We start from the raw sequence: 57,671 nt of genomic DNA, 5'->3' as shown, positions 1-57,671 counted from the left end.
GATTGATGCAAGTCGCCAGTTGAAGAAGTTCGAAAATCAGAAATTGTCATTGTCAAATGGAATTGAACTGATCGTTCCGAATAATGTCTATGAAGATGCAGAATCTGTTGAATTTATTCTAAACGAGAACGGAACCTATTCTATTTTGATCAAAAATATTGAGGATATACAGAGTAAATAATGATTAAACGTATAGTGAAGATCTTCTTATTCATCTTACTAATATTTGGAATCTACAAGGGAATTCAGATCCATCATGACGTCAAACAAGTCATGCAGTACCGCTCCCTGGTTAGAGAAGTCCTTGCTGAAGAGGACACCACGGCCAATGAAAACCTCATTCTTGCTATGATCTATACTGAGACCAAAGGCCGTGAAGACGATGTCATGCAGGCGAGTGAGAGTGCAAGTGGTGAGACCAATACTATTAGTGATAATAAGGCCAGCATTCGCCAAGGAATTCAAACTCTTTCAGATGAGTTAAAAGAAGCCAAGAAAAAAGGCGTTGATAGCTGGACTGCGGTTCAAGCCTATAATTTTGGGAAAGACTACATCGATTACGTCGCAAAACACGGTGGGACAAATTCCCTAGAGTTGGCCCGAGCTTATTCACGGGATGTAGTAGCGCCAAGTCTTGGCAATGTAACCGGTGAAACTTATCTTTACCTCCACCCTATCTCTCTTTTAAACGGGATGGAACTCTACATTAATGGGGGGAACATTTATTATTCTCGTTTAGTAGAAACCAATATGACGATTATGAAGTTATTTTCATGGTTTTAATCATTTTCCAGAGAGCCGATTGGCTCTTTTTTAAGCTGATCAGTTCTGCCTCCGATTTTGAGGGATAATAAAAATGTCATGCATTCTTAAAAAAACTGTAAGCTAGTTTTAAGAAATCAACTGTATAATGAAAATCGAAGTGGGTAAACTCTTTATTTACTTCTTTTTTCATCTCTAGTGAGGTGAGAAAGGTAATATGAGATACCCAGAGGTAATTTGAATTAGAAAGAAGAAAAAGATGAAATTAAAGAAGATTGCATTGTTTGTAACGACGACTTTGGCTTTGTTTACAGCTGTCCCACGTGTTTCTGCAGATAGCAATGTGCAGAAAGTCATCGATGAAACCTATGTCAAACCAGACTATGTTTTGGGCTATTCGCTGGACCAAAGTCAAATCGAACAAACCTTGAGTCTCTTGAACTACGATAGTTCAAAAGATAAAGAAGAGTGGAAGACCATGACACCAGAGGTTTATTCTTCAATTATAAACGTTGCGAACGATGATAGTTTGGAACTTTATTCCTCTGTTAAAATTCAAAAATTAGGCAAAAATAAGCCACTAGAAGTGAATATCGTGACACCTCAAAATATCACCAAGGTCACTGCAGATATGTATCGTAATGCAGCCGTTACACTTGGATTGGAGCATGCTCAAATTACAGTAGCTTCACCTATACAAGTGACTGGAGAAAGTGCTTTAGCTGGGATCTATTACTCGCTTGAGAAAAATGGTGCCAAAGTTTCTCAAGAAAGCAAAGATCTGGCCCAAGAAGAGTTAAAGACTCTATCCGGGATCAATGAAGAAAACGCTGGTAAGAAAAACTTTGATGCGGATAAGTTAAACGTAGCATTGACCGACATTAAAACAGCAGTAGCCAATGCTAAACAGAACAATCAGGATTTAAGCAAGGATGATATTCGAAAGATCGTCGAAGAAACCCTGAAAAATTATAAGCTGGATACAACTGTGACAGGCAACCAGATCAATTTGATCGTGAATTTCGCAGTCAACCTCTCAAAGAGTAGTGTCATCAGTAGCAAAAGCTTTACGAAGACCTTGTCGGATCTGAAAGATAGTATCGTAGATAAAGCAGGCGACACCTTTAACAATATCAATCTCAATTTTGATACCAATGCTATTCTAAAAGACAGTGGGAACTTCTTCACAAATGCGTGGAATGCCATTGCCGGCTTCTTCGGAGCCATCTGGAATGCCATTGTCAAATTCTTTAGTGGTTTAGTTGGCTAAAAATAGCACGAAAGCACTCCTGACAATAAGTCAGAGTGCTTTTTGTGTGTGGTTTCCTATTCTTATACTTAATTAGAAATTTTATGTTAAGGTCATAAAAAAAGGTCCACTGGACCTTTTTTTACTCCCACTCTACAGTTGCAGGTGGTTTACTTGTGATATCATAGACGATGCGGTTGACGTGGTCAACTTCGTTTACGATACGGACTGAAATTTTTTGGAGTACTTCCCATGGAATCTTCGCAAAGTCTGCTGTCATTCCATCGATAGAAGTGATAGCGCGGATGGCGATTGTGTAGTCGTAAGTACGGCCATCTCCCATAACCCCTACTGAACGAACGCCAGTGTTGACTGTGAAGTATTGCCAGATATCACGGTCAAGACCAGCTTTGGCGATTTCTTCACGGAGGATAGCGTCTGATTCACGAACTGTTTCAAGTTTTTCTTCAGTGATTTCTCCCATAACACGGATGGCAAGACCTGGGCCTGGGAATGGTTGGCGCCATACGATGTGGTCTGGCATACCAAGCTCAGTACCAAGCGCACGAACTTCATCTTTATAAAGAGTGTTCAGTGGCTCGATCAGTTCAAACTGCATATCTTCTGGAAGTCCACCCACATTGTGGTGAGACTTGATGGTTTGAGCAGTATCCGTACCAGACTCGATCACGTCAGTGTAGAGAGTTCCTTGTGCCAAGAATTTCACATCTTTGAGCTTACTTGCTTCGTCATCAAAGACATAAACAAACTCGTTACCGATGATCTTCCGTTTTTTCTCAGGATCAGATACACCAGCTAACTTATCAAGGAAACGTTTTGCAGCATCTGCTTTAACGATGTTCAAACCAAACTTACCACCAAGCATATCCATCACTTGATCAGCTTCGCCTTTACGAAGAAGACCGTGGTCTACAAAGATACAGATCAATTGATCGCCGATGGCTTTTTGAAGGAGAACCCCAACAACGGAAGAGTCAACACCACCTGAAAGACCAAGAAGGACACGTTTGTCTCCGACGGTTTCACGGATTTTTTTGATCTGCATGTCAATGAAGTTGTCCATGGTCCAGTCACCTTTAGCCCCACAGATGTTCAAGGCAAAGTTACGCAAGATGTCATAACCGTGAACAGAGTGACGAACCTCAGGGTGGAATTGGATTCCGTAGATTTTCTTGTCTGGATTTTCAATCGATGCAAATGGACAGTCAGCAGAAGTACCAGTGCGGATAAAGTCAGCCGGAATTTCTGTAACAGCATCCCCGTGGCTCATCAAGACCAATTGTTTGTCTGGTGTGCCGGCAAAAAGAGCAGAAGATTCTGTCAAATTCAGTTCAGATTGACCATATTCGCGGTTACCAGCATCACCTGCAGGAACGACCTTCCCACCCAATTTATGGGTTAACAATTGCATCCCGTAACAGATTCCAAGGATTGGAATACCGAGTTCAAAAATTTCAGGATCGATATCAAAAGAACCTTCCTCGTATACAGAGTTTGGTCCACCTGAAAGAACGATCCCAACTGGATTGATTGCACGAACTTCATCAGCAGAAATCTTGTGGCTCTTCAACTCTGAGAAGACTCCAATTTCACGAATCCGACGTGAAATAAGCTGATTGTATTGGCTACCGTAGTCAAGCACGATGATTTTTTCAACATCATGCAAATCAGTTGATAGGTTTGTCATCTTATCCCCTTCTTAAAGAAATTTACTTTCCTCTATTCTAACACAAAAGCCTTGTCTTTACCAATCTCTGATTGAAGAATTAAGAATTTTACGCTACAATAGAGATAACACAGAGAAAGAGCAAGGTTATGATTCCAGCTTACATTCAAATTCATGATCAGATTAAGTCTGAGATTGATCAAAAAATATGGAAAATCGGGGAGCGTCTTCCCAGCGAACGCGATCTAGCTGAGAAATTTCAGGTGAGTCGGATGACGCTTAGGCAGGCTATTACCCTTCTGGTTGAAGAAGGAGTGCTTGAAAGACGAGTAGGAAGCGGCACCTTTATCACCAGCACGCGCGTCCAAGAAAAAATGCGGGGGACAACCAGTTTTACAGAAATTATGAAATCGCAAGGCAAGGAACCTTCTAGCCAAGTGATTTCATACCGGAAAACCATTCCTAGCCTCCAAGAAGTGGACAAATTGGGCATTGATAAGACTGAGACCATCATTCGGATGGAGCGGGTCCGGTATGCCGATGGGATCCCTGTTGTTTATGAAGTGGCCTCTATTCCAGAGAAATTTATTAAGAATTTCAATCGTGAAGAGGTTACCAGCCATTTCTTCCAAACCTTGGAGCGTCATGGCTATAAGATTGGAAAGTCGCACCAGACCATCTATGCGCGATTGGCCAAGGATAAGATTGCGGAGTACTTACAGATTTCAAAAGGGCAGGCTATTTTAGGTCTGACACAGGTTTCCTATTTTGAAGATGGGACGGCTTTTGAGTATGTAAAAAGTCAGTATGTCGGCGAGCGGTTCGAATTTTATTTAGAAAATAACTAAGCTCGCAAATCGTAAAAATAGAAAACTCTTCAAATGTGTGAGAGACTCACTCTCTTTGGCATTTGGGAGCTTTTTTTAGGTTGAAATCATTCTTTCTAAATAGTGATAGTAAAGGCAACATTGAAAATTTTTAAAAATTTTAAAAAAAAATTTTATTTTTTCTTCAATTTTTGATTTATTTTACGAATTAATAGATAGAAGCTAGTTTTAGATCTAAAAAAGATATAAGGCAGGAAAAAATGAAAAAAATTAAAATCGATGTGGTAGCTGTTCCCTTGAGTGGGCATCTGTACCCAACTTTAAATCTCGTTAAACCCTTATTAGATGATCCAACTATGGAAATCCGAGTTTTCACGGGTCCTCAGAAAAAAGCCGTCGCAGAAAGTCTCGGCTTCACGGTCGTTCCGATTCTAGAGGACAAAGTAGAAGAATTTGAACGTGTGGCTAATAACGATAAAAAACACAATCTCTTTTCAGCTTATCGGCAATTGTCTAGGAGTCTTGATTTGATTAATCATGTATCGGATCAATTGCTAGAGGAGTGGCGTGTCAACCATCCAGATATTGTCATTGCTGACTTTATCACTCTATCAGCAGGCTTTGTGGCAGAAGAGTTAGAAATTCCTTGGATTACCACCATGGCAACACAATTTGCAATCGAAACTCCTTATGGTCCTCCTTGCTTCTTCGGAGGGATGGGAGTCGCGCGCACAAAGAAGGAAGAGAAGATCCAAGCACTATGCCGTAAACTCACACGCATTGGAAAATACTGTGGCGCCTTCCTCTTACGCAAACGCTTAAAACGTTACAATTTCAAGTTGTACAATCAAAATGGAGTGGAGACCATCTACTCTCCTTATGCCATCTTTGGAATTGGTATGATGGAGCTAGAGTTGAAGAAACATTTCCCTCATCAATATGCCTGGCTTGGCCCTTTGGGGACTTCTCTTGAAAAAGCTGAAGATTATCCTTTAGATCTCAGTCCTTACGAAGACAAGACGAAGGTACTCGTGACATGTGGAACCCAGTTGCCTTGGGCAAAAGAGAATTTGCTAGAACAAACCAAGCAGTTGGCCAAAGAGCATCCAGAATGCCACTTTTTTGTCACCTTAGGAGATGGGGCAAAAGACTTCTCTGAAGAAGAAGTAGCGCCAAATGTGACGGTCGTCTCTTATCTGCCCTACAAAGAATATATTCCGCAGATGGACTATGTCATTCACCATGGAGGAGCTGGAATCTTTTATCAATGTATCGAATTTAAAAAACCTGCCTTGATCTTGCCACATGATTATGACCAATTTGACTATGCGATTCGAGGAGTAGAAGCAGGAATTGCTTTTCAAGCTCATCGCAATCGCACCGAAGAGATTCAAGCAGGTTTCAATGCCCTATTAGAAAAAGAATCTTGGGAAAAGTTAGAGAGACTAAACAAACTTTCAAAAACCTACAAGCCGTTGGACACCTTGGAGTTTGAGATTCAACGGTTATTAAGACGTGGAACGGATGGAAAACTATGAAAATTCTTGTAACAGGTGCGACTGGCTTCCTTGGAAAATACGTGATCGAAGAGTTATTAGATCACGACTATTCCATTGTAGCTTTTGGCCGAAACGAAAAAAATGGGAAGGCTCTGGAAGGTGAGCGCGTCCAATTTATCAAAGGGGATTTGAGCTCTATTGAGGAATTAAGACAAGCCTTTCAGTCTGTTGATGCTGTAGTTCATGCAGGAGCTTTATCCACTGCCTGGGGACCTTGGAAGGCCTTCTATCAGGCGAATGTAGTTGGCACTCAAAATGTCCTTGAATTGTGCCGTGAATATGCGGTAAAACGCTTGGTTTACGTATCTTCTCCTAGTATTTACGCGGCTGGAAAAGATCAATTAAACATCATGGAAAGTGATGCTCCAAAAGAAAATCACCTCAACAATTATATCCGAAGCAAATTGGTGTCTGAAAAACTTTTTTCTGACTATCCGGATGTGCCAAGTATCATCTTGCGTCCTAGAGGATTATTTGGTGTGGGGGATACCAGTATTTTGCCTCGTGTCTTACGCCTCAGTCGAAAAATTGGAATTCCTTTGATTCGAGGAGGAGAGCAGCTCATGGATATGACCTGCGTGGAAAATGTTGCCCTAGCCATTCGCTTGGCTCTGGAAGCAAAAGAAGCTCACGGACAAGTTTATAATATTACAAATGGGGAACCAAAGTCCTTTAAGTATTTGATCGAAACAACATTAAAGGGATTGGGAGAACCGATTCGCTATCGGAAAATTCCGGCAGGTCTTGTAGCAGGTGCGGCCTATAGCCTTGAAGGGGTATATCGTTTATTCCATCTGAAAGCTGAACCTCCATTGACTCGCTATACCTATTATCTCCTTCGATATAGCCAAACCCTCGATATTCAAAAGGCCCAAACCGAACTTGGCTACTATCCAAAAATGACTATTGAAGAAGGGATTGACAACTATGTCCAACATGATCAAGCGCATTGATTATTTTCCAGCAGGCTATTGTAGCAGTCATTCTGGTCTCTTATTTAAAGGAATTCCAAATGAAAAAATGCAATTTCCTGCAGGTGTCTTTTTGATTCAGCACCGTGAAAAAGGTTATATTTTGTACGATACCGGCTATCACTACGAGATTAAGAAAAAAGCTCGGTATTTCTGGTACCGTCTAGCCACCCCAATGCAGATGAAAAAAGAAGACCAGATCGATTATTTATTGCATGAGCGTGGGATTGACCCGGCATCCATTTCCTATGTGATTCTTTCGCATCTGCACCCTGATCATCTCGGCGGAGCAGCCCTTTTCCCAAATGCTCATTTCTTTGTCACCCAGGAAGTCTATGAGGTGTACCAAAAACCGAAGTTTAAAGATCTGATTTTTAAAGAGTTTTTGCCAGCTGACTTCAAGGATCGGGTGACTTGTCTCAAAGCAAATCAAAGGCATCCAGCTTTCCCTTACCGCCCGACTGCGGATCTTTTTGGGGATGGGAGCATTCTTGTTTCGTCCATCGATGGGCATGCGAGAGGGCAAGGCTGTCTTTATCTGGATGAGCTCAAGCTCTTTATTGGAGCAGATCTTTCTTGGGGAGTGGACCTCTTGCCTTACACACGGCAAATGCGACTGATCCCTTCCTTGGTTCAGGATGATAAGAAGGCTTATTTAAAAGGAGCTGATTTTCTGGAGACACTCTTGCAAGATGGTATTCAAGTTGTTGTCAGCCACGACCCGCAAGATCGGATTGAAAGGATTTTAAATGAAAAAAACAGTCTTTCTGAAAACCTTTATTGAAACCAGATGGTGCCACCGATTCCGTTCAAAAGAGGCCTTGAAGCGATACCAAGATAAGCAATTGGCACGCTACCATGCATTTATCACTTCTCAATCTCCCTATTTTCAAACCCATTCTCCCGAATCCTTTGGAACGATGGATAAATCGTTTATGATGACACATTTCAATGAACTCAATACCCTAGGGGTGGATCGAGATCAGGCTTTAGAAATGGCGATTCGCGGAGAACAGACGCGAGATTTTACTGAGATGAATGGAGAAGTAGCAGTAGGCTTGTCTTCTGGGACTTCAGGCCACCGAGGAGTTTTTGTCACCACAGAAAAAGAAAGAAGCATGTGGGCTGCAGCGATCTTAGCCAAGATGCTACCGAAAGGAAAACTGTTTGGTCATCGCATTGCCTTTTTCTTACGAGCGGACAATGAACTTTATCAAACCATTAATTCAGGCCTTATTCGCTTGGAATATTTTGATATTTTCAAGGATAGCAAGGAGCATTTAGAGCGTCTCAAAGACTATCAACCAACCATTGTGGTCGCACCAGCTTCAACCTTGATTGAGTTAGCCAACTATGTCAGCAATCAGCAACTTGCGATTCAACCTGTCAAGGTTGTTTCTGTCGCAGAGATCCTAGAAGATCGAGATGCACAGACCATCGCCAAAGCTTTTCAACTAGACAAGGTTGATCAGGTCTATCAAGCGACAGAGGGATTTTTAGCTTGTACCTGTTCAGAAGGCAATCTACATCTCAACGAAGATATTTTGTCTGTCGAAAAAGAGTATCTTGATGATAGCCGCTTTTATCCGATTATTACGGATTTCAAACGAACCAGTCAACCTATCTATCGCTACCGCCTCAATGATATTTTGGTGGAAGAAAAGTCTCCCTGTCCTTGTGGATCCGTTTTTACTCAAATCTCGAAAATCGAAGGACGATCGGACGATATCTTCTATTTCAAAAAAGTTGATGGAAACAGCCAAACCATCTATCCAGATTTTATTCGCCGGTGCATTTTATTCGTTGAAAATATTCAGGACTATCAAGTGACTCAGCTGACAGATGGATCTATTACCATCGCCTTGAGTCATCGTTCCGACTTTATTGAGAAAGCGATCTTTGCCCAATTTGAACTCTTGGCTCAACAAAAACAATTCATCCTCCCAAGTATTCAATTTATCGATTACCAATGGGACCCAACACGTAAATTAAAACGTGTTCAACGACTTCAATAAAAAGAGAATCCTATGACTACAGTAAAAAGACATCTACAAATCAAAGGCTATGGAACAGCGCTTCCAGCTCATACAGTGACCTTCAAAGACCAGACTCGTTACCGGGTGAAAGAAGGAGAAGAAACACAGATTGATCTTGCAGCGCGTGCGATTGAAGCTGCTTTAAAACATGCGGGACTTGAAATGACAGATATCGACTGCCTGGTTTCGGCTAGTGCGGTTGGCGTTCAACCTATTCCTTGTACGGCTGCTTTGATCCATGAGCGCGTGGCCAAGGGACTGACAATTCCAGCCATGGATATCAATACCACCTGTACTAGTTTTGTATCAGCCTTAAGCACCATTTCCTATCTGATTGAAGGTGGTGAGTACAAGCGTGTCCTCATTGTTTCAAGTGAAGTAGGAAGTCTTGGTCTTAATCCTAAACAAAAAGAGAGTTTTGAATTATTTAGCGATGGAGCAGCTGCCTTTATTTTTGAAGCAACAAGCCAAGACAAAGGAATCATTGCTAGCATGCAACGTACCTGGTCTGAGGGAGCACATGATACTGAAATTCGGGGTGGTTTGACAGCTTATCATCCGAAATTGTACTCTGAATCAACCAAGACTGATTTCATGTTTGACATGAAAGGGAAGAAAATTCTCTTACTTTCTGCTCGTGTTATTCCAGAAATGTTCCAAGAATTCCAAGAGAAATCAGGCATTTCTAAAGATGCTGTAGATTATATTATTCCCCATCAAGCTAGCCGGGCCTTGCCACTCGTCATGGACAAATTGGGAGTTGGCAAAGATAAATATCTCAATATTGTCAGCGATTATGGCAATATGGTTTCGGTAGCCGTGCCTTTTGGTTTAGCCTATGCGCTTGATCACGGCTATGTGAAGGAGGGAGATACCATCTTCTTGATGGGAACTGCAGCAGGGATGACAGTCAATATGTTAGCACTAAAACTCTAATGATAGATCCTCTTATTTCAAGCTCAAAAAGCATCAAGTCCCGCTAGTCTTTAGCGGGCTTTTTTGATATAATGAAAGGTATGGAAATTGAGAAAACCAACCGAATGAATGCGCTCTTTGAGTTTTATGCAGCGCTCTTAACGGACAAGCAAATGAACTACATCGAGCTTTATTACGCCGATGATTACAGCTTGGCTGAGATTGCGGAAGAGTTTGGAGTGAGCCGTCAGGCGGTCTATGACAATATTAAACGTACAGAAAAGATTTTGGAGGACTACGAAATGAAACTCCATATGTATTCCGATTACATTGTTCGTAGTCAGATTTTTGATCAGATTTTAGAACGCTATCCGGAAGATACTTTTCTACAAGAGCAGGTTGAAATTTTATCAAGCATTGACAATCGGGAGTGATTATGGGTAGTCTCGTCATTTATCAAGGAATACCTTGCAAACTATTAGTCGCAGAGGGAGTATTTCCTACTCGACTACAAATTATCTCGCCCAATGATATCTCCAAAGCTATGCAAATAGGTTTTAGCTGTTGGGGATATCCAAATGAAATCATGAAAGAAGTCACACCCGAAGAACTAGAATGTTTGCAACATTTCGGACGATTTCCACTGAATTAAAAAAATAGGAGAAAATAATGGCATTTGAAAGTTTAACCGAACGTTTACAGAACGTCTTTAAAAATCTTCGTAAGAAAGGGAAAATCTCTGAAGCGGATGTCCAAGAAGCAACCAAAGAAATTCGTCTAGCCCTCTTAGAGGCCGACGTGGCCCTTCCTGTTGTAAAAGACTTTATCAAACGCGTCCGCGAGCGGGCCGTTGGGCATGAGGTCATTGAAACCCTTAACCCTGCCCAACAAATCGTGAAGATTGTCGATGAAGAATTGACAGCCATTTTGGGTTCTGAGACAGCAGACATTATCAAATCTCCAAAGATTCCAACCATTATCATGATGGTCGGTCTTCAGGGGGCTGGTAAAACAACCTTTGCGGGTAAATTGGCTAACAAATTGGTCAAGGAAGAAAATGCACGTCCTTTGATGATTGCGGCCGATATCTATCGTCCAGCAGCCATTGACCAGTTGAAGACGCTTGGTCAGCAGATCAATGTGCCTGTCTTCTCACTTGGTACAGAGGTCCCTGCAGTAGAGATCGTACGTCAAGGTTTGGAGCAGGCAAGAGCCAACCACAATGACTATGTCTTGATCGATACAGCCGGTCGTCTGCAAATCGATGAAAAACTCATGGGCGAGTTGCGTGATGTCAAAGCACTTGCTGAGCCGAATGAAATCCTCTTGGTTGTCGATGCCATGATCGGTCAAGAAGCGGCTAATGTGGCGCGTGAGTTTAACGAACAACTCGAAGTGACCGGGGTCATCTTGACCAAGATTGATGGGGATACCCGTGGTGGTGCAGCCCTTTCTGTCCGTCAGATTACTGGGAAGCCAATCAAATTCACTGGTACTGGTGAAAAAATCACTGATATCGAAACCTTCCACCCAGATCGTATGTCTGGACGGATCCTCGGTATGGGGGATATGCTGACGCTGATCGAGAAAGCTTCTCAAGAATACGATGAGAAACGTTCCCTTGAACTCGCTGAGAAGATGCGGGAAAACACCTTTGACTTCAACGATTTCATCGATCAGTTAGACCAAGTTCAAAACATGGGACCAATGGAAGATCTGCTCAAAATGCTTCCAGGGATGGCCAACAATCCAGCTATGAAGAACCTTAAGGTTGATGAACGAGAAATTGCTCGCAAACGTGCAATTGTATCATCCATGACCCCAGCTGAACGAGAAAATCCAGATTTGTTAAATCCAAGCCGTCGTCGTCGGATTGCTGCTGGTTCAGGAAATAGCTTTGTCGAAGTCAATAAATTCATCAAGGACTTTAACCAAGCCAAACAGATGATGCAAGGCGTCCTCTCTGGCGATATGAATAAGATGATGAAACAAATGGGGCTCAATCCAAATAACATGCCGAAGAATATGCCTGGTGGAATGCCTGATATGTCTGCCCTCGAAGGCTTGATGGGACAAGGTGGCATGCCTGACTTGTCAGCTATTGGTGGAGGCGCTGGAATGCCTGATATGAGCCAAATGTTTTGCGGTGGTCTCAAAGGAAAAGCCGGCGAATTTATGATGAAACGGGCAATGAACAAGATGGCCAAACAAATGCGCAAAAATAAGAAAAAACGGAAATAATCGTTTCTAAGAGGGCCTGGAACACACTGTTCTGGGTTCTTTTAGAAACTACTACTAGAGGAAAGATGTTAAAAAAACTATTTCAACAAGTCATTCGTTTCTTTACAAGATTGTTTTCTTCGCACAGAAAGCCCTTTGAATTTCCTAAAGGATCGAAGAAACCACCCATCAGACCGATTATCTTTGTACCTGGGAGTTCAGCCAGTATCCAGCGATTCAACGGAACCATCCGCATGCTCCATCGCTTTTCTAGAAAAAAGCAAAGTCTCTTAAAAATAAAGGTCAATAAAGATGATTCTATAGAGATGGAAGGAAGACTAAATACAAAAGAGCCAAACCCTATGATTGTGATTGGCTTTGAGAATAATCGAGATGGCTACAGCAATATCAAGCAGCAAATCGAATCCCTTAAAATTGCTTTAACCTATCTTCTTGATCACTATCATTTTACTGAGTTTAAGGCAGTGGGTCACTCTAATGGTGGACTGGTTTTGACTGGTTTATTGGAAAGTGGCTTTTTAGAGAAAAAGAAGGTGACCGTGAGCAAGCTGGTTATTATTGGTAGTCCTTACCAATTCAATCAAGAAATGTATGACGATTTTCAAAAATGGAAGCATCGATTAGATAAAGAAGTAGAGGTCCTTAACTTTGTCGGTAGCTTTGCTGGAAAATCAGATGGCATCGTCCCTCTTTCTAGCGCACAAGCAGCACAATCTATTTTTGACAATCAGGCCTATACAGAAGTGAATTTAAATGGTCGTAAGGCTCATCATTCAGCTTTACCCACTAATCCAGATCTAGTAAAACAATTAAGTCTGTTTTTGAATCTATAATTAAATTACATAATTTCGGTTATGTAATTTTTATTTGTCTCTTGCAATCCTTAAGTAAATATGGTACATTTTTGGTAACGATTACATATACTTAAGGAGGATTTTATGAAAGATCCCAAATTATTAGAAACAATGAAAGATTACAAGGGGCGGGATGAGGTTCCCGCAGATTTTGATGCTTTTTGGGATCAAGTCCTAGCAAAAATTACTGAACTGCCTGAATACAAGCTCGAAGAACGAGATTTCAGCATTCCAAATGAGATTTGTTATGAATTAACCTTTAAAGGAACACGAGATGGACTTGTTTATGCGCGGGTTGTTCTCCCAAAAACGGATCAAAAAGTTCCCGTTATTTTCCATTTTCATGGCTATATGGGACGTTGTTGGGATTGGGCTGATATGTTAGCTTATACAGTAGCCGGCTATGGTGTTGTGTCTATGGACGTGAGAGGGCAGTCAGGCTATTCAACCGACGGAGATCGCTCACCACTTGGAAATACGGTTAAAGGACAGATTATCCGCGGAGCCGTGGAAGGTCCGGATGAGCTCTTTTATAAGGATGTCTATTTAGATCTTTACCAGTTAATTGAAATTGTAGCCAGCCTCCCTCAAGTAGACGACAGCAAACTTGCCAGCTACGGAGCATCTCAAGGCGGTGCCCTTGCTCTGGTTGCTGCTGGATTAAATCCCCGAATCCAACGAACAGTCGCCATTTATCCATTCTTATCGGATTTCAGACGGGTATTAGAGATCGGAAATACCAGTGAGGCCTATGACGAGCTTTTCCGTTATTTCAAGTTCCATGATCCATTCCATGAAACGGAAGATCGTTTGATGCAGACTTTGGCCTATATTGATGTGAAAAATTTTGCCCATCGTATCAAAGGACAGGTTCACATGATTACAGGTCTAGATGATGATGTCTGTTATCCTGAAACGCAGTTTGCCATTTATAATCGATTAGAAGGTCCAAAAGAGCATTTAATCATGCCAGAATATGCCCACGAAGCTATGAATGTTCAAGTCAATGATCGAGTCTATAATTGGCTCTGTGGTAGCAAGATTCCATTTCGATATGTAGAAAAATAAGTTAGAAAAGAAAAACAATCAGTAAATCCATGAGATTTGCTGATTGTTTTGTGTTTAAAAGGGATCTAGTATAGATAGGGATACAAAAACAGTCCTATAGAACCCCTATAACATCTTTCCGAAAAACTATAATTTTCTTGAAAAATATATCTGGCTATGCTATACTACTAGTATAGAAAGATTTGGAGAAAAACATGAAACGCGAGATCTTATTAGAACGTATCGATAAACTCAAACAAGTCATGCCCTGGTATGTATTGGAATATTACCAATCAAAATTGGCCGTTCCATACAGTTTTACAACCTTGTACGAATACTTAAAGGAATACGATCGATTTTTCACCTGGGTCTTGGAATCTGGTATATCGGATGCTGACACCATGGCCGAGATCCCCTTAGACGTTCTGGAGCACATGACCAAGAAAGACATGGAGTCCTTTATTCTTTACCTACGTGAACGTCCTCTGCTTAATGCTAACACAACTAAAAATGGAGTTTCTCAAACGACAATAAACCGTACCCTTTCTGCACTTTCCAGTCTCTATAAATACTTGACTGAGGAGGTTGAGAATGAGCAAGGGGAACCTTATTTCTACCGTAATGTCATGAAGAAGGTTGCTACCAAAAAAAAGAAAGAAACTTTGGCTGCTCGAGCTGAGAATATCAAGCAAAAACTCTTTTTAGGAGATGAAACAGAAGGTTTCCTAAACTATATCGACCAGGAGTACCCTCAAACACTCTCAAATCGCGCCTTATCCTCCTTTAATAAGAATAAAGAGCGAGATTTAGCCATTATCGCACTCCTTCTTGCCTCTGGTGTCCGTCTCTCTGAAGCAGTCAACTTGGACCTTCGTGACCTCAATCTTAAGATGATGGTCATTGACGTCACTCGAAAAGGTGGAAAACGAGACTCAGTCAATGTTGCTGCCTTTGCTAAGCCTTATCTCGAGCAATATCTTGCTATTCGAGACAAACGTTACAAGACAGAAAAGACTGATACAGCTTTATTCTTAACCTTGTATCGAGGTGTTCCAAACCGGATTGATGCTTCTAGTGTTGAAAAAATGGTGGCCAAGTATTCAGAAGACTTCAAAGTCCGCGTGACGCCCCATAAACTACGCCATACATTAGCAACGCGTCTCTATGATGCAACCAAATCACAAGTTTTGGTCAGCCACCAGCTGGGACATGCTAGCACACAAGTTACCGACTTATATACCCATATTGTCAATGACGAACAAAAGAATGCCTTGGATAGTTTATAAGATTACATAACGGAAGTTATGTAAAATGTATTCTATTAGAAAAAGAGCGTAGATTTTTATATGGAATCTTACGCTCTTTTATTCTTTCTATAAAAATTCAATCCAATAATTACGGTGTGGTTCAATAATGACTGGTTTTCCCCAAAATGATTTTAGATAAGCCAGGTTTGCAGGGGTGACCGGTCTTTTTTCACCATTGTACTTCTCTGCACTCTCTTCTGTTAAAAAGCATTTCACTGCTTCATATGGTGTTCCGTCACTCGCTATTCGATCAATTCCTAAATAAGCAATTTCATCACCGGCCTTCGGAAAATCTGTAAATAGTTTACCAATAAAATAAACCGTCTTATCTTTCATTAATTCATAAGCCTTACTATTTTCCAGTCTGTTATTCGCTGCAGCGTACATAATACAAAAACTATCCACAATATCTTTCAAAGGCATTAATTCTTCTTTGCTGACTATAATTTCGTCGGGAGCAAGTCCACCAATGATTAAATTTTGATAATGAGGTTGCTGGATGATATTATCTAAAGCCATTCCTAATGGTAGTTGGACAGCTTGATAGCCTAATGGTTCGAGCTCTTGCTTTTTCTGGTCAAGGTGTTCTTGTGTAATACTGACATTCAAATCATAAGGACTTGAAGATTGTTGCTTTCTAAAAAAAGCCACGACTATACGATCTAACTGTTCAAATAGACCAAGATTTTTCACTGGAACTCTCATCATCGAATATAATCCCCTTTTGTGTTCAGATTTCCTCTATATTGTACACTCATAGTTTTCGAATATCAAGTTTAAGATAAAAGAGGCTGGGACAAAAGTCCTAGCCTCTTAATTGTCTTTTGATTGTCGAGCAAGACGCAGTAGTTGAGTGGACTCTACTACGCTGATTTCATAAGCTTTTACAGCCCTACTCAACTGTGCGGAGGTGGGACGACGAAATCGAATTCTAACGAATTACCGATTTCTGTCCCACTCTCTTTTACTTTATTCCACCACAGCCTCGGCAATTTCTTCTGCAGTGATTCCTGCGAAGTAACGGCCTAGGTTAATGGTTTGTAGGGCTTTAAGAACATCTTCGCGTTCGTATTTTACACCACGAAGGACATCTTCTACTGCTGCAACATCTTCGATACCAAAGAAGTCTCCATAAATCTTGATGTCTTGGATCTTTGACTCGATAACGTTAGCAAAGATTTCAACCTTACCGCTTGGGAATTTTGTTCCACGACGGACGTTATACTCTGGTGATTTACCATAGTTCCAATCCCATGTCCCAAACTTAGTATCTTTAATACGGTTGATTTCAGCCAATTCTTCATCTGAGAAGACATATTCTGTCATTTCAGGATATTCTTTTTTCATGTAGTCCAAAAGTAGGTCACGGAACTCTTCAACAGTGATCTTTTCTGGCAACTCATCGATGATATTGGTCACACGAGCACGGACTGATTTAACCCCTTTAGACTCAAACTTATCTTTAGACACTTTAAGTGCGTTAGCTAGGACTGACAAATCCACGTCAAAGAGAAGACAACCATGGTGCATGATCCGTCCATTGATATAGGCTTGGGCATTGCCACAGAATTTCTTACCGTCGATTTCCAAGTCGTTACGGCCTGTAAATTCAGCTTTAACACCAAGTTCAGCCAAGGTGTTGATCACTGGAGTTGAAAAGCTCTTGAAGTCAAAGGCCTTGTTTTCATCTTCTTTTGAAATAATGGTGTAGTTAAGGTTGTTCAAATCATGGTAAACAGCTCCACCACCACTGATCCGACGGACCACTTCAATTCCATGCTCCCGAACGTAGTCACGGTTGATCTCTTCAATGGTATTTTGGTGACGACCTACAATGATAGATGGTTTGTTGATCCAAAGAAGGAAGATTTGATCCTCGTCCAAAAGGTGTTTAAAAGCATATTCCTCTAAAGCAATATTAAAAGCAGTGTCGTTTGAATGATTGATAATGTATTTCATAAGATACCTTCTAATACGATAGAGACTGGAAAATAATTCCAGTCTAGTCTATCTATTTTTATTTTTTCTTAGGTGAATGGATGGCCATTCCAAGTACATCCGCAAAAGCTTCGTACATTACTTCTGAGAAGGTTGGGTGACCATGAATGGTCTTGAGCATTTCTTCTACAGTGATTTCCATCTCAATGATGGTAGAAGCTTCGTTGATCAATTCAGCTGCTGCTGGACCAATGATGTGAACCCCAAGAACTTCACCGTATTTCTTGTCTGCAATGACTTTAACAAAGCCTTGAGCCGCGTCTGATGCAATGGCACGACCGTTCGCCGCAAAGTTAAACTTACCGATTTGAACATCGTATTTCTCACGAGCTTGTTCTTCTGTCAAACCAACAGCCGCAACTTCTGGAAGGGTGTAGATGGCTGCAGGAGTCAAGTTCAATTTGGCAACAGCATGATTTCCCTTAAGGGCATTTTCAGCTGCCACTTCACCCATACGGAAGGCAGCGTGAGCCAGCATCTTAGTACCGTTGATATCGCCTGGCGCATAGATGCCTGGAACAGATGTTTCCATGTATTCATTGACCTTGATCCGTCCACGATCCAATTCAAACTCGACTTCACCGATTCCTTCAAGATCTGGAACACGACCGATTGAAAGAAGGGCTTTATTGGCGATGATATCGTCTTTTCCTTCAACCTTGATACGAAGTTTGCCATCTTCTTCAATGATTTCTTGGAGTTTCGTATCGGTCAAGATTGTCATACCTTTACGTTCAAGGATTAAACGAAGGTTCTTAGATACTTCAGCATCCATAGCTGGAACGATACGGTCCATCATTTCGATAACTGTAACTTTTGAACCGAAGGTCATGAAGGCTTGACCAAGCTCGATACCGACAACCCCACCACCAATGATTACGAGACTTTCAGGTACTTCATTCATTTCAAGAATATCATCACTGGTCATGACAAGGGATGATTCCATACCTGGAACGTTAATCTTGCTGACTTTTGAACCACCAGCAAGGATGATCTTCTTCGTTTCAAGCAATTCAGAACCATTGACCAAGACATTCTTATCTTTCGTAATGGTACCGATACCCTTGTGAACATCCACTCCGTAGCTGCGAAGAAGACCCGCAACACCACCGACGAGGGTATTTACGACCTTGTTCTTGGTTTCAAGAACCTTATCCATATCTACTGAGAAACTTGGATTTTCAATGATAATACCACGGTTGGCCGCATGTCCGATATTTTCGATAATTTCAGCGTTGTGGAGGTAAGTCTTAGTTGGGATACATCCGCGGTTCAAGCACGTTCCACCAAGTTCAGATTTCTCAACAAGAGCAACCTTACCACCTAATTGAGCTGCTTTAATAGCAGATACGTAACCAGCAGGACCACCACCAATCACTACGATATCATAAGCGTCATCGCTCTTATTGTCATCGTTTGAAGCACTTGCTGCAGCTGGTGCTGGGCTTGCTTCTGGTGCTACTGCTCCAGCTGTAGGGATATTTTCCCCTTCTTCACCAAGATAACCGATTACTTCTGTTACAGGAACAGTTTCTCCATCCCCTTTCAGGATAGCGATCAAGTAACCGTCTTCTTCCGCTTCCAACTCCATGCTGACTTTGTCTGTCATGATTTCAAGGAGAACTTCTCCTTCTTTTACAAATTCGCCGACTTTCTTATTCCACTGAACGATTTGTCCTTCGGTCATATCTACGCCGGCTTTTGGCATAATTACTTCTAAGGCCATTTTATTTCCCTCTTTTTCTTGTTTCTATTCTCTCTCGTTGATTAGACCAACATTGAAATCGGGTCTTCAATCAAGGCTTTCAAGTCTTTCATGAATTTGGCACCAGCCATTCCATCGACAACGCGGTGGTCAATGGTCAAGCCCAAGCTCATGATTGGACGAATGACAATTTCACCATTCACAACAACTGGTTTTTCAACCGTTGCGCTAACTCCAAGGATAGCAGAGTTTGGTTGGTTGATAATCGGTCCAAATGATTGAACGCCAAACATCCCCAAGTTACTGATGGTGAAGGTTGAGTTTTGCAATTCACTTGGAGCAAGCTTACCATCCAAGGTACGTCCGATAACATCCTTGAAGGATACAACTAACTCTGACAAGGTCATCTTTTCAGCATTGTAGACAACTGGAGTCATGAGTCCATTGTCCATCCCAACTGCCATTGCCAAATTGACATAGTTGTGAGTGATGATGGTTTTGCCATCTTCCGTCAATGACGCATTGATGTATGGGTGTTTCATCAAGGTCTTAACCACTGCTAGAGAAAGCAAATCTGTTACAGTGACTTTTTTGCCAGTTGCTTCCATGATTGGATCCAATACTTTCTTACGAAGGGCCAACATTTGAGACATATCAACGTCATAGTTCAAAGTAAAGGTTGGTGCTGTCAAGTAAGATTCCACCATCCGTTGAGCGATCACCTTGCGCATTGGTGTCATCGGAATCCGCTCGATCTCACCATAAGGTGTCACATTATCTGGAGCTTCCTCCACCTTCTCGATTTCAGCAGGTGACTTAATGGTCTCATTCTCAATATTTTCAGGAAGGAAAGCAAGAACGTCCTTCTTCATGATCTTACCACGATGACCAGTTCCTTGAATCTCTTGCCAAGCAATATTGTGTTCTAAAGCAATTCGTTTTGCAAGTGGTGAAATGCGAACCACATTTGTGTCTTTATAGGTTTCCACGTCTTCTTTGTGGACACGACCGTTTGCGCCTGAACCAGAAACATCATAGAGGTTGATCCCAAGATCATCCGCTAATTTTCTAGCCGCAGGAGTCGCTCTTAGCTTATCATCAGCCATGACCTCTCCTATTCTATTTATGATGCAAAGGGCGTTTAAAAGCGACCGAAAAATAGGAAATCAACGCAGACTTCGATGAAGTCAAGGAGATTTATCTTTTTTCCGAGCTTTTAGCCCGTGATCTAATCTAAGATATTAAGGACGCAGAGAACTTTGTACCTAAAAAGATACAAAGTTTCCTCGTCTAATTTAAATGACATTACATAATTTATGTTATGTATTATTCTTTGTTATATGTTTTACGAATGGCATCTTTGATGCTTTCAACTGTTGGAATCATTGCATTTTCAAGGTTTTGTGCGTAAGGCATTGGCACATCTTCCCCCGCACAACGGCGGATTGGTGCATCCAAGTAATCAAATGCTTCTGATTCAGAAATGATAGCTGAAATTTCACCGATATAGCCACTTGTTTTATGAGCATCATTGACAAGGACTACTTTTCCTGTTTTCTTGACAGAGTTAATGATGATTTCTTTATCAAGCGGAACCAAAGTTCGTGGGTCTACTACTTCTACTGAAATGCCTTCTTCAGCCAATTCTTCAGCTGCTTGCATCACGCGACGAAGCATTTTTCCGTAGGTTACAACAGTGACATCCGTTCCTTCACGTTTGATTTCGCCGACACCAAGTGGAATGGTATAATCAGGATCTACAGGCACTTCACCCTTTTGGTTGAATTCTGATTTATATTCAAGAATGATCACTGGGTTGTTGTCACGGATAGAAGACTTGAGAAGTCCTTTCATATCAGCTGGAGTTCCTGGAGCAACAACTTTTAAACCAGGAATATGGGTAAACCATGATTCCAAAGATTGGGAGTGTTGAGCTGCAGATCCAACTCCGTTACCAGCTGCACAACGGACAGTCATCGGCACCTGCCCTTTTCCACCAAACATGTAGCGAGTCTTAGCAGCTTGGTTGACGATAGCATCCATGGCAATCACCGAGAAATCCATGAAGGTCATATCAACGATTGGACGAAGTCCGGTCATGGCTACTCCAGCTGCTGTACCTGAGATAGCAGCCTCAGAAATCGGACAATCACGAACACGTTCTGGACCGAATTCCTCTAGCATTCCTACGGAAGTTCCGAAGTCTCCACCGAAAACTCCGACATCTTCCCCCATCAACAATACATTTTCGTCGCGACGCATTTCCTCAGACATAGCAAGGATAATGGTATCGCGGAAAGACATTAATTTTGTTTCCATAATTCTCAACTCCCCCTTAGTCTGCGTAAATATCTTCGAAAGCTGATTCGAGTGGAGGGAATGGGCTTTCTTCCGCAAATTTCACTGAAGCTTCAACTGCTTCTTTCACTTCTTCTTGAATCTTATCCAATTCTTCTGCACTCGCAATTTCATTTTCAAGGAGATACTTGCGAAGGTTTTCAATCGGATCTTTTTTCTTCCACTCTTCGACTTCTTCACGGGTCCGGTATTTACCAGGGTCAGATGAAGAGTGACCAAGCCAACGATAGGTGACACTTTCAATCAAGACAGGTCCTTTACCAGAGCGGACGTGTTCAACAGCTTTTTGGAATCCTTCATAGACATCGATAACGTTATTTCCATCAGGAATAAACATTCCAGGAATGCCGTAAGCAGCACTACGTTCGTGGATATGCTGGATATTGGTCATTTTCTTGATGTCAGCAGAGATTCCATAACCGTTATTGATACAGTAGAAAATTACTGGAAGATTCCAAATAGAAGCCATATTCACCGCTTCGTGGAAGACACCTTCATTGGTTGCACCATCGCCAAAGAAGCAGACGACAATCTTACCAGTCTTTTTCATTTGTTGAGTAAGGGCAGCACCTACTGCAATTCCCATACCACCACCAACGATCCCGTTCGCACCAAGGTTACCAGCATCGAGGTCAGCGATATGCATGGAGCCACCCTTCCCTTTACAAGTACCCGTATACTTACCAAGGATTTCAGCCATCATGCCATTTAAATCGATTCCTTTAGCAATGGCTTGTCCGTGTCCACGGTGGTTAGATGTCAGCAAATCATCGTCGTTTAAAGCCAACATCGCTCCAACGTTAGCCGCTTCTTCCCCAACAGAAAAGTGCGTCATTCCTGGCACTTTCCCTTTTTTTACTAACTGTGCAATTTTTAAGTCCATGCGACGGATTTCTTCCATTTTACGGAACATTTCCAATAAGAGACTTTTATCTAATGTTGCCATCATTTCGCCTTTCTTAGCATTTATTCATTCTCTTTCATTCTAGCCAAAAATGAAAGCACTGTCAAAAATAATGCTCAAATGATTTCACAAACTATATACCTTGGAGGAAGGTTTTATAAGCATTTTCAACTTAAAATAAACTATTTCACAAACTTTTCTTTCATGAGATTGCATTAAAATATAAAAAACCAATAGGATCCTATCCTACCGGTCGTTATCTTATGATTGGCGTTGACCAAAGTCATGAATCATTTGTTCTAATACTTCACGACTAGGCGTTGTTAACATGTAAAGGTAATCACCTTGAAGCTCAGCAAAGGCTGCAGGCATATCTTTCTTGACACGGAATTGATCATGGTATTTAGCCAAAACTTCTTCTTCTGACAGAGCATAGGCTGCATTGGCACGGCGAGAAGTCGCCAAGCAATAAAGAGGCTCAAATTCAGAAGTTGGGAAAGGTTCTCCGGCTACAATAGCTGCATAACCTCGGTACAAGTCGATGGAATGAGCATAATTGTAGACATCGATCGTAAAGCCACCTGCTGGACGATTATTGTACTCGATTGCAATATAGTCATCCCCATCACGGAAGAACTCAATGTGGAAGAAACGTTCCTTCATGCCAAAGGCTTTCACAATCGCTTCCCCATACTGACGCAATTTTGGATCCATCTCTTTGAGGACATAATAAGAATTGTCCATTTTGTAGAGCATTAAATCAAGTGGCGTATAGGCATAGTCAAAAGTAGTTGAGAAGACAATGTTACCATCGCGATCGACCAGACCATCGAAGGTACAAATCTCGCTAGAAGTGACGAATTTCTCAAAGAAGTACTCCGTATGTCCATCCCATTCTGCTTTAAAATGATCGACATCTTCTGGTGTTTCAAGTTTAAAGGTCGCTGCTGCACCTACTCCATTATCAGGCTTGGCAATCAATGGCAACCCAATCTTCTTCACAGCCTTGTCGATATCTTTTTCTGCTTTTACCACAGCACCAGGAACGACAGGAACTCCTGCTTTCTTGAAGAGTTTTTTCATTTCTGATTTAAACTTGGTTTTCTTCAAATCTTTAGGCTTAGCCCCGAAGACATTAAATTGCTCACGAAGTGCCGCATCCAATTCCAACCAGTATTCATTGTGAGACTCGATGCGATCGATTGGGCCGTGTTTATAGAACAGAAAGGCTGCTGCACGCTTCACTTCATCTAAGTCTTCCATATTTTCTACACGGAAATACTCTGTCAAACTATTGCGCAAAGGCTCATCTAACTGTTCGTACGGCTCTTGACCAATCCCCAAGACAGTGATTCCTTTGTTTGCTAGTTCAATGGTGAATTGTTGGAAATTTTGTGGATAATAAGGTGAAATAACAAGATAATTCATAGAGGTCTCCTCCCTTTTTGACTTATAGATACATTTGTCCTAAGAAATATGGCATTTGCTTGCGCCACCAGTCCCAATCATGGGCTACATCGTGTCCCCATTCAGCAAACCAAGCAGGGATATTTTTGTGGTCAAAGGCTTCTTTCAGTTTGTAGAAAGATGGTAGACCATCTTGTTCCCAAGCTCCAAGACCGGTACAAACGACAATTTCCGCCTGACGGTAACGGTCGATAAACCAGCCATCATTTTGATGCCAAATGTAATCAGATGGAGAGTTTTGGTAAATCGCTTCATCCCCACCAAATTCACCAACAAAGAAACGAGCATCATAGATACCACTCAAGGCTACAACTTTGTTAAAAACATCCGGATGTTGCAAGAAGAAATTAAGGGCGTGGTAGGCACCCATAGAACAACCAGTCGTCATCATCGGATCAAACCAGCCAGTTTTGTGCTTAATGAAAGGAATGGCTTCTTCAATCACGTAGCGTTCATAGGCCCGATGCATTTCTGCACGGTCGTGAGGGTTTTTCCAATTACAAAGCCAGCTTTCACTATCGACACTTGAAAGGGTGAAAAATTGAACCCGTCCTTCTTCGATAAACTGAGCACAGGCATCAATCATACCAAAGTCATAGTACTCATTATGGCTTCCACCTGATGAAGCGAAGACCACTACAGGAATCCCTGCATGTCCATAACGGTTTAGATACATTTCTCGGTTCAGTTGGCCACTCCAGTGGCTAAGATGTTCAATATTCATAGGTTCCCTCTTTCCTTTATTTCTTTATTTACAGTCTATTAATCCCAATTTTCAGCCAAAAAGCGAAGGCATTCAGGTAAATGTTCAGCCCAAGCTTCTTCATGGTGAATCGCACCGGATTGAATCCGAATGGCAATATTTTCTAAAGCAACTCCTTGTTGGATAACGTCGTGATAATAACGAAGGGATGAATCAATATAGGCTTGCTTGATATTTCCCGCCATCAGCGTTTTATCTGTATCATCCGCCTCTTCAGTCCCTACATAGATGTAGATCCGTTGATCTGCATATAATTTTTTGCGTTCGATATAATGATTGAAGGCATCTTGGTGTAGCCAGTTAGCAGATGAAATGACCCCTAAACAACCAATTTGATCTTGGTACTCTAAGCCCAAGAATTGGGTAATATTCCCACCCAAGGAAGATCCAATCATGGCCGTATGTTCTCGATCAGCAAGAGTCCGGTATTCTTGGTCGATAAAAGGTTTCACCACCTCCATGACAAATTCGCCGTACTCAACTCCCTTGCCACCAAATTGCATGCCAGGAATATTGGATTCCTTGTACTTCCAGGCAGAGTATTCATTCATGCGTTGGAAACCATCATTATCGATCGCAACAACAATCATGCGACTAATATCGGGATTCCGCTTAATGGCTGGAATGACTTTCCAGGAATGACCCGCATAAGCTTCCTTGCTGTACAAAACGTTTTGTCCATCGTGGAAATAAACCACAGGGTAACGTCTATCTGTATCCGTTTCATAATTCTTAGGTAATAAGACTCGCACACGACGGAGTTTTCCGGTATAAGGCACTTTCAACTCGTGTGTCTTCATATCTAAATAAAAATAGGATTTGTTCATTGTCAGAAAACTCTCTATATTCTAAATTTTATTCATTATACCATTTTTAGAAGAAAAAGTCTGGATTTTCTCCAAACTTTTTCCTTTCTTGGGTTATTTTTCCATAAACTGAGCCAAATCTTGTAAAGAACGTTCGGCAATTTTCTCATAACGTTCCTTTTTATCCCGAATGCGTGGTCCTTCTAGCTCTTTGATAATCCCGAAGTTGACATTCATGGGTTGGAAATGCTTGCTATCTGCATGGGTGATATAGTGAGCCAGGCTTCCGATAGCTGTCGTTTCAGGGAAAATCGCTGCTTCTTCTCCTTTGAAAAGGCGAGCGGCATTGATTCCAGCTACCAAACCTGAGGCCGCTGACTCAACATAGCCTTCTACACCTGTCATTTGACCTGCAAAGAAGAGATTTGGTTGTTTCTTCGAGCGGTAGGTTTGTTCCAGCAGATTTGGAGAATCCATGTAGGAATTGCGGTGCATGACGCCGTATCTGACAAACTCCGCATGTTCCAAACCTGGAATCATTTGGAAGACCCGTTTTTGTTCGCCCCATTTAAGGTGAGTTTGGAAGCCGACGATATTGTAGAGGCTGGCAGCCGCATTGTCTTGGCGCAACTGAACGACTGCGTAGGGTGTCTTAAACTCCCCATCACGTGGCCCTTTGTAATCATCTGGATACTCGAGTCCAACTGGTTTCATAGGGCCATAGAGCATGGTTTTGATACCACGTTTGGCCATGACTTCAATGGGCATACAGCCTTCGAAATACTTTTCTTTTTCAAAAGAGTTGAGCGGGGCTTCTTCAGCATTGACCAAGGCCTCGTGGAAGTCCATAAACTCTTGCTTGGTCATTGGGCAGTTGAGATAAGCTGCTTCTCCCTTGTCATAGCGTGACTTGAGATAGACCTTGTTCATATCGACAGTATTGACATCGATGATTGGAGCTGCTGCATCATAAAAATAGAAACCATCGCCACCATTAAGGGCGTGAATCTTTTCTGCCAAGGCATCGCTGGTTAGAGGCCCCGTTGCGACCACTGTGATGGCATCTGTCGGCAATTCCGTAATTTCATCACGAATGACTTCGATGAGCGGATGTTGGGACACCTTCTCCGTCACCCGGCTAGCAAAACCTTCTCGGTCCACAGCAAGTGCTCCACCGGCTGGTACACGAGTCGCTTCCGCTGCTTCAAGGATGACAGAACCCAGACGACGCATTTCTTCTTTGAGGAGCCCGACAGCATTGGTGAGAGAATCCCCACGAAGAGAGTTGGAACACACTAACTCAGCAAAGTTGTCTGTTTTGTGTTGCGGAGTGGATTTGACTCCACGCATTTCATAAAGCTTGACCGGAATTCCCTGTTGGGCAATCTGGTAAGCTGCTTCCGAGCCTGCAAGGCCCGCACCGATCACATTGATATAAGATTGAGACATGACACTAATACCTCTTTGGGTATCAAACCACCTCACTGAACTGTTAGACACCCACAAATCTTTCTAATTTTCTACTTGGTCCATTATACCAAAAAGCCAAGTAAAAAGACAGGGAGGCTTTTCCTTCCTGTCTTAGACTTTACTATTTATTTTCTTATAGACACAACCAAGCTGCTAAGAGGGCAGATAGGATACTGAACAAGGACCCGATCAAGTAATACTCCGCAAAGGCTGGATCCTCCGAAATTTTATTGTAGCGAGCGATGGACTTGGCAGTAAAGACTAGGCCGATAGAAGCAAATTGCCCATAGATGAGACAGGCACCAATCACCAAACGCTCTAAAAAGCCAATCATGGAACCAGCCCCAGTGATCGTATCCATTTTCTTCTTGCTGGTGGGTTGATACTTGGCAAACAGAATTTTAAAGGCAATATTGCTTGGTTTCCCAACTAGGAGAACATAAAAAATTAGATTTAAAGTGTCCAGAGGCAGATAGGTCGAACCATTCTTCGCTCCTAAAAGGACTAGACAGCTAATGATGCTGACATGCAAGACTTGATCCAAGGCAAAGGTCCAGGCGGTTGGTAATTTCAAACCATTCTGCACGATCGGTTTTAAGAAATCTATTGCGGCATGGCTCAGTAAAATGACCAAGCAAATCCACCACAAATCTAGATGACAGAAGGAAACGACGATCAGAGGCAGAGCTACATATAGAATGTGAAGCCCTAGCACCTTCTTATCCTGATCCTTGCGATCCGCCATCTTTTGGCTTTGAAAATAATAATCTGATAGTAAATGACAAATTAACAAGAGGATCAAGTATGGATTCGTTACGATACTAGACAATCCGCTCATGGGCCTCTCCTTTCTCTAAGCTTTGAATACAAGCTAGTGCTGCTGCTCGTCCCCGTAAATAAACACGAATACTGCTACTCTTTAAGCGCTTGGACAGGGCGCTTGGGTTAATGGCTAACGATTGGGCCAAATCCTGCTGGCTAAAGCTTTCACTATAGACAGATCTCTTTAAAAGATCAAGCAGGATCTCCTCCTGACTCTCTCGCCAACCCGAACGTATGGCCTCTCCGGAAGCGATGAGCGCATTCACCACCGAGTCCTTGCTGTCATTACCGCTCAAAAAATAGATCTGGGTGTTGCCATAATCATTTTTCTGATGGACCAGATTTATAGCTGCACGAGCATTCCAATAGGCTGGTCCATCTGCACCGATACTTTGCAGGGGATCGATATCCGTTACAATTTCTCCAAGGCCAATGCCGAAACGAAGTTGAGTTGGCTTTAGTTCTGAACGCAGGGTATCGATAATTTGAAAAACCGGAGCATCCATTTTTAAAAGCGCCTGAAATTCATCGCCCAAAGTTAAGGTAAAAGACGATGCTAGATAGTCTTTAAAAAGCTCATTGATCTTTTGAAGCGTTTTTTCTAACTGTTTTTGCAGGTCAAAACGTTCTTGTACGGTTTTGGAATCAATGACATCTGCAATCAAAGCAAGATACATATGCTCACCTCCTTGTGTCTATTATAACGAAAAAAACGATAAATGTCTATTATAACAGACATTTATAAAAATTGCTGTTATAATAGACATTTAATAACTTATTTCACTTTTTCTTCTTCGTAGTCGCCATTGCTACATACGACTTGTTTGCCGCCACCACGAACTTTTTTCTCAACTAAGTAGTGGCCACATTTTGGACAATCCCTACCGATCGGTTTATCCCAAGAGGTAAATTCACACTCTGGATAGCGATTGCATCCATAGAAGATACGGTTGCGCTTGGTTTTGCGTTCGATGATTTGTCCCTGATGACAGTCAGGACACTCCACACCGATTTCTTTGACAATGGCCTGGGTATGACGACAATCTGGGAAATTGCTACAAGCATAGAACTTTCCAAAACGTCCTAATTTAATCACCATCGGGCTTCCACAAACTTCACAATCAAAACCAGCTGGTTCGTCTTTAATTTGGATTTTTTCCATCTCTTCTTCAGCCTTTGCGACCTCTTTAGAAAATGGTTTGTAGAAAGCATCGATGACTTTTTGCCACTCTTCTTTTCCAAGTTCGACATCATCGAGTTTACCTTCCATCTCTGCTGTGAAGGTCACATTAACGATATCTGGGAAAAATTCAACAATCAGTTTATTAACGATCTCCCCTAATTCCGTTGGTTCAAAGCGTTTGGCTACCAGCTTCACATAATAGCGTTTTTGAATGGTCTCAATCGTCGGAGCATAGGTTGAAGGACGACCAACCCCATTTTCTTCTAAGGTCTTAATCAAGGTTGCTTCAGAATATCGAGCAGGTGGTTGGGTAAAGTGTTGCTCCGGCTTGCTATTGACCTGCTTGACGATATCGCCTTCTACCATGTCCGGCAACATCTTGTTTTTGTCTGAATCATTATAAATCGCCAAATAACCGTCAAACTTTACCTGACTCCCATTCGCTGTATATTGAACCCCATTTTGACCTAAACGGACATTCATAGTATCAAAGACAGCTGCCGTCATCTGGCTAGCGACAAAACGATTCCAAATCAAGGTGTAGAGTTTCAATTGGTCTTTGTCCAAGTATTTAGCAATGCTCTCAGGAGTATTGAAGACGCTAGACGGACGAATCGCTTCGTGGGCATCTTGGGCACCAGAAGCATTCTTCACACGGCTTCCATGCTTAGAATATTTATCACCGAAGCGATCTACGATAAAGTTCGCTGCCTCATTTTGCGCAACTGGACTGATCCGTGTAGAATCGGTACGCATATAGGTAATCAAACCTTGAACACCAGAGCCAATATTGATTCCTTCGTACAATTGCTGCGCTACCATCATGGTCTTGCGTGTACGGAAGTTGATCTTATTGGCAGCATCCATCTGCATAGAAGAGGTTGTGTATGGAAGTGGCGCATTCCGACGACGTTCTTTCTTTTCAACTTTTTCAACGGTAAAATCTTTGCCATCTAAGCGTTCAAGAACAGCTTTCACCTCTTCATTGGTGTTGAGCTTCATCTTCTTACCATCAATCCCATAGAAGCTGGCTTGGAATTGCTTGGTCCCTTTTTTAAAGACGCCATCAATGGTCCAATATTCTTCCGGCTTGAAATCATTGATTTCATTTTCACGATCAATGATTAATTTGAGGGCAACAGATTGCACGCGCCCTGCAGAAAGTCCTTTTTTGACCTTTTTCCAAAGAATAGGCGAAATGGAATACCCTACAATCCGGTCCAAGACACGACGGGCTTGTTGGGCATCGACCAAGTCCATATCGATTTGGCGCGGTTCTTTAAAGGCATTTTTGACTGCATCCTTGGTGATTTCGTTAAAGACCACGCGGTTCTTTTCTTTGGCATCCAAGTTCAAAATATGCGCTAAATGCCAAGAAATAGCTTCTCCTTCTCGGTCCGGGTCACTTGCGAGAAAGACTTGTTTGGCTTTTTTAGCTTCTTTTTTTAAATCATTGATCAAGGGACCTTTTCCACGAATATTGATATACTCCGGTTCATAGTTATTGTCGAAGTCAATCGACATGGTTGATTTTTTCAGGTCCCGAATATGGCCAACACTAGCCATGACTTTGTAGTTACGACCAAGGTATTTCTCGATTGTTTTGGCCTTAGCAGGAGACTCCACAATCACCAAATTTTTCTTGGTTGTACTGCTTTTCTTTTTTGTTACCACGTTTTATCCCTCTGTATTGTATAAATCTCATTGAGTTTAATACATTTTAAGAAAGATGTCAACTAGGAACTTCTCCTATAGGAAAATCACAATTCGTATTTCAATTCATCAAGAATGTCCTGGCCTGAGGTGACAAGCTTTGCACCTTCTTGAATCAGATGATGGCAGCCTGCAGATTTTCCATCTAAAATATTTCCTGGAATAGCAAAAACGTCTCGGCCTTCTTCCATAGCACGCTCACAAGTAATCAAACTCCCTGAACGGAGTCGCGCCTCTGCCACAATCACTGCCTGACAGAGACCTGCAATGATGCGATTTCTCTCAGGAAAATGAAACTTAAGTGGGGCCTGCCCTGGACCATACTCGCTCAAGATCAGATGGTTTTCCCCCATATGTGCCTGCAGTCTTTGATTGCTTTTAGGATAAAAGACATCCAGTCCCGTTCCTATCACTCCGATGGTCTTGCCACCATTTCGTATACTGGCATAATGAGCTGTCGCATCAATTCCCTTAGCAAGTCCACTAACGATGACCAGTTCATTTCCAAGTTCTTTAATAATCTTCTCTACAGATCGCACCCCTTCTCGCGTCGTTTCCCGAGCTCCTACGACTGCAATCTTCGGTTTGGTTAACAGCTCCAAATCTCCTTGGTAAAAAAGGAGTACAGGAGGATTGTAGATCTGTAGCAATTCCTCCGGGTATTCAGGATCAAAAATGGATAGAGATGGGAACCGTTCAAACTCCTTGTGTAAATGCTCTTCATCCAGCTGCCGGTATTTGTCTACAAAATGAATAATACTGCGACAGCGAGCGATCCTTGCTATCTCTTCTAAGCTTGGTAAGGCTTGGTCTTTCCTACAGTAGTCCAAAACTCTCAAGACTTGCTCATTTGATAAACCAGCTTCTTTTAATTTAAAGATTTCAAATTTCTCCATGGTCACCTTCTACTTCCTCTCACTTATTTATTCGAAAAAGAATGGAAAAAAAGCTCTATTTCTAGAACTTTTTTTGATATGTAGAAGAATAAAAGTAAGATGCGGCACCAATCAAGTTGCTTTCATTATGGAAGCGAGCCGCTTGGATCGGCAAGGCCTCAAATTGTTTATGCCCTTTTTGAGAGAGTAGGTTATGGTATTGTCGACTGATCTCATCGATCAGTAGCGGTTGGCTACTAATGCCCCCTCCAATTGTCACCTTCTCAAGCAGGAGCAATGATTGAAGATTAAAAATCAGAATAGCAATATCATGACAATACTCCCGAAACAAGGATTTCAGCTCCTCATGGCCTCCTTGATCAAGAGCCTTGAAAACGGCTATACCATCTGCCTTTTCTAGGTTTAAGATGTGACTAGCCTTCTCAACAAATTGAACAGCTGAACCGGTGTTTTCCAAAAGATTGGAAATACCTTGCAAAAAGAGTCCGCGATGAAAGCGGCGATTTTCTGGTGTTCTTTCTGCCTTATCAATAGTCCGAATGTATTCTGTCAGTTGCCATCCTCTCAATAGATCACCGTTAGAAAGAAGAGCAAGGCCGACTCCTGTCCCTAAGACCAAGGTCGCACCGCAAGAACAATCTTTTAGATTGCCAAGCCTTGCTTCCGCTAGACCAGCAGCTTCTCCATCATTAAGAACGGTGACGGGTACTTGAAATGTTTGTTGCAATCTACTAGCTAGAGGAATGCCTCGCAAATATGGAATGAGACCACCTCGAAAGACAAAGCCAAGGCTCTTTTGGATCTCACCAGGGCATGAAATGGCGATTCCCTCGATTTCTTCCCGTACAGGAGCAACGATTCCTTCTAATCCTTGCCAAAAGTCCTCAATCGTAGATGGTGTTGGGATCTTGTCTGTACGGATCAATTGATAGTCTGCATCCATCAGACCGTACTTTATAAAGGTCCCTCCGATATCGATGGTAAATAGCATAGCCTAATCCTCACACATTGATTTGACGGGTTCAAATGAACGCCGATGGATAGGAGTCACTCCCAGCTTGTCGAGGCCAGCCAGATGGTTAGCCGTCCCATAGCCAGCGTTCTGCGTAAAATCATAACCCGGATATTCGCAATCAAACTCTTCCATCATCTGATCCCGAGTCACCTTGGCTACGATGGATGCTGCAGCAATGGATAAGGAGTTGGCATCCCCTTTGATGATACTAGTTTGGGGAATAGGAAGATCCAACTTCATGGCATCAATCAAAAGATGCTGGGGTTGAGGCTCTAACTGACCAATGGCCTCCATCATGGCTAGCTTCGTAGCTTCATAGATATTAACCTGATCAATCACTTGATTGTCCTTGATGCCGATTCCGATCACAATGGCGTTTTGGAGCACAGCCTCATAGATTTCTTTGTGTTTGGATTTTGGAATCTTTTTACTATCGTTGAGTCCCGGAATTTTACAAGCTTTCGGCAAGATCACGGCAGCTGCAACAACTGGACCCGCTAATGGGCCGCGTCCCACTTCATCCACACCTGCAATAAGATCAATCCCTTGAGCATAAAGTTCTTTCTCATAGGCTAGCATTTTTTCCAAACGCAAGTCTTCATCCACTTGTTTTTGGAGTTCGCGTTTTCGTTTGCTGATAGCCGCTTGAACCCCCGCTCGACCATCAAGGATCAATTCTTCAAATAAGGGATGATCTAGATCGTCAATCGTTGCCAAACGCTCTTTGATTTCTTTAATCGTTGGCATCTATTTCACCTACACGATCAAGGGAATAGCGTCCCAAACGACCATCACGTACATCCTTGACAAACAAACTGTAAAAACGGTCGTAATCCTCTCGAAATCCTAATTTCTGGGTCATTTCCATAATGATTTCAGGAGCTTCTTGTTCCAGATCCATTTGTTTAAAACGTTCCTGCAAAACAGCTGGATAGTGCTTTTTGAAATAGTTAAGACCAAAGATGGTCACTTCATCCATTGGAAGCAACTGGTCTTTGATGGCACCTGTTAAAGCGAGCTTTAAGGCCACTTCTTCATCTTCAAACTTGGGCCAGAGAATCCCAGGAGTATCCAAGATTTCAAGGTCTTTGTTGGTTTTCAACCACTGTTGCCCCTTGGTCACCCCTGGTTTATTCCCAACAACAGCAATCTTTTTCCCTGCTAAGCGGTTCATCAAAGTTGATTTCCCGGCATTAGGAATTCCGATGATCATGGTCCGAAGGGTTTCAATCTGAATTCCCCGTTCCTTTTGACGGGCAATTTTATCGGCCATCAAGCTCTTAGCAGCATCTGTGACCTTCTTAACCGTAGATTGCTCTTTGGAGTTGATAGCCAAGGTTTTGATGCCTTGAGACTCAAAATAGTCCTGCCATTCTTTTGTTGCTACAGGATCTGCCAAGTCTACCTTGTTCAAAATCATTAATTTAGGCTTATCACCAACAATTTTCGTTAACATAGGATTTTGGCTTGATAGGGGTAAACGAGCATCTACCAGAACCGTCACAAAATCCACAAATTTTAAATTTTCTTGTACTTGTCTTCTAGCTTTGGACATGTGTCCAGGAAACCATTGTATAGTTGCCATGTTCTCCATTCCTTTCCAGTTCAATCTCTTCTATTATACCATGTTTTCTGAAATCACTGTGATTAAGAAAAATACTAAAAAAGAAGCTACCTAAGTAACTTCTATTTTATATTCTAGCGAATTTGCTCAAAATGCAAATGCACGGCGATATGATCACCATAGCCGCTCCGTTCCAAATCACGTTGCAAGCGATAAGAAATATAGTGTTCAGCAATGGTAATATAACCAGCACCAAGTAAACGGTGCTCAACCATTGACTGGATCATGCTGATCGTCGCACGTTCCACTTTAGCTTCTTCCAAATCCATCACAACTTTCTTGGTCACTTGCGCCAAGTTTTGGCGAAGATCATCCGTCAAGACATAAACTGTTTGTGCTGCCTTCAAAACAGCTTGATAGATTTTATCTGGGTCAAATTCTACAACTTCACCACTACGTTTAATGACTTCCATCTTATTCTCCTTGATCATCAATATACTTCTATTATCTTAATAAATAGGGGATTTGTCAAGAATCTAAGACATCAATAATCCGGACGAAGAACTCCCGTAATGATTTCTTTGGTCGCGTGGTAATCCCCATCCACTACAACCTTGATAATGCGCTTCGCTTCCTCAGCAGGAGCTGGCACTAATGGTAAACGAGTTGGCCCCGCTTCAAAGCCCATATAGTTTAAAACAGCTTTGACAGGAGCTGGACTCGGATAAGAAAAGAGAGCATTGACTTTAGGGATAAATTGACGTTGGATGGCTGCAGCTTTTTTTATATCGTTGTGCTCAATGGCTTGGAACATCTCATACATCTCATCTCCATTTGTATGAGAGGCTACTGAGATCACCCCATCAGCTCCAAGGTTCATAGCATGGAAAGCATCTCCATCTTCCCCTGTATAGACGAGAAATTCTTCGGGCTTGTGTTCAATCAAGTAGGCCATATTAGCCAGGGTTGTACACTCTTTTACCCCAATGATATTTGGGTGTTCTGCCAAACGAAGCATGGTTTCTGGTGTCATTTCGACAACCACTCGCCCTGGAATATTGTAGATAATAATCGGAAGATTAGATGCATCCGCAATCGCTTTAAAGTGTTGATACATTCCTTCTTGGGATGGTTTGTTGTAGTAAGGGACGATAGCCAATCCTGCTGCAAAGCCACCAAAAGCATCCACTTCTTTAACGAACTCAATCGAGTCGCGGGTTTCATTGGTTCCGACACCAGCGATCAAAGGAACTCGACCATTGACAATCTTTTGAACAGCCGCAAAGAGTTGCAATTCCTCATCGTGGGTCAGAGTTGGACTTTCCGCAGTCGTTCCAGCTAAGAGAATCCCGTCTGTATGATGAGCCAAGAGGTGCTCGATCAAGTCAGGAAGAGCATCAAAATTAATGCTCCCATCTTCATGGAAGGGGGTGATAAATGCAGTGATGATTTTACAATCTTTTAAATCATTATAAGACATAGAAAAACCTTTCTCTATATAAGAAAGAGGCTGGGGTCTGCTTGCCTTTGCCTCATGACCTGTTCATAAAAACAAGTTGATTCGTTAGAAAGCTGAGGAAGAAATCAAACTCTTCGAGTTGCTGATTTCTGTTTCGCTCCCTACTTCAACTCAAATTTCAACTCAGCTGTTGGACGTACAAGTCCACGTTCGTGAAGAGTTTCTGCGATTTGGACTGAGTTCCAAGCAGCTCCTTTAAGAAGGTTATCTGAAACAACCCACATGTGGATTCCTTTTTCAGCATCCAAGTCTTTACGAATCCGTCCAACGAAGGTATCGCGTGATCCGACCGCATTAACGGCTTGTGGGTAGACTTGGTGAGCAACATCGTCTTCAAGAACTGCACCTGGGAATTCTGCAATAGCAGCTTTCACTTCATCAATTGGTGCCACTTCTTTTGTTTCAATGTAGACTGACTCTGAGTGAGCTGACAAGACTGGAATCCGCACACAAGTTGCTGACACGGCAATGCTATCGTCTTCCATAATTTTCTTAGTCTCGTTTGTCATCTTCATTTCTTCGTAAGTATAGTCATTTTCTGTGAAGACGTCAATTTGTGGAAGAGCGTTGAAAGCAATTGGGTAATGTTTTTTATCACCACCTGAAGGCAAGATTTCAGCTTTGACATCGCGTGGGTTGACCCCATCATTCAAGACTTCCTTCAACTCACGTTGGGTTTCAAGAATAGCTCCCATACCGGCACCTGAAACAGCTTGGTAAGTAGATACGATGATACGGTCCAAGCCCCATTTTTGACGAACTGGCTCAAGAGCGACCATCATTTGGATTGTTGAACAGTTTGGACAAGAGATGATTCCGTTGTGAGCATCAAGAGCATGTGCATTCACTTCAGGAACTACCAATGGGACATCCGGATTTTGACGGAAATAAGAAGTGTTATCAACCACTACTGCGCCTGCTTTCACCGCATAAGGTGCATATTTGGCAGATGTTGAACCACCAGCTGAGAAAAGAGCAATATCAACGCCTTCAAAAGCATCTTCAGTCGTTTCCTCAATGGTCACGTCTTGCCCTTTAAATTGCAAGACTTTTCCTGCAGAACGTGCTGACGCAAGGTAGCGAATTTTATCGATTGGAAGAGTAGATTCTTCCAACATTTTGATCATTTGAGCACCAACGGCACCTGTAGCACCGACAACAGCAACTGTGTATCCCATAGTAAATCCTCTTTCAAAATTTTCTAAAAATTGAGTATTTGTACTATTATACAATTTTTTGGCATAAATGAAAAGTACCAACAGTAGGAAAAAATCCTGATTCTAAGACCAGGATTCTTGATGGTTATTTATCATAAATAGCTCTTTAGTTCAGGTCATAGTTCAAGTCGCTTAAATCTTTCTTACCTTGTGTTTCTTCAGCAAGAAATGGAACTTGATGGATCCCCTTTAAACCTGCTACGATAGACGCCGGAAATGAAACAATTTCTTGATTAATGTGGCTGACATTACTGTTGACAATTCGCTTCGCTGCAGCAAGATCTTCATTTTCGTCAGCGATTTCCTTTTGCAAGGCTAAGAATTGATTAGAAGACAAGAGCTCTGGATAATTTTCACCAACTGCACGAATTTGTGCCAAGACATCGTTTTGATTGGTAATAACTTGGTTGGATTCTTGAATTGTTGCTCCTTGGCGTAAAGCAACTAAATCAGTGAAAATCTGTTGCTCATGTTTGGCATAGGCTTTGGCTACTTTTAGCATTTCCGAAATGGTATCATAGCGTTTTACAAGAACGATATCGACCGTTCTCTTTGATTCTTCAATGGTTACTAGATAGCGATTGAGGCGATTTCCTACACTAATAAACCAAATGGCCAATAGGACAAGAAATAATAGGATGATTCCAATAATGACGTTCATGATGCTTCTCCTTCAAAAATTGCTGTTATTTCTTTAATTAAAGCTAGTTCTCTGCATAATTTATGATATTCAGTCACCAAAGATAGTTGATCAATATCTTCTGGTTTTTGGGGAGTCGGAAAGATATAGCGATCAGTATACAAAGAAATAAAAAGTTTATTGTCTTTCAAAAATACACACATGGCATTTTGAAAAATTTGTCGATCAAACCATTCTAACATCTTAGGGGTGAGAAATTTTCGGGCAGACAGTTCATCCGTGCAGTAGATATTGTAATTCTCGTTATTGCGAATATCCTCTGTTTCAATCTGAACTTCATCCCCTCTGGCTCCAGGATAAACCCCATTCACCTCCCTCTTAAAAAGAAATGATTTCTTGGTTGGCACAACCCGAAGATGACCGGAGAAATTGATCGGTAGACATAAAGAGAACACTTGTCCAAGGAAATCTGTAACTTCCACATGTTCCGTCCTCGTATGTCCATTAGATGTCCGGTAACGAGTCTCCGTATGATGGGCATAGAGATTTGACACTGTCAGCTCTTTGTCATCATGAAATGATAGCTCTTTGAAACATAGAAAATCAGTCGACCGAGGACATAAATGCGAGAGAGCTTCAGAAGGGATGGAACCGTCCTCTTTGATCGAAGCTCGAGGAAAAACTTCCTTTAATACAGGCGAAAGGATATCATCAAGATAGATCTCATCGTTCGAACGAATTCGATCCCCAAACAAGGCTTTTCGTTTTTTATATTGTGGCCAATAATACAAACCAACAACTAAAAGGATCAAAGGAATAGCTGCAAAACGCAATAAAATGAGAGACAGTATGGCGCAAATAATACCAAAGGATCGCAAAACATTCCACTGAAGATTGTTCTTCATCTGTTCTCGGATCAATCCGATGGCATCCTGAAATTGTTTGGAGTTTTCAAGCTCTTCAATTTTCTGCGAATAGTCTGTAGATGCTGAATCATTAGAATGATAGAAATCTCCCAATCAACTCCACTCCTTTCTGACCTAGGCACTTTACTATATTATAACACCAACATAACTTTGTAGCAAATGTATTATAATAGTTTTGGACCTTTGAAGACACAAAAAAATCCTGATCCGAAGACCAGGATTTGAGGCACCTTTCGGTGAGAACAGCCGGTTCACACAACTGTTCAAGGTCCGCTCCTGCGTTACAATTGAATGTAGACCTCCTCAGCGCAAAAGGCTCCTAAGAGCCAATCGACTCATCGCATAAATCTAGTTTACCATGAACATCCACAAACTGTCAAGAAGGTAGGTACTTGCTTCCTTCTCGAATACTCAAAGGAGATAACTGCTCTCGATAGCGGTCGATAAAGGCCCCTACCCAATCCGGATTAACCTTGGAATAATTGCGTAAACTCCAGCCGATTGCCTTATTTATAAAGAACTCGCTTTGACCTAGATTATTGAGGATCACTTTTTCTAACAAATCCGTATCTGTTTTTTCTTTCCTCATAAGCTGGTGATCAATGGCAATCCGCCTCAACCAAAAGTCCTGATCCTTACTCCAATCTAGCATAACCTGCTTGGTTTCTGGATAGTGAAAAGTAATCTCTCCGATGATAAGGTCCAATTGATCTATACTGTCCCACCATGATTTGGTTTGAGCCAATTCCTTTAGCTTTGGAAAATCTTCAGGTCTAAGCTCCTTCTTCTTTTTATCCAGATAATCCATAGCAATATATTGGAACTCACGGTACGGTTGCTGCCAACACTCTTCCACAAAAGCCCAATCAATTGGATCCTTTATGAAAGGCTTAAAAAAATCTCTTTCAATCTTTTTGAGAATTGGTTTTTGAACGCCAAGAAAGCTGAATTTATTTTTCATATAAGCTTCCATTGCTGGGACTTTCTCTGGATCAGCTTGGTCTTCTAACAATTTCAAAAGAATTTTTGTATCCATATGATTCCTCCTTTTTTACATCAAAGGTCCAATCAGAGAAAAAAGATAACCGCCCAGACGATGAGCCATAGGCATTTTAGATAAACTTTCTAGAGTGACTTCCTCTGAGAGAGCCTGGGTTTTCTCAAAATCTTCTTCAATCTTTAGCACTTCCAGATTTTTGTAGAGATAAACCCCATCTTCAAAATTTTGATAAAGACTTCGGTAGTCTGTATTAATGGTTCCTACCACAGCTTGTTGGCTATCAGAAACATAAACTTTAGCATGGACAAAACCTGGGGTATAACGGAAAATACGGACGCCAGCATCCAAGAGCACTTTAAAATAGGTCGTCGCAATATCAAAGGCATATTGTTTATCTGGAATCCCTGGCATAATTATCCGAACATCTACTCCGCGTTTGGCCGCGAAAGTCATAGCTCTAACCAATTCGTCATCCAAGATCAAATAAGGGGTCATGATGTGAACATAATCGGTCGATGTATTCAGTAAATGAAGATAAACATCCTCAGCCACTTTGTGATAGGTCAATGGAGAATTGCCATAAGGAAGAACCAAGCCCTGGCTCTTTCTTTGTTGAGGTTTTTCTTGTAGATAGCGCTCCATATCCGCTTTGTCTTCTATTCCGGTCACTGTCCACATGGTCAAAAAAAGAGCTTTTAGCGTTTGAACTGCTGAACCATCTAATCGAAGGGCCGTATCCTTCCAATGACCAAAGCGTTCTCGTTTATTGACATACTCATCAGCGATATTAACGCCACCAGTGTAAGCAACTTGACCATCAATCACTGTAATCTTTCGATGGTCTCGGTAATTGTAATAGGTTGATAGAATAGGCTTGACTGGTGAGAAGGCCTGAGCTTTAATGCCAACCTTGTGCAATCGCTCGATATAATCGTAGGACAAGGTAGTCATCTCATTCATCCCATCAAACATGACACGAACATCCAGACCTGCCTTGGCCTTCTCCTCCAAAATGGCTAAAATCTCGCCCCACATGATCCCTTCGTCAATAATGAAATATTCCATAAAGATATAACGTTCCGCCTTTTTCAAATCCTCCAACAAGGCTGGTAGCATGTCATCTCCAAGTGGAAAATAGGTGACCTCTGTGTCTCTGTAGATAGGAAACTGGGCTGGACCATGCTCCAGAAAATAAGCTAATTTCTGTAATTGGCTATCACTTTGGGATAAATAATCAGCAACTTCTGGATCGGTGCTTAGATAGTCAGATGCCTGCACTGTAGCATCCTCAAGCCGCTTCTTCAAGCGTCTCACACCCAAATCAGCTAACGAAAAGTAAAGCAGAGCCGTCCCAAAAATTGGAAAGAGGGCAATGATAATCACCCAGGACAGTTTGGAACGAGAATCCATGGAACGATTGAGCAAGTAAAAGAAGGTAAAGACACTCAACAAGTGTTCCCATAAGATAATGGATGGGAAATGCTCTTGTAGACTGAGATATGAAAAGACAAGAAAGGCCAATTCCAGTAAGAAGAACAGAAGAATGGGAACCTTTCGGTTAAGTAGAATTTTGGCCCATCTGGAGGGCTTTTGAGGTAACAGCCTAGCACTTTGTTCTTCAGTCATAAAGGCTCCTTTCATGTAGGGGAGACCATCACAACTTTCCGGTCTCTTTCAGTAATTTTATTAGTATCATTTTAGCCTATGAAAAAGTCAGGGATAATTAACTATTGCGATTTACAAATGTCGTGATTTCTACTGTATTTTTCTCACCGGCCCTTCGATCGTCTTTTGCATCCAGACGATATCATGCCATTTGTTAAACTTATAGCCAATCTTTGGGAAATGAGCCACTTGGACATACCCTCGCTTTTCATGCATGGAAATGCTCGCTTCGTTCGGAACTGCGATACAAGCCAGAAAGCGTAAGTAGCCTCGTGCTTGCAACTCCTCTTCTAAGGCAGTATAAAGGGCCGATCCGATCCCTTGTCCACGCGCTTCTTTTGCTACATAAATAGACAATTCAGTGGTCCAATCATAGGCAGCGCGTGCATAATAGGTCGAAGCATAGGCATACCCCACAACTTTCCCATCCACTTCTGCGACCAAATAAGGAAATTGGGTCAGCGTTTTTGTGATGCGGCTTTCAAATTCCTGGACAGTCGGCACATCAACCTCAAAGGTAATGGCTGTCTCTGTTACATAAGGTTGGTAAATCGCTCGGATAGCTGCTGCATCACTAAGTTGAACAGGTCGAATAATCATGGTGTCCTCCTAATTAGATTATACCTAGTATACCGATATGCCTTCTCACTGTCAATGAAGGACTAGCAGCAAGCAAAAAATCCTGGAATTGTATCCAGGATTTCCATTCTTCTTAAACCGTTTGACGTAATCCCATCATCCGGTAAAGAAATAAAGCACTCGGAGCTTTCAAAAAGCTCTTTTGCTTGGAATTTGTTGATTTTAGCACATAGTTAGGTTTGACTGTTTTGGTGACTGTCTTTGCTTGTTTAAGATTCAGACCCGTTTGTTTTTTATACGGTTGAACTTTCGACGGTTGATGGGGGACTTTCACGGCACTTACTTGAAGGGGGGGTTCTTTGACTTTCAAGGCTTGTCCAACTGGTTGTGAAGCAGGAGCAGATAGTCCTGCTTGAGCTGAATGAGAGAGTTGACTCATGGTTTGATTGTTTCTGACTTCGACATGGTTTAGGATACCTCCATTTAGATTGAGGTGATCAGTCACACCTATATCAAATGGCGCTACAAATACATTGTCCTCAATGGTGACATTTTTAATATCTCCATAGCGCGTTTCAACATCAATCGATCCACGATGCTTGTTGTAGATATCGCTCTTCGTCCCTGTACGCTCCAAGAGATTGTGGTGAACCCGAATTCCTTCTTCATTCAAATCAAAGTTATGGCCCTTAAAGACAGTCGTCAAGCGAATTCCAGCATCACCGATATTGTCTTTAATCCGATTGTAGGCAATTTCATGACCTTTTCCACCAAAGATCCCAACACCTCCAGCACGCCAACCAAGTTCAATCGTATTGTGCAAGAATTTATTATTTTCTGCTACTGCTGATTCTGTTCCATCTGCAATACTTGACCAGCTGGCTAGTCCGTCATCTCCATTTCCACGAATACTAGAATTGCGGACAATCGAATTCTTAGTCCCTTGGGCAAAGTTGACTCCGTCAGCCAGGTTGTTTCGCAAACGGACATTTTCTACTACTAGACCATCTGTGTACTTCATATCATTTTTTCCAGCATAATCGCCAATCCACATGCCGACTTCAAAATGTTCGGCCCAAATATCGTGAATATGAGAATTCTTCCCTGGCGTTCCAGAAATGGCCTTGTACTGAGCATTTTCACCATAGCGTGAACGAAGGTTGGAAGAAAGATAGACATCGCTAAATTCAACATGGTTGTCTTGGTGAAGGAAGTCAAATCCACCGCCACCAGCTTGGTCACTTGTAAAATGCAGTTGGGTATGCCAGATACCAGCCCCTGAAATCTTCATATCAGAAGCATCGATACCGACTTTTCGATTGAGATTAAATCGCCCAGCTGGGATATAGACATTCTTTCCGCTTTGTTTAGCTTCATAAATCGCATCATAGAGGGCCTGGCTGTCATCAGTATCATCGTTTGGCGTAGCTCCTTTAGAAACAATATTGATAGCATTGTCCTCTTGAGCAATCGGGTCAGGAGCTTGCTCGAATTCCACAAAGTCAAGGCCGTAATGGACGTCGTCTGACTTGTTTTTCACCAGTGAAACCACATCTCCTTTTTGAAGCTGAACTCCTGGAAGTAGGCTGTGTACTTCATCAAATTGGAAGCGGGCACGTGTATCAGCCTGTGCACTATCGTGTACACCTTTGTCATTCAAATACTGCCAGTTAGATGAGGACGAAAGATCCAATTGTTGAACACTATGACCATTCACCTGTACATCGAGTTGTCCACTTGCTCCATCTGGCACTGTGTAGCGTACGGTTAAGGCATTGGCTGGTTCATTGACCTTAAAGGAAACACCATCTCCTTTTTCTTTTAAAGCGACATAAGTCTGATCAGAAGCTTCAATAGCTGTTGAGTGACTATCTCGAGACTGCTCTACCTCTGCCTTTCCAAGGAGGTTCCCTTTGTCTGCCTCATAACGGGTGTAAGGCATAGATGCTCCATATTGGCTGGTATCTACTTGAGAGCTTGCGGGATCAGAGGTTGTCGCTTCTTGCCCTTGTGTTTGGACTTGTACCTGCTCTCCAGCTTGATCAGCTGCCACAGATTGTCCAGTCAAAAAAACAAGCCCCCATGATCGCAATCACGACAGAAAAGACTCCAAGCTTAGATTTGCGAATGCCAAAAGTGATATCTTTGTTTAAATGATTCATCACACATTTCTCCTTTTATTTTTTACAACGATTCTATCCTAATAAAAATTATCATGACAAACAAGGTGAATTGTGTGAATATTCTGTATCAATTTGTTGCAGAAATGTTAACCTTTTTATGTAGTAATAAAAGTGAGTAAGAAAAAAGAGGCTGAGAATGCTTTCTCAAACCTCTTATGATGACACGCGCTTATTCCGCTTTTTTATTTGAAAATTGGCTATTGTAGAGCTCATAGTAGAATCCTTTGTCTGCCAACAAGGATTGGTGATTTCCTTGCTCGATGATTTGGCCATCTTTGAGGACAAGGATTTTATCTGCTTCTTGAATGGTAGACAAGCGGTGAGCAATGACAAAACTAGTCCGCCCTTTCATCAAATTCTTCATGGCTTTTTGAATCAAGAGCTCTAAACGCGTATCGACAGAAGACGTCGCTTCATCCAAAATCAAGATTTTAGGATCCGCTAGGAGCGCACGCGCAATAGTTAGAAGTTGCTTTTGCCCTAGAGAAATATTGCTAGACTCCTGGTTCATTTCCATATTGTAACCACCAGGGAGTGTCCGGATAAAGTGATCGACATTGGCTGCCTTTGCAGCTTCCACAATTTCTTCATCCGTTGCCTCGAGATTACCAAAGCGAAGGTTTTCTTTGATGGTTCCTTCATATAACCAAGCATCCTGCAATACCATTCCAAATTGCTTGCGGTAATCTTGGCGAGATAGATGACGAATATCATGACCATCCACCGTAATCGATCCTGCAGTCACATCGTAAAAGCGCATGAGCAGATTAATCAGAGTTGTTTTCCCTGCTCCAGTTGGTCCGACAATGGCCACCATTTCACCTGGTTTAACTTCTAGGTTGAAATCACGAATCAAGGGTTTGTCCGCTACATATTGGAAATCAACGTTTTTAAAGCTGACTTGCCCTGTCAAATCTCCAGAGAGGGTTTCTGTCACATCTGCTACTTCATCTGGTTCATCCATGACTTGGAAAATCCGATCTAGAGACGACTTAGCACTTTGTAGCTGTCCTGCCAATTGGGTCAAGTTTTGAATCGGTTGGTTGATCTGCCAAACATATTGAACGAAGGCCTGCATATTCCCGACAGTCAAACGTCCTGCTATCACTTGCAAGCCACCAAACAAAGCGATAATGAGATAAGTCAAATCTGAAATCCCATGTAAAATCGGCATCATTAAGCCAGAAATGAAATTAGCCTTGAATCCTACTTTTTGAAGGTGATGGGTAATATCATGAAACTCTTCCTGAGAAGATTTTTCCCGAACGTAGAGCTTAAGTACATTAAATCCTGTTAAATTTTCTTGCACAAAGCCGTTCATTGCTCCCAAAACATCTGCCTGCTCTTTAAAGTAAGGTTGAGATTTTTTCATGATAAATCGAGCACTGAAATAAGTGATCGGAATGGACAAAATGACCACTAGCCCCAGCTGGATGTTTAAGTACAAGACCATGCTGATGACAAAGAGCAAGGTAAAGATAGCATTAACGATTTGTAAGAAGGACTGTTGCAAAGCATTAGAGACAGTTTCGACATCGCTAGTAAAACGTCCTAGCAAATCTCCGAACTGATGCCGGTCAAAAAAAGAAACGGGAATGTGATTGATTTTATGGGACAAATCATTTCGCATGTCCTGAACGGTCTTTTGAACAGCATTAGTCATGAAATAGTTGGAATAATAAGATCCCAACTCATAGAGGACCCCACGGAATAGATAGAGCGTCATAATGATCGCGATATAGGAGGTGTTAAGACCAGCTCCCGCAAGGCCTTTTGCCATATCCATGAGATTTTTTGTCAACTCAGTAATCGCAAGCCCCAAAACAAAGGGTTCGACAACACTCATGACGACACTCAGGATTTTTAAGAAAATGGACAAGCAAACTTCCAAGCGATAGGCTCTCAAGTAAGTCCATAGTCTACTAAAACTGTTTTGTTCTTGTTTCATCTGCTTCTCCTTTCTATTCCTCTGTCAATGATGGACTATCGAGCTGCGAATTAGCAATTTCACGATAGATCTCATTGCTTTCCATCAATTCATCGTGGGTTCCTCGACCGACAATTTCCCCTTGGTCCAAGACAATTATTTGATCCGCATCCATAATGGTTCCCACACGTTGCGCTACGATCAAAACGGTCGCATCTCCTGTAACTTCTTTGAGACGCTTCCGCAAAGTGGCATCCGTCTTGTAGTCCAAAGCAGAGAAGGAATCATCGAAAATAAAGATATCCGGATCTTTGACAACGGCACGAGCGATAGACAAGCGTTGTTTTTGACCACCTGAAAGGTTGCTACCACCTTCTGCCAAATGGGTATCAAAGCGTTCCTCACGGCTGTCGATAAATTCCTTGGCTTGGGAAATTTCAGCCGCTTGTTCTAGCTCTTGTACAGAGGCATCTTCTTTCCCATAACGAAGGTTCTCAGCAATGGTTCCCGTAAAGAGCAAGGCCTTTTGTGGAATAAAACCAATCTTTTGGCGAAGGGCTTTCAGATTGTAGTCACGGACATCCACACCATCGACCAAAATCTTCCCTAGGGTGACATCATAGAATCGAGGAATCAACTGCACAAGTGAAGATTTCCCAGAACCGGTCGAGCCGATAAAGGCAATGGTTTCGCCAGGTTTGGCTTGAAAGGAAATATTATGGAGAACTGGACTCTCCGTCTCACCTGGATAAGCAAAGGTGACATTGTCAAATTCCAAATAGCCACGAGATGCTGTTTCTGTTATCCCATTCTCATTTGGATCAATCGAAATGGGCATGTCCATGATTTCCTTGAGCCGACGGCTAGAGACCGCAGTACGAGGATACATGGTAAAGAGATTGGCTAAAAAGAGGAAAGATAAGAGCGCGTGAAAGCTATACTCAATAAAGGCAACCAGATCCCCAATTTTCAAACTACCGTCATGAAGAGGATCCAAAGCAAACCAGACAATCGCCACAATCATAGCAATGATGATCTGCACAAATAGAGGTTCTGTCAAACCAGTTAGTTTGAACAATTTATTCGAGTTTTCTGCGTAGACTTCATTTTCAGCCGCAAATTTATCCTCTTGGAATTCTTCGCGGGCAAAGGCACGAATCACTCGGAGACCTGTCAAATTTTCACGCGCAAACTGATTGAGATGGTCAAGGGTCTTTTGTTGCTTCTCAGAAAGTGGACGTGTCTTGACTGCTACATACCAGACAACGACAGCAAGAAATGGTACAGATACTGCTACAATCCATGCTAGAGAAGGACTGGTTGTCAGAATCAAGAGAACGCTGGAAACCATCATCAAGGGTGTGATGACGCCCATCTTCAACATAGAATCCGCAAACTGCATCAAAACAAAGGCATCCGAAGTCAAGCGAGTGACCAATGAGGATACCCCAATTTGCTCATACTCGCGATGCGAATACTCCTGTAACTTGGCATAGAGGTCATTGCGCATATCACGGACCATAGTGGTCGTTAGCTGGCCAACTGCGTAAGACAAGATAATCCGTCCCACAATCCCTAGCAAAATAATCGCAAACATGACCCAGCCCCAGAAATAAAGCCGATCCACATCACGCGGGTTAATCCCCTCATCAATCATGCGAGCCAGAATCGTTGGCAAACCTAAATTGACAATGACAAAAAGGATGGCCGAAAATAGATTCAGGGCTAGCCACTTGGGATACTTTTTCAAGTAAGACCAAATATATTGCATAGATGATTCTCCTTTTCCATAAATAATTTCCTAGATCATACAGAAAAGAGGGAGTGAGACGAAATCATTTTCAAAGAAAATCATTCCTGCCCCAGTCCCATCTGTAGTCTCATTCATTATACCAAACCAGCTATAAAAGTAAAGCAAAAGAGCAGGTTTTCCTGCTCTTCATTTAGTTTATTTTGTACGTTTGAATTTAGCATTTTTAAGAAGCGACGATGCAAATTGATTCGTAGATTCTTGATCTTTTGTAAAGCTAAATGTTAGGGTATCTCCATTAATCTTATATCTAACCTTCTCACCTTTGTCTTCTAGCGCACCAATTGTTTTAGTTTTTTGATTAACTCTAATTTCTGTTGAATCTGTAGTTTTATGGCCTGGTCTTTTAGTTTTAATAGTTAAATATCCTTTTGAATCGTTAATATCAATGGACAACTCCAAGGAATATTTATTGTTTAGAGAATCAATATCTGAACTGGAAGCTCCTTGATCTTTAAGAATTTTCTTCATTTCTGCTGTAGATGGTTTGTAAACATAGGTTCCGTTGTCACCTTTTGCACCACACGCAGTTAAAAGAAAAATAGCAAAGAAAGCTACTAGAGCCAAAAGAAACTGTTTAAAGTTTTTCATAATTTCTCCTCATTTCATAGAATATCCCTATTATAGCAACAATTCCATTGCATCGCAATGAAATTGTTACATTATTTAGTTTGACTGGGTTCAAACTATTGCTATTAGATAAAAATCAAAAATTTAGTTAGAATTCTAATAGATAATCATAATAAATACACATAAAAAGGTAGGATTTAGATCCCACCTCTATTAACTATTTAACTTTTTTAAACTTAGCAATTTTCATGTAGTTATTAAACATGTCTGTGTCACCCATTAAAGAATTCTTCACATCCTTAATCGTTAACACATTTCCTGAAACTTGATAAGTAATTTCCGCTTTCCCATACTCATTTTCTGAGACAAGAGTTTTAGCTTTTTGGTCTACTTCCAACTTAATCACTTGATTAACATTTTGACCACCTGCATTCGTGTCTACTTTCATCTCGCCTTTCTTATCCTTAATTGTAATAGAAATAGTAAATGAGTAATTATCACCTATCAAAGATTGAAATTCACTTGGCATAATTTCTTTGATTTCATCTTTAGTAGGCTCAAACACGTAAGTACCGTTGTCGCTTTTTGCGCCACAAGCTACCAAAAAGACTGCTGCAAAGACAGCTACAACAGCTAACAAAAGACGTTTAAAATTTTTCATCATCTTCCCCTTTATGATATGATTTATAGCCATTATAGCAACAAATTAGCAACATCTCAAGGGAATATAGCAAATGTAAAATCATTGTAACATCATTAAAACTGCACTATTTAGTAGGTTTAGAGAAAATAAAGAGAGCTACACATGTTAGCTTTATAAAAGCCCTCTATTCACATTCTATCATCATTATTTTCAACGACAAAAAAACCGAGGCCTAAACCTCGGTTTTCGTTTTGATTGGAAACTCTATTATTTAAGAGTAACTGAAGCTCCAGCTTCTTCCAATTTAGCTTTGATTTCTTCAGCTTCAGCTGTAGCAACACCTTCTTTGATAACGCCAGGTGCACCATCAACAAGTTCTTTAGCTTCTTTAAGACCAAGACCAGTGATTTCACGTACAACTTTGATAACGCCGACTTTCTTGTCGCCTGCAGATGTCAATTCGATATCGAATGAATCTTTAGCAGCACCAGCGTCAGCAGCACCAGCTGCAGCAACAGCTACAGGAGCAGCTGCAGTTACACCAAATTCTTCTTCGATAGCTTTTACAAGGTCGTTCAATTCAAGGATTGAAGCTTCTTTAATTTCAGCAATAATGTTTTCAATGTTCAATGCCATTGTTATTTCCTCCAAATAAGTTTTAATTTTATGTTTTATTTTTTGTAGCTAGGCTACGCTGCGTAGCTTAAGATTAAGCTGCGTCTTCTTTGTTGTCTGCAACCGCTTTGACTGCAAGAGCAACGTTGCGCACTGGCGCTTGAAGTACAGAAAGGAGCATAGAAAGAAGTCCTTCGCGGTTTGGAAGAGTTGCAAGTGCAAGAATCTCTTCTTTAGATGCGACAGCGCCTTCGATTGCACCACCTTTGATTTCAAGTGCTTCAGCGTCTTTTGCAAAATCGTTCAAGATTTTCGCAGGTGCGATAACATCTTCGTTAGAAAATGCTACTGCAGAAGGTCCAACGAATACAGATGCAAGATCTTCAAGACCAGCTTTTTCAGCTGCACGACGCAAGATTGAGTTTTTGATAACTTTAAACTCAACTTCGCTTCCGCGAAGGTTGCGACGGAGAACTGTATCTTGCTCAACTGTCAAACCGCGAGAATCTACAACGACGATTGATGCAGCAGCTTTCATTTTTTCAGCTACCACGTCAACAAGTTCCGCTTTTTTAGCAATAATTGCTTCACTCATTAGTGTGTTCACCTCCGTAATTATTTTGCTTGGGGAATTTTTCCAAAAGAAAAACGCGCCCAAACCTAGACACGAAAGTACAATACGCTTCTTTTAATTGATACGTTTTGTCCTCGGTAGGATCTTTATGAGTCGAGCTCCCCTACTGTCTTAGGCAGTTTTTTCAAACCGTAGATTAGTTTATCATATATAAAAAAAGAATGCAAGTACTTTTGCAAACTTTTTTTATATTTTTTAATCGTTGTAGAGACTCTTGATATTATTCAACCAAGCATAGGCCAGTCCCATTAGGACTCCTCCTCCTACCCAGTTGGCAAAGAAGGTGACACCATAGTGACGTAAAATATTTAAAAACTCAAAATGTGGCAATTGGCTAGAAACAGAATTAAAGCTCAATAATGAGAAAGAAGCAAAGTTTGCAGCCAAGTGTTCGTTGGTCATAAAGACAAACATATAAATAGCAGAGAGGGCTAAGAGCACCTTGGCTGTTTCATCTTTGAAATATAGATAAGAAAGAATAGCAATATTGACGAAGATATTGGCAATAATTCCTTCAAAGAAAACCACTTGATTGCTGCGTTGGAGTTTATTTTCTGCCACAGTAGCTAGGAATCCTTTTGGATCGACATGAGCAAAGGCAGTGGTTTGATTGAACAGAAAAGCTACGATTAAAGCACCAATTAAATTAAAGAAGGTACAATAAAGAAGAATCTCCAAAGCTTTCTTCCAGTGAATTTTCTTTAGATAGGTTCCCGCCGTCAAATACATCATATTTGAGGTGGTTAATTCCGCATTTAAGAATAAGAGGTAAACCAACCCCCAGGCAAAGATGAATGGAAATAGGAAACGACCCGTTCCAGGTACAAAGGTATTTAATAAGTCAGCTGCAACCGCTCAGACCGCCGTACTTAAAGTAAGAAATCCTCCAGCAAAAATAGAGCGAACTGCATAGCGAGTTTTAGATTTCTGATAAAGATCCTCTTTCTTATTACACGCTGCTCCCACTTTTTGAATAAAACTAGATTCAGACATAATATTCTCCTTATGTAATGTTTGTGAATAAAATCATTATATCATAGACAAAATAGTTTGAAAAGGTTTTCAGGAAGAATTCTTAAAATTCACAATATATACGTTTTATATCGAATGTACGAATGTAGTAAAAACCAAACAAAAAAACAGGCATCTGCCTGCTTTACTTTTAATAATTTAAACGGTTAGCCCAAGCGATATCCAAATTCAAGATTTCTTGTGAAGTGAACTGTTGACGATATGGATTGTATACCGAACCAGTGATACCACCCTGAACATTTGGTGAATCATATTGAGTCAAATTATAGGTTTCAATGATATGATTGAGCTTTGCGTAGTAGCTAGTATCTGTCGCATAAACACCTGTCAAAGCTGCTGTTGCGTCTTGATAACTTGATGTGTTACTCTTCCAAGCACCTGCAAAATGTCCTTGTTTCAAAACTGCTACATAGTCTTGCAATGATTCATAGTAAGATGGGTATGAACGGAAAGCATCATTAATCGTATACGCATTTCCAGCACCATCATCTTCCCAAGTTTGCATCACTGCAGATTGCCCAGCATAACTTCCTTTAATCCCAAAAAGGTTGTAATGTGGATAAGAAGCCAAACCAGACTGTCCTGATCCACTTTCCAAGATCGCTTGTGCAATCATAACGGAAGCATAAAGATCATTCTCTTGACCAAGCTGACGAGCTGACTCACCAATTTGTGAGATGAAAGCTTCAGTTGGGTCTGAGTATGCTTGGTAAGTTCCATCATTAGCACCAACTGATGTTACGTGCTCGCTCATAGCAGCGGCAAATGTCCCCACTGCTAATACAGAAACTAACAAACCAAATAATTTCGTTTTATTCCGTATTTTCTTTCTCATAATACAATTTATCTCCAATTAATTTTTTATCATCTTTTATCTTTATTGAGATTATACCATATAAATAGAAGAAAACAAAGCCACTTATATTCCACTTGTATTACAATTGCGAGATAAATCCAAAACAAAAATGACATTTTCATGTCATTTCAATTTATTTCGTAAAATGCATTTTCCAAAATAGCATCCCATGACTTTTCTAGTCCTTCCTTGGTTACCGAAGAAAAGACAATAAAAGTGTCTGCTGGATCAAAATCTAATTTTTTCTTAATGATGGATTCATGTTTGTTCCATTTTCCACGTGGAATCTTATCTGCCTTGGTCGCTACTAAGATCACAGGGATCTCATAATATTTTAAGAATTCATACATCTGAACATCATCTGCAGAAGGTTCATGACGAAAATCGACTAGGCTAACGACTGCTTTTAAGTTCTCACGACTGGTGAGGTATTCTTCAATCATCCGTCCCCACTTCTCGCGCTCTTTTTTAGAGACACGTGCATAGCCATAACCAGGTACGTCTACCAAACGGAGTTTGTCATCGATATTGAAGAAATTTAGCAATTGGGTTTTTCCTGGTTTGCCAGATGTTCTGGCCAGGTTCTTTCGATTTAAGAGAGTATTAATAAAAGAAGACTTGCCGACATTTGATCGACCGGCAAGTGCAACTTCTGGAATCTCATCTTGAGGATAATGACTCTTATTTGCAGCGCTTAAGAGGATATCCGCATTATGTGTGTTAATTTCCATATTTAATCTTTCTATGCTGTTTCAAGAACTGGTTTTTCTATTCCGTCAACAGCTTCTTTTGTGATTCGTACAAGTTTGACATCTTCTTGACTTGGAATTTCAAACATGACATCCATCATGGTTTCTTCGATAATCGAACGAAGACCACGAGCTCCAGTCTTTCTTTCGATAGCTTTATTCGCAATCTCTTGAAGAGCTTCATCATCGAATTCCAATTCAACATTGTCATAAGAAAGCAAGGTTTGGTATTGTTTTACCAAGGCATTGCGTGGCTCTTTTAGGATACGGACAAGATCCTCAACTGTCAATTGTTCAAGAGCTGCAAAGACTGGAAGACGACCAATCAATTCTGGGATAATTCCAAATTTTTGAATATCTTCTGCAATGATTTCTTACATGTAAGAGCTGGATTCATCGATGGCTTTATTGTTTTTACCGAAACCGATGACCTTTTCACCGAGACGTTGCTTAACAATTTCTTCGATCCCATCAAAAGCCCCCCCTACGATAAAGAGGATGTTCTTGGTATCCACTTGGATCATCTCTTGTTGAGGGTGTTTACGTCCCCCTTGAGGTGGCACACTAGCGACGGTTCCTTCGATGATCTTCAAGAGAGCTTGTTGCACCCCTTCACCAGAAACGTCACGTGTGATCGAGACATTTTCACTTTTCTTAGCAATCTTATCGATTTCATCGACATAAATAATGCCACGTTCTGCACGCTCAATATTGAAATCCGCTGCCTGAAGAAGTTTTAAGAGAATATTTTCAACGTCTTCACCCACATAACCGGCTTCAGTTAAAGCTGTTGCATCTGCAATAGCAAATGGAACATTCAGGCTACGAGCCAAAGTTTGGGCCAAGAAGGTCTTTCCTGAACCAGTAGGTCCAATCATGAGGATGTTTGATTTTTGCAATTCAACATCCGTCTCATCTTCGCGTGTATCGTGGAAGTTAATGCGTTTGTAGTGGTTGTATACCGCTACAGCAAGGGCACGTTTAGCCCGATCTTGACCGATGACGTAGTGGTTCAAGATATTGAGCAATTCGATTGGTTTTGGAACTTCGCTAAGGTCAGCAAGTACTTCTTCAGCAAGCTCCTCGCGGATGATTTCTTGAGCTAACTCTACACATTCATTACAGATAAACGCATTGTTTCCTGCAATGATTTTTTGGACTTCATCTTGACTCTTTCCGCAAAATGAGCAATAAACCATCATATCATTGTTTTGATTCGTTGGCATGTATTTCCTCTTTCTGTCATTTTCTGTTTCTATTTAGTTTAAAATAAGGTCATGTAAAAGGCGTGAATAGAATTCACAAGATTGGTAAAAGCATTTAGTAAGAATAAAATAGCGAGGCCGAACCGTTTTTTACGAAAGGTTTGTAAGGCGCAAATCAAACAGATGACACATAGGACAGCTGTAAAAAAACCAAAGACACTTCGCTCCATTAGTCTAAATCCTTTCTCTTATAATAGTTGACCGTAAAATCATATGGATTCTTCTCATCTTTCGGATGATAGACTTGACGGACTCTTTCATAGTGGCTCTCTTCAAATGTTGGTGCCAATGTATCTCCATCAATCGTTGCATGAATCATGGTCTGGATCAATTCTTCTAACTGGTCAGAGAAGAGCCTTAAAATCTGACTGCCTCCAATAATATAAAGATTCTTCTCTTGGTTCTGATACCACTCCAAGACTTCTTCCTTGCTGTGCATGACGAGTACAGCATCATTTTCAGGATCATAGGCTTGATCTTGCGTTAAGATAATGCTAGTCCGACCTGGTAAAACCCGTTTTTTCATACCATCAAAGGTCACTCTTCCCATAAGAATCGCTTGTCCCATGGTTGTTTCTTTGAAATGCTGAAGCTCAGCTGGCAGATACCAAGGCATGACTTGGTCCTTTCCAATAATGCCATTTTCAGTTTGAGCCCAGATACCAATAATCTTTTTCATTCTCTCATCCTTTACACTGATACTTCTATTTTATCAAATTTTCTTATAAAAGACTGATTTCAACTATCTAGTTTGGAGGATATTTTTTCAAATACAAACAGAAAAACCGCGAGATTTTCGCGGTTTTTCTTAGCCACAAGTTAGCTTAGTCTTCTTTTTTGCGTTTTGCAAATCCGAATAATGACAGACCTGCTAAAGCACTAAAGATTGCAAGACCAGCAGTAGAAGATTCTTTTGTTCCTGTGTTTGGAAGTTGTGCAGTAGGATTTTGTGGATCGATATACTTCACTTCTTCTTTCGTTTCTGGAACGACAGGAATCGTTGGTTCTTCTGGTTTTGGTTGTGGTTCTGGTGTTGGTTGCGGTTGTGGAGTCGGCTGTGGCTCTGGTGTCGGAGTTGGATCCGGCATTGGAGTTGGTGTCACAGTCTTATTGTAGATATGTTGAGTGTTTCCATCTTTATCTACAACAGTCTTCACGAAGTCATAACCTGGGATATCTTTCTTCGGTTGTTCCCCATCTTCTGTTGGGTTACCTGGAATTGGATCCCCATTTTCGTCTACATATGAAGTCGTAACTTTTTCATAGACGTGTTCTGTATCACCATTAGGCAATTTCTTCGTTTCCACAAAGCGGTAACCTGGAATTTCAGCTTTTGGCTCTTCACCATCAACTGTAGGATATCCTGGGATTTCTTTACCTTCTTTATCAACAAATTTAGTAATTGGAAGAACAGTTGGTGTGTAAGTTGCAGAAGCTTTTGTTCCATTCACATCTTCACGAACTACTGTCACTGCTGGTGCAGTTCCAGTAAATTCAGGTTCTGGAGTGAAGGTTACAGTTCCATCTGCTGCTACAGTGTATGTACCAACACCTGGAATTGTCTTCGTAGTTGAACCATCGTCAAATGTAGCTGGAACCTTATTATTCATTGGTACACGGCTATCACCTTCTGTGAAGCTTGGTTTACCTGTTTGAGTAGCACCCTTCTTACCAATTGAAGTAACTGGTTCTGCAGTTGGAGCAACTGGTGTTACTGTTGGTGTGTAAGTAGCTGTAATTGGTGTACCGTTCTTATCAACACGTTTCACTGTTACGCCTGTACCAGTTCCTGTGAATGATTTCTCTGGTACAAAGGTGACTGTTCCGTCTGGAGCAACTGTGTAAGTTCCTTCACCTGGAATAACCTTAGTTGTTGAGCCATCTTCAAAGGTTGCTGGAACTTCATCATCCATTGGCACACTTGGGTTACCAGGTGTGAAGGTTGGTTTACCAGATTGTGTTTGACCTTGGATGTCTGTAGAAGTTGCAGGTTTAGCTGTTGGAGTCACAGGAGTTACAGTTGGTGTATAGGTCGCAGAAGCTTTTGTTCCGTTTTTATCTTCACGAACCACTGTTACAGCTGGTGCAGTTCCGACGAATGATTTTTCTGGTACGAAGGTAACTGTTCCGTCTGCTGCTACTGTGTAAGTACCAACACCTTCCACTGTCTTCGTAGTTGAACCATCGTCGAATGTTGCTGGAACTTCATCGTTCATTGGTACACGGCTGTCACCTTCAGTGAAGATTGGTTTACCTGTTTGAGTTGCACCTTGCACATCAGTAGATACTGCTGGAGTTGCAGTTGGTGTTACTGGTGTTACGGTTGGTGTATACATAGCTTTCACAACTGTACCATTCTTATCTTGGCGTTGCACCACGATACCTGCTGCAGTTCCGACAAATGATTTCTCTGGTACAAAGGTTACTGTTCCGTCTGGAGCAACTGTGTATGTACCTTCACCTGGAACAACCTTAGTAGTTGAGCCATCAACAAATGTTGCAGGTACATCATTATCCATTGGTACTGCAGGATTTCCTTCAGTGAAGCTTGGTTTGCCTGTTTGAGTTGCACCTTGAATATCAGTTGATGTAGCTGGTTCTGCTGTTGGAACAACTGGAGTAATGAATGGTGTGTACGTTGTACGTGCATAGGTACCATTTGCATCTTCCATTGAAACGCCTACAGGAAGAACTTCACCTGAGTAAGCTTTGTTAGTTGGAGTGAAGATCACTTCACCTTTCTCTTTATCTACTGTGAAGATACCGATGATATCTCCTGCAGGTGAGAAGGCATTCAATTGATCAGTTGGGTTACCAGAATCATCGTAAAGTTTCAAGGTTGAAGGGTTCATTGGGGCAATTGGGTCCCCTTCTGTGAAGGTTGGTTTGCCTGTTTGAACAATTCCTTGAGGTGCTTCTGATCTAGCTGGTTTTGCTGTTGGAGTAATTGGAGTTACAGTTGGTGTGTAGGTTGCAGAAGCTTTGGTTCCGTTCATATCTTCACGAACCACTGTTACTGCTGGTGCTTCACCAACAAAGCGTGGGTCTGGTGTGAAGGTTACTGTTCCATCTGCTGCTACTGTGTAGATACCAACACCAAGAACTTCTTTGGTTGTTGAACCATCTTCAAAGGTTGCAGGAACTGCTTCGTTCATAGGAACATTTTCATGACCAGCTGTGAAGCTTGGTTTACCTGTTTGGGTTTGACCTTGCTTATCAGTTGAAGTTGCTGGTTCAGCAGTTGGAGTTACTGGTGTTACAGTTGGTGTGTAAGTTGCAGTAACTGGACTACCGTTCTTATCAACACGTTTAACTGTTACGCCTGTACCTGTTCCTGTGAATGATTTTTCTGGTACGAAGGTTACAGTTCCATCTGGAGCAACTGTGTAAGTTCCTTCTCCTGGAATGGTCTTCGTAGTTGAACCATCTTCAAAGGTTGCTGGCACATCATCATCCATTGGGATTGCAGGGTTACCAGGTGTGAAGCTTGGTGTACCTGTTTGTGTTTTACCTTGGATATCTGTAGATGTTGCAGGTTCAGCAGTTGGGACAACTGGAGTGATCTTCGGTGTGTAAGTTGTTTCAGCAACTGTTCCGTTTGTATCTTTACCTTGAACCTTAACTGGAACCACATCACCTGAGTAAGATTTATCAGTTGGTGTGAAGGTTACAAGGCCTGTTTCTTTATCAACTGTGAAAGTACCAATTTCTTTACCTTCTGG

The 57,671-nt window shown here is 41.5% G+C and carries 53 protein-coding genes, 3 pseudogenes and 1 other annotated feature (2 of these 57 cut by a window edge); of the genes and pseudogenes, 16 read left to right on the top strand and 40 right to left on the bottom strand.

The window, feature by feature from the left end; all coding sequences use genetic code 11:
• The 3 genes from SM122_RS01895 to SM122_RS01885 form a co-directional block, all read left to right on the top strand.
• Positions 1 to 181, top strand: the end of a protein-coding gene (locus SM122_RS01895) for a nucleoid-associated protein (RefSeq protein WP_155169216.1). The gene continues 794 nt to the left of window position 1, outside the view; 181 of the gene's 975 nt are visible here — the last part of the coding sequence; the start codon falls outside the window, past its left edge; the stop codon is at positions 179 to 181.
• Positions 181 to 783 (top strand): lysozyme family protein, encoded by a 603-nt coding sequence (locus SM122_RS01890; protein WP_003007284.1) that lies wholly within the window; start codon positions 181 to 183, stop codon positions 781 to 783. The genes SM122_RS01895 and SM122_RS01890 overlap by 1 nt, the downstream gene beginning before the upstream one ends.
• A 238-nt stretch (positions 784 to 1,021) precedes the next feature.
• The gene (locus tag SM122_RS01885; RefSeq protein ID WP_070594580.1) at positions 1,022 to 2,032 is read left to right on the top strand and encodes a DUF1002 domain-containing protein; all 1,011 of its coding nucleotides are present in this window, start codon (positions 1,022 to 1,024) and stop codon (positions 2,030 to 2,032) included.
• A gap of 121 nt (positions 2,033 to 2,153) precedes the next feature.
• Here the strand turns inward: SM122_RS01885 and guaA are convergent, their stop codons facing one another.
• On the bottom strand, positions 2,154 to 3,719 hold the full coding sequence (gene guaA / locus SM122_RS01880; RefSeq protein ID WP_023918114.1) for a glutamine-hydrolyzing GMP synthase: 1,566 nt from the start codon (positions 3,717 to 3,719) through the stop codon (positions 2,154 to 2,156).
• A 128-nt stretch (positions 3,720 to 3,847) separates the two neighbouring features.
• Between guaA and SM122_RS01875 the strand changes: the two genes are divergently transcribed.
• The 12 genes from SM122_RS01875 to xerS all read left to right on the top strand — a co-directional run bounded on the left by SM122_RS01875 (position 3,848) and on the right by xerS (position 15,434).
• A complete protein-coding gene (locus tag SM122_RS01875) occupies positions 3,848 to 4,546 on the top strand; it encodes a GntR family transcriptional regulator (protein ID WP_003007291.1) in 699 nt (232 codons plus the stop codon).
• Between the two features lie 239 nt (positions 4,547 to 4,785).
• Positions 4,786 to 6,063, top strand: coding sequence for a glycosyltransferase (locus tag SM122_RS01870; protein WP_155169218.1), 1,278 nt, complete (start codon positions 4,786 to 4,788; stop codon positions 6,061 to 6,063).
• Positions 6,060 to 7,037 carry an NAD-dependent epimerase/dehydratase family protein gene (locus SM122_RS01865; RefSeq protein WP_070674132.1) on the top strand — a complete coding sequence of 326 codons (978 nt, stop codon included), beginning with the start codon at positions 6,060 to 6,062 and terminating at the stop codon, positions 7,035 to 7,037. Before SM122_RS01870 ends, SM122_RS01865 begins: the two co-directional genes overlap by 4 nt.
• Positions 7,012 to 7,839, top strand: a complete 828-nt coding sequence (locus SM122_RS01860) for an MBL fold metallo-hydrolase (RefSeq protein ID WP_070674135.1) — start codon at positions 7,012 to 7,014, stop codon at positions 7,837 to 7,839. The genes SM122_RS01865 and SM122_RS01860 overlap by 26 nt, the downstream gene beginning before the upstream one ends.
• Entirely contained in the window at positions 7,805 to 9,070 is a 1,266-nt protein-coding gene (locus SM122_RS01855) for a F390 synthetase-related protein (RefSeq protein ID WP_155169220.1), read from the top strand. Before SM122_RS01860 ends, SM122_RS01855 begins: the two co-directional genes overlap by 35 nt.
• 12 nt (positions 9,071 to 9,082) lie before the next feature.
• On the top strand, positions 9,083 to 10,027 hold the full coding sequence (locus SM122_RS01850; RefSeq protein ID WP_155169222.1) for a 3-oxoacyl-[acyl-carrier-protein] synthase III C-terminal domain-containing protein: 945 nt from the start codon (positions 9,083 to 9,085) through the stop codon (positions 10,025 to 10,027).
• Positions 10,028 to 10,107: 80 nt separating this feature from the next.
• A complete protein-coding gene (locus tag SM122_RS01845; RefSeq protein WP_003001435.1) occupies positions 10,108 to 10,440 on the top strand; it encodes a putative DNA-binding protein in 333 nt (110 codons plus the stop codon).
• Positions 10,441 to 10,442: 2 nt separating this feature from the next.
• The gene (locus tag SM122_RS01840; RefSeq protein ID WP_049514330.1) at positions 10,443 to 10,658 is read left to right on the top strand and encodes a hypothetical protein; all 216 of its coding nucleotides are present in this window, start codon (positions 10,443 to 10,445) and stop codon (positions 10,656 to 10,658) included.
• A 17-nt stretch (positions 10,659 to 10,675) separates the two neighbouring features.
• Positions 10,676 to 12,247: a signal recognition particle protein gene (gene ffh, locus SM122_RS01835; RefSeq protein WP_155169224.1), complete on the top strand. Its 1,572-nt coding sequence runs from the start codon at positions 10,676 to 10,678 to the stop codon at positions 12,245 to 12,247.
• A 65-nt stretch (positions 12,248 to 12,312) separates the two neighbouring features.
• Entirely contained in the window at positions 12,313 to 13,080 is a 768-nt protein-coding gene (locus SM122_RS01830; RefSeq protein ID WP_155169226.1) for an alpha/beta hydrolase, read from the top strand.
• Positions 13,081 to 13,185: 105 nt separating this feature from the next.
• Entirely contained in the window at positions 13,186 to 14,169 is a 984-nt protein-coding gene (locus SM122_RS01825) for an acetylxylan esterase (protein ID WP_272157659.1), read from the top strand.
• A gap of 194 nt (positions 14,170 to 14,363) precedes the next feature.
• Positions 14,364 to 15,434 (top strand): tyrosine recombinase XerS, encoded by a 1,071-nt coding sequence (xerS, locus tag SM122_RS01820; protein WP_003001539.1) that lies wholly within the window; start codon positions 14,364 to 14,366, stop codon positions 15,432 to 15,434.
• An 87-nt stretch (positions 15,435 to 15,521) separates the two neighbouring features.
• Here xerS and SM122_RS01815 read toward each other — a convergent pair whose 3' ends face one another.
• Positions 15,522 to 16,163 (bottom strand): hypothetical protein, encoded by a 642-nt coding sequence (locus SM122_RS01815; RefSeq protein ID WP_155124882.1) that lies wholly within the window; start codon positions 16,161 to 16,163, stop codon positions 15,522 to 15,524.
• Between the two features lie 141 nt (positions 16,164 to 16,304).
• Here SM122_RS01815 and SM122_RS01810 point away from each other — a divergent pair, with 141 nt between their 5' ends.
• Positions 16,305 to 16,484 (top strand): hypothetical protein, encoded by a 180-nt coding sequence (locus SM122_RS01810; protein WP_223345122.1) that lies wholly within the window; start codon positions 16,305 to 16,307, stop codon positions 16,482 to 16,484.
• Here SM122_RS01810 and SM122_RS01805 read toward each other — a convergent pair.
• From SM122_RS01805 to SM122_RS01620, 38 genes and pseudogenes are all read right to left on the bottom strand, one after another.
• On the bottom strand, positions 16,425 to 17,414 hold the full coding sequence (locus SM122_RS01805) for a lipoate--protein ligase (RefSeq protein ID WP_003007373.1): 990 nt from the start codon (positions 17,412 to 17,414) through the stop codon (positions 16,425 to 16,427). The genes SM122_RS01810 and SM122_RS01805 overlap by 60 nt on opposite strands.
• 58 nt (positions 17,415 to 17,472) lie before the next feature.
• Entirely contained in the window at positions 17,473 to 19,179 is a 1,707-nt protein-coding gene (lpdA, locus tag SM122_RS01800; RefSeq protein ID WP_195327378.1) for a dihydrolipoyl dehydrogenase, read from the bottom strand.
• Positions 19,180 to 19,220: 41 nt separating this feature from the next.
• Complete coding sequence (locus SM122_RS01795) at positions 19,221 to 20,264, bottom strand: dihydrolipoamide acetyltransferase (protein WP_049492858.1); 1,044 nt, start codon at positions 20,262 to 20,264, stop codon at positions 19,221 to 19,223.
• 220 nt (positions 20,265 to 20,484) lie between these two features.
• Positions 20,485 to 21,477, bottom strand: coding sequence for an alpha-ketoacid dehydrogenase subunit beta (locus SM122_RS01790; protein ID WP_155169770.1), 993 nt, complete (start codon positions 21,475 to 21,477; stop codon positions 20,485 to 20,487).
• 16 nt (positions 21,478 to 21,493) lie between these two features.
• On the bottom strand, positions 21,494 to 22,462 hold the full coding sequence (locus SM122_RS01785) for a thiamine pyrophosphate-dependent dehydrogenase E1 component subunit alpha (protein WP_037608368.1): 969 nt from the start codon (positions 22,460 to 22,462) through the stop codon (positions 21,494 to 21,496).
• A gap of 219 nt (positions 22,463 to 22,681) precedes the next feature.
• Positions 22,682 to 23,848: an ATP-grasp domain-containing protein gene (locus SM122_RS01780; protein ID WP_195327380.1), complete on the bottom strand. Its 1,167-nt coding sequence runs from the start codon at positions 23,846 to 23,848 to the stop codon at positions 22,682 to 22,684.
• A gap of 22 nt (positions 23,849 to 23,870) precedes the next feature.
• Positions 23,871 to 24,611, bottom strand: coding sequence for an esterase family protein (locus tag SM122_RS01775; RefSeq protein WP_126404226.1), 741 nt, complete (start codon positions 24,609 to 24,611; stop codon positions 23,871 to 23,873).
• 38 nt (positions 24,612 to 24,649) lie between these two features.
• Positions 24,650 to 25,477: an alpha/beta hydrolase gene (locus SM122_RS01770; RefSeq protein WP_195327382.1), complete on the bottom strand. Its 828-nt coding sequence runs from the start codon at positions 25,475 to 25,477 to the stop codon at positions 24,650 to 24,652.
• Between the two features lie 93 nt (positions 25,478 to 25,570).
• Entirely contained in the window at positions 25,571 to 26,905 is a 1,335-nt protein-coding gene (trmFO, locus tag SM122_RS01765; RefSeq protein WP_031573201.1) for a methylenetetrahydrofolate--tRNA-(uracil(54)-C(5))-methyltransferase (FADH(2)-oxidizing) TrmFO, read from the bottom strand.
• A gap of 154 nt (positions 26,906 to 27,059) precedes the next feature.
• Positions 27,060 to 27,764: a DUF3307 domain-containing protein gene (locus tag SM122_RS01760; RefSeq protein ID WP_195327384.1), complete on the bottom strand. Its 705-nt coding sequence runs from the start codon at positions 27,762 to 27,764 to the stop codon at positions 27,060 to 27,062.
• The gene (locus SM122_RS01755; protein WP_003007400.1) at positions 27,748 to 28,425 is read right to left on the bottom strand and encodes a SatD family protein; all 678 of its coding nucleotides are present in this window, start codon (positions 28,423 to 28,425) and stop codon (positions 27,748 to 27,750) included. Before SM122_RS01755 ends, SM122_RS01760 begins: the two co-directional genes overlap by 17 nt.
• A gap of 98 nt (positions 28,426 to 28,523) precedes the next feature.
• Complete coding sequence (gene topA, locus SM122_RS01750; protein WP_195327387.1) at positions 28,524 to 30,605, bottom strand: type I DNA topoisomerase; 2,082 nt, start codon at positions 30,603 to 30,605, stop codon at positions 28,524 to 28,526.
• An 86-nt stretch (positions 30,606 to 30,691) separates the two neighbouring features.
• Positions 30,692 to 31,540 carry a DNA-processing protein DprA gene (gene dprA / locus SM122_RS01745; RefSeq protein WP_023918173.1) on the bottom strand — a complete coding sequence of 283 codons (849 nt, stop codon included), beginning with the start codon at positions 31,538 to 31,540 and terminating at the stop codon, positions 30,692 to 30,694.
• A 61-nt stretch (positions 31,541 to 31,601) separates the two neighbouring features.
• Entirely contained in the window at positions 31,602 to 32,531 is a 930-nt protein-coding gene (locus tag SM122_RS01740; protein WP_129299244.1) for an ROK family protein, read from the bottom strand.
• A 3-nt stretch (positions 32,532 to 32,534) separates the two neighbouring features.
• A complete protein-coding gene (locus tag SM122_RS01735) occupies positions 32,535 to 33,302 on the bottom strand; it encodes a ribonuclease HII (protein WP_324737744.1) in 768 nt (255 codons plus the stop codon).
• The gene (ylqF, locus tag SM122_RS01730) at positions 33,289 to 34,140 is read right to left on the bottom strand and encodes a ribosome biogenesis GTPase YlqF (RefSeq protein WP_023918177.1); all 852 of its coding nucleotides are present in this window, start codon (positions 34,138 to 34,140) and stop codon (positions 33,289 to 33,291) included. The genes SM122_RS01735 and ylqF overlap by 14 nt, the downstream gene beginning before the upstream one ends.
• Before the next feature lie 113 nt (positions 34,141 to 34,253).
• A complete protein-coding gene (locus SM122_RS01725; RefSeq protein WP_006597242.1) occupies positions 34,254 to 34,592 on the bottom strand; it encodes an ATP cone domain-containing protein in 339 nt (112 codons plus the stop codon).
• 71 nt (positions 34,593 to 34,663) lie between these two features.
• Positions 34,664 to 35,599 carry a 4-hydroxy-tetrahydrodipicolinate synthase gene (gene dapA, locus SM122_RS01720; protein ID WP_031573180.1) on the bottom strand — a complete coding sequence of 312 codons (936 nt, stop codon included), beginning with the start codon at positions 35,597 to 35,599 and terminating at the stop codon, positions 34,664 to 34,666.
• Positions 35,600 to 35,739: 140 nt separating this feature from the next.
• A complete protein-coding gene (locus SM122_RS01715) occupies positions 35,740 to 36,816 on the bottom strand; it encodes an aspartate-semialdehyde dehydrogenase (protein WP_031573177.1) in 1,077 nt (358 codons plus the stop codon).
• Positions 36,817 to 36,961: 145 nt separating this feature from the next.
• On the bottom strand, positions 36,962 to 37,516 hold the full coding sequence (locus SM122_RS01710; RefSeq protein WP_155169752.1) for a LemA family protein: 555 nt from the start codon (positions 37,514 to 37,516) through the stop codon (positions 36,962 to 36,964).
• A complete protein-coding gene (locus tag SM122_RS01705) occupies positions 37,513 to 38,514 on the bottom strand; it encodes a DUF3137 domain-containing protein (protein WP_155169749.1) in 1,002 nt (333 codons plus the stop codon). Before SM122_RS01705 ends, SM122_RS01710 begins: the two co-directional genes overlap by 4 nt.
• Positions 38,515 to 38,797: 283 nt before the next feature.
• Complete coding sequence (locus SM122_RS01700) at positions 38,798 to 39,457, bottom strand: DNA alkylation repair protein (protein ID WP_031573169.1); 660 nt, start codon at positions 39,455 to 39,457, stop codon at positions 38,798 to 38,800.
• 15 nt (positions 39,458 to 39,472) lie between these two features.
• The gene (gene cls / locus SM122_RS01695) at positions 39,473 to 41,047 is read right to left on the bottom strand and encodes a cardiolipin synthase (RefSeq protein ID WP_155169746.1); all 1,575 of its coding nucleotides are present in this window, start codon (positions 41,045 to 41,047) and stop codon (positions 39,473 to 39,475) included.
• 129 nt (positions 41,048 to 41,176) lie between these two features.
• A complete protein-coding gene (locus SM122_RS01690) occupies positions 41,177 to 41,686 on the bottom strand; it encodes a GNAT family N-acetyltransferase (protein ID WP_155169744.1) in 510 nt (169 codons plus the stop codon).
• A 493-nt stretch (positions 41,687 to 42,179) separates the two neighbouring features.
• A pseudogene (locus tag SM122_RS01685) lies at positions 42,180 to 43,724 on the bottom strand (glycosyl hydrolase family 28-related protein); the annotation flags it as partial.
• Entirely contained in the window at positions 43,708 to 43,827 is a 120-nt protein-coding gene (locus SM122_RS01680; RefSeq protein WP_155169741.1) for a YSIRK-type signal peptide-containing protein, read from the bottom strand. The gene SM122_RS01680 and the pseudogene SM122_RS01685, both read right to left, overlap by 17 nt.
• A gap of 190 nt (positions 43,828 to 44,017) precedes the next feature.
• The gene (locus SM122_RS01675; protein ID WP_031573162.1) at positions 44,018 to 45,796 is read right to left on the bottom strand and encodes an ABC transporter ATP-binding protein; all 1,779 of its coding nucleotides are present in this window, start codon (positions 45,794 to 45,796) and stop codon (positions 44,018 to 44,020) included.
• Between the two features lie 13 nt (positions 45,797 to 45,809).
• Positions 45,810 to 47,546 carry an ABC transporter ATP-binding protein gene (locus SM122_RS01670; RefSeq protein WP_031573160.1) on the bottom strand — a complete coding sequence of 579 codons (1,737 nt, stop codon included), beginning with the start codon at positions 47,544 to 47,546 and terminating at the stop codon, positions 45,810 to 45,812.
• A 177-nt stretch (positions 47,547 to 47,723) separates the two neighbouring features.
• Complete coding sequence (locus SM122_RS01665; protein ID WP_031573157.1) at positions 47,724 to 48,176, bottom strand: LptM family lipoprotein; 453 nt, start codon at positions 48,174 to 48,176, stop codon at positions 47,724 to 47,726.
• A gap of 196 nt (positions 48,177 to 48,372) precedes the next feature.
• A complete protein-coding gene (locus tag SM122_RS01660; protein ID WP_155169738.1) occupies positions 48,373 to 48,816 on the bottom strand; it encodes a hypothetical protein in 444 nt (147 codons plus the stop codon).
• A gap of 249 nt (positions 48,817 to 49,065) precedes the next feature.
• On the bottom strand, positions 49,066 to 49,434 hold the full coding sequence (gene rplL, locus SM122_RS01655) for a 50S ribosomal protein L7/L12 (protein WP_003016256.1): 369 nt from the start codon (positions 49,432 to 49,434) through the stop codon (positions 49,066 to 49,068).
• A 73-nt stretch (positions 49,435 to 49,507) separates the two neighbouring features.
• Positions 49,508 to 50,008 (bottom strand): 50S ribosomal protein L10, encoded by a 501-nt coding sequence (gene rplJ / locus SM122_RS01650; RefSeq protein ID WP_003001722.1) that lies wholly within the window; start codon positions 50,006 to 50,008, stop codon positions 49,508 to 49,510.
• Between the two features lie 38 nt (positions 50,009 to 50,046).
• Positions 50,047 to 50,181: a sequence feature (ribosomal protein L10 leader region), on the bottom strand.
• Between the two features lie 61 nt (positions 50,182 to 50,242).
• Positions 50,243 to 51,040 (bottom strand): annotated as a pseudogene (locus SM122_RS01645) (formate/nitrite transporter family protein).
• 169 nt (positions 51,041 to 51,209) lie between these two features.
• Entirely contained in the window at positions 51,210 to 51,914 is a 705-nt protein-coding gene (locus SM122_RS01640; RefSeq protein ID WP_195327398.1) for a glucosaminidase domain-containing protein, read from the bottom strand.
• 149 nt (positions 51,915 to 52,063) lie between these two features.
• Positions 52,064 to 52,666 carry a ribosome biogenesis GTP-binding protein YihA/YsxC gene (gene yihA / locus SM122_RS01635; RefSeq protein WP_070662235.1) on the bottom strand — a complete coding sequence of 201 codons (603 nt, stop codon included), beginning with the start codon at positions 52,664 to 52,666 and terminating at the stop codon, positions 52,064 to 52,066.
• Positions 52,667 to 52,677: 11 nt separating this feature from the next.
• Positions 52,678 to 53,910: pseudogene (gene clpX, locus SM122_RS01630) on the bottom strand (ATP-dependent Clp protease ATP-binding subunit ClpX).
• A 208-nt stretch (positions 53,911 to 54,118) separates the two neighbouring features.
• Positions 54,119 to 54,628 (bottom strand): dihydrofolate reductase, encoded by a 510-nt coding sequence (locus SM122_RS01625; RefSeq protein WP_195327402.1) that lies wholly within the window; start codon positions 54,626 to 54,628, stop codon positions 54,119 to 54,121.
• A 145-nt stretch (positions 54,629 to 54,773) separates the two neighbouring features.
• Positions 54,774 to 57,671, bottom strand: the 3' portion of a protein-coding gene (locus tag SM122_RS01620; RefSeq protein WP_324737743.1) for a CshA/CshB family fibrillar adhesin-related protein. Its footprint extends 5,325 nt past the window's final position; only the last 2,898 of its 8,223 coding nucleotides appear in the window; its start codon lies off the right edge, out of view; the stop codon is at positions 54,774 to 54,776.

It is taken from the genome of Streptococcus gingivalis (assembly GCF_035544715.1).
Taxonomy (GTDB): domain Bacteria; phylum Bacillota; class Bacilli; order Lactobacillales; family Streptococcaceae; genus Streptococcus; species Streptococcus gingivalis.
This window is presented reverse-complemented; position numbering and strand designations above follow the sequence as displayed.

Coding starts and splice junctions, on each gene's coding strand:
- SM122_RS01825 (WP_272157659.1), top strand. CDS start 13,186: ATGAAAGATCCCAAATTATTAGAAACAATGAAAGATTACAAGGGGCGG.
- SM122_RS01625 (WP_195327402.1), bottom strand. CDS start 54,628: ATGAAAAAGATTATTGGTATCTGGGCTCAAACTGAAAATGGCATTATT.
- guaA (WP_023918114.1), bottom strand. CDS start 3,719: ATGACAAACCTATCAACTGATTTGCATGATGTTGAAAAAATCATCGTG.
- SM122_RS01860 (WP_070674135.1), top strand. CDS start 7,012: ATGTCCAACATGATCAAGCGCATTGATTATTTTCCAGCAGGCTATTGT.
- rplL (WP_003016256.1), bottom strand. CDS start 49,434: ATGGCATTGAACATTGAAAACATTATTGCTGAAATTAAAGAAGCTTCA.
- SM122_RS01715 (WP_031573177.1), bottom strand. CDS start 36,816: ATGGGATACACAGTTGCTGTTGTCGGTGCTACAGGTGCCGTTGGTGCT.
- SM122_RS01830 (WP_155169226.1), top strand. CDS start 12,313: ATGTTAAAAAAACTATTTCAACAAGTCATTCGTTTCTTTACAAGATTG.
- SM122_RS01690 (WP_155169744.1), bottom strand. CDS start 41,686: ATGATTATTCGACCTGTTCAACTTAGTGATGCAGCAGCTATCCGAGCG.
- SM122_RS01790 (WP_155169770.1), bottom strand. CDS start 21,477: ATGGAAACAAAATTAATGTCTTTCCGCGATACCATTATCCTTGCTATG.
- cls (WP_155169746.1), bottom strand. CDS start 41,047: ATGACTGAAGAACAAAGTGCTAGGCTGTTACCTCAAAAGCCCTCCAGA.
- SM122_RS01760 (WP_195327384.1), bottom strand. CDS start 27,764: ATGAGCGGATTGTCTAGTATCGTAACGAATCCATACTTGATCCTCTTG.
- SM122_RS01855 (WP_155169220.1), top strand. CDS start 7,805: ATGAAAAAAACAGTCTTTCTGAAAACCTTTATTGAAACCAGATGGTGC.
- SM122_RS01665 (WP_031573157.1), bottom strand. CDS start 48,176: ATGAAAAACTTTAAACAGTTTCTTTTGGCTCTAGTAGCTTTCTTTGCT.
- dprA (WP_023918173.1), bottom strand. CDS start 31,540: ATGGAGAAATTTGAAATCTTTAAATTAAAAGAAGCTGGTTTATCAAAT.
- SM122_RS01770 (WP_195327382.1), bottom strand. CDS start 25,477: ATGAACAAATCCTATTTTTATTTAGATATGAAGACACACGAGTTGAAA.
- SM122_RS01870 (WP_155169218.1), top strand. CDS start 4,786: ATGAAAAAAATTAAAATCGATGTGGTAGCTGTTCCCTTGAGTGGGCAT.
- SM122_RS01865 (WP_070674132.1), top strand. CDS start 6,060: ATGAAAATTCTTGTAACAGGTGCGACTGGCTTCCTTGGAAAATACGTG.
- SM122_RS01735 (WP_324737744.1), bottom strand. CDS start 33,302: ATGCCAACGATTAAAGAAATCAAAGAGCGTTTGGCAACGATTGACGAT.
- SM122_RS01675 (WP_031573162.1), bottom strand. CDS start 45,796: ATGAAACAAGAACAAAACAGTTTTAGTAGACTATGGACTTACTTGAGA.
- SM122_RS01785 (WP_037608368.1), bottom strand. CDS start 22,462: ATGGCAACATTAGATAAAAGTCTCTTATTGGAAATGTTCCGTAAAATG.
- SM122_RS01845 (WP_003001435.1), top strand. CDS start 10,108: ATGGAAATTGAGAAAACCAACCGAATGAATGCGCTCTTTGAGTTTTAT.
- SM122_RS01700 (WP_031573169.1), bottom strand. CDS start 39,457: ATGGATACAAAAATTCTTTTGAAATTGTTAGAAGACCAAGCTGATCCA.
- SM122_RS01780 (WP_195327380.1), bottom strand. CDS start 23,848: ATGAATTATCTTGTTATTTCACCTTATTATCCACAAAATTTCCAACAA.
- rplJ (WP_003001722.1), bottom strand. CDS start 50,008: ATGAGTGAAGCAATTATTGCTAAAAAAGCGGAACTTGTTGACGTGGTA.
- SM122_RS01680 (WP_155169741.1), bottom strand. CDS start 43,827: ATGAATCATTTAAACAAAGATATCACTTTTGGCATTCGCAAATCTAAG.
- SM122_RS01640 (WP_195327398.1), bottom strand. CDS start 51,914: ATGAGAAAGAAAATACGGAATAAAACGAAATTATTTGGTTTGTTAGTT.
- SM122_RS01840 (WP_049514330.1), top strand. CDS start 10,443: ATGGGTAGTCTCGTCATTTATCAAGGAATACCTTGCAAACTATTAGTC.
- dapA (WP_031573180.1), bottom strand. CDS start 35,599: ATGTCTTATAATGATTTAAAAGATTGTAAAATCATCACTGCATTTATC.
- SM122_RS01815 (WP_155124882.1), bottom strand. CDS start 16,163: ATGATGAGAGTTCCAGTGAAAAATCTTGGTCTATTTGAACAGTTAGAT.
- SM122_RS01885 (WP_070594580.1), top strand. CDS start 1,022: ATGAAATTAAAGAAGATTGCATTGTTTGTAACGACGACTTTGGCTTTG.
- SM122_RS01805 (WP_003007373.1), bottom strand. CDS start 17,414: ATGAAATACATTATCAATCATTCAAACGACACTGCTTTTAATATTGCT.
- lpdA (WP_195327378.1), bottom strand. CDS start 19,179: ATGGCCTTAGAAGTAATTATGCCAAAAGCCGGCGTAGATATGACCGAA.
- SM122_RS01660 (WP_155169738.1), bottom strand. CDS start 48,816: ATGAAAAATTTTAAACGTCTTTTGTTAGCTGTTGTAGCTGTCTTTGCA.
- SM122_RS01890 (WP_003007284.1), top strand. CDS start 181: ATGATTAAACGTATAGTGAAGATCTTCTTATTCATCTTACTAATATTT.
- SM122_RS01740 (WP_129299244.1), bottom strand. CDS start 32,531: ATGCTATTTACCATCGATATCGGAGGGACCTTTATAAAGTACGGTCTG.
- SM122_RS01710 (WP_155169752.1), bottom strand. CDS start 37,516: ATGAACGTCATTATTGGAATCATCCTATTATTTCTTGTCCTATTGGCC.
- SM122_RS01795 (WP_049492858.1), bottom strand. CDS start 20,264: ATGGCTGATGATAAGCTAAGAGCGACTCCTGCGGCTAGAAAATTAGCG.
- yihA (WP_070662235.1), bottom strand. CDS start 52,666: ATGGAAATTAACACACATAATGCGGATATCCTCTTAAGCGCTGCAAAT.
- SM122_RS01755 (WP_003007400.1), bottom strand. CDS start 28,425: ATGTATCTTGCTTTGATTGCAGATGTCATTGATTCCAAAACCGTACAA.
- ylqF (WP_023918177.1), bottom strand. CDS start 34,140: ATGGCAACTATACAATGGTTTCCTGGACACATGTCCAAAGCTAGAAGA.
- SM122_RS01670 (WP_031573160.1), bottom strand. CDS start 47,546: ATGCAATATATTTGGTCTTACTTGAAAAAGTATCCCAAGTGGCTAGCC.
- ffh (WP_155169224.1), top strand. CDS start 10,676: ATGGCATTTGAAAGTTTAACCGAACGTTTACAGAACGTCTTTAAAAAT.
- SM122_RS01725 (WP_006597242.1), bottom strand. CDS start 34,592: ATGGAAGTCATTAAACGTAGTGGTGAAGTTGTAGAATTTGACCCAGAT.
- SM122_RS01775 (WP_126404226.1), bottom strand. CDS start 24,611: ATGAATATTGAACATCTTAGCCACTGGAGTGGCCAACTGAACCGAGAA.
- SM122_RS01850 (WP_155169222.1), top strand. CDS start 9,083: ATGACTACAGTAAAAAGACATCTACAAATCAAAGGCTATGGAACAGCG.
- SM122_RS01875 (WP_003007291.1), top strand. CDS start 3,848: ATGATTCCAGCTTACATTCAAATTCATGATCAGATTAAGTCTGAGATT.
- trmFO (WP_031573201.1), bottom strand. CDS start 26,905: ATGTCTCAATCTTATATCAATGTGATCGGTGCGGGCCTTGCAGGCTCG.
- xerS (WP_003001539.1), top strand. CDS start 14,364: ATGAAACGCGAGATCTTATTAGAACGTATCGATAAACTCAAACAAGTC.